Below are 57,671 nucleotides of genomic sequence, written 5' to 3'. Positions count from 1 at the left end.
GATAGGATCACTCCTCCCGACAACAAATCGCTAGCGGATCAACTTAAGGATTATATTGTCTCGAGTTATTTTGCAGAACAGAATCATGCCTTATATAAATTTTCCACTGTATTCCCGAATATGGCGGTAGGTAGCCTTTCTCCCCTATATTTCCAAGATCCATATTTTCAGCGGGATAATTCCAAAGCAAAAATCGTTCTGATTCACGGATGGGACTTTGCGGAAAGACAAACAGATCTTCCTACTGATTTTAATAAGAAGGTGGCAAACTTACTCGGGACCTGGAACCAAGGTCTTGCATTTATCACTCAGACAACGGGTCTTCCTGCCGGTTATTCCTCGAGTGTATATGATACTTTTGAGATCTATGTTTTCACATATAGGACCTCCGATTATATCGAAATAAACGGAAGAAGGTTTATAGATTCTTTAAATGCAGCGTTTAGTTCTTCCGACAAAGTCGTTGTTGTAGCTCACTCCATGGGAGGATTAGTTTCCAGAGCTGCAATCCAGCATGCGAATAATACTAAGGATGTGATAGATCATATCGTAAGTTTAGGAACTCCATACTATGGATCTCCCTACTCTTCTCCACAATACACTGGAAATTTAAGCTCCATCGGAACTATTATTAAGTTTATGACGGACACTCCCGGTGGACAAGGTCTTGCTTATACGAACGGACTCAGTGCAGGTGTGACTGCGATTAGTCCTCCTATCACAGATGGAACCAACCAAGCATTTAATTTTTTCTTAGAAAGTATGATCGCAAATACTTCCAAGGACTCCATCACAACCGTATATGGAGGAGATATGGGTTCAGGAAATTGTAGCGATACTGAACATGCTACTACCTATCGAGCTGCATGTACCGTGATTACAGCTGGGACACCACCTTTTACTAACTCCGATGGTATTGTTCCTTTAGCTTCCGCACGTTTGAATAATCGACCGTTAATCGCGAATGCATATACTGTTAGCAATATGGACCATTCTCAAATGTCCTTTAGGAATGAAGGTGGAACAGGCGGTGGACTCACCACAGTGAAAACACATTTTAATAATGTGTTCAATGAAGTGTTTACGATCGTAAGTGGCTTGTAAAAAATAACTGTTTCAAACTCGTAGAAACAGGTTGGCAGTTAGACTAATAATAAAATCTATCTAACCGCCAACTTTCGAATAAAGAATACTAATTTTGGATATTCAAAGGTTCTAGATTTCCTTGATAAAAATTCGTCTGTTCAAATCGGATAAATTTTGATCCTTTGGGAATAGAATAAATCGCTTTTACAGTTCCACTCTCTCCAGGAAGAATTCTTTCTGTGCCTGTTCTACCTTTATCTGTATCTCTAGACATTGGAATGCCGTATTGACAACCGGTCATCGCAGCTGCAAAAATAGGTTTCGGTTCATTTTGAATTTTTGGAAATACTGGCTTGGAACCGTAAACATTTTTTGGCCAAAGACTTGTATCATCGATTTGCACAAGAAGACGCATTTCGGAAAATCTACGTATCAGACTTTTTAGTTCGTCAGCACTCATTTCGGGCTTCTTGCTTTTATAATAATCTTCTAACTTACTTCCACATAATTCAAAATAACTTGTCTTTTGCATCAGGTTTGTAGCTTTAAAAGTAGCAATGTAGAAATCTTCTCCCCACCAATCTTCCCCAACTTTTCTATAAAAACCAAGATCGACTAATTCCAGTTTCCATTCAGTACTGGAATTTTTTTGAGCCGGAGAATTATAAAACGGAGCCTTGGTAGAAAGGGAAGAACAACCCAAGAAAGATAGGAGAAAAACTAACGTAATAGTCGCAAATTTAAATTTCATTAAAAGGAGACTTGAATTAAATAGAATTTATTTCAACTTATTTTAAGGATTCTCCAAAGAACTTTTTATGGAGAAAATTTGAATGCTACTTATCCATTAAAGGGATTAGAGTCTGACCTTAATCCCCATTTCCTGCATATTTTCTTTAGTCTCTCTGATAGTAAATTCTCCAAAATGAAAAATGGATGCGGCAAGTACTGCATCTGCTTTTCCCCTTAGTATAGCTTCTACCATATGTTCAGGATTGCCTGCGCCGCCGCTTGCAATAATAGGGATTTCTAAATTAGAAGAAAACGATTTTAGAAGTTGGATATCGAAACCCTTTTTAGTTCCGTCACGATCCATCGAAGTAAGCAGGATTTCTCCTGCGCCTCTTTCCTGGGCTTCTTTCCCCCAATCTAATGCGTCTCTTCCTGTCTCGGTTCTTCCGCCATGAAGAAATACTTCGTATCTTTGTCTGTCAGGATGGAATTTTACATCCACTGCGCATACGATACATTGGGAGCCATAAATTTCCGCAGCGGCACGAAGAAGGTCCGGATTTTGAAAAGCGGCAGTATTGATGGAAACCTTATCTGCTCCCTTTTCCAAAACCGCTTTCACATCATCCAAAGTGCGAATTCCGCCACCTACAGTGAAAGGGATAAATATCCTTTCTGCAACAGCTTCTACCAAATGGATGAGGATATCTCTTTTGTCACTAGAAGCCGTGATATCCAAAAAGCATAACTCGTCCGCGAGATTTTTTTCGTAAACCACTGCCGACTCTACGGGATCCCCCGCATCCACAAGGTTTACGAAATTTACTCCTTTAACTACCCTGCCATCTTTAATATCCAGGCAGGGAATAATTCTCGCGGCGAGCTCACTCATTTGATCGTTTCAGGCAATTCTACTTTAGAAGCCCAGTCAGAGATCATTTTAGCAAAACCGAATATTTTATCTTCGTGTAAAGCAGGAGCTGTGATCTGCAAACCGATCGGAAGTCCTTTCGAATCTTTTCCGATTGGAACAGACATTGCAGGAACTCCGGCTAAGTTCACAGAAGTAGTAAGAATATCCGCCTTATACATTTGGATCGGATCAGAAGTTTTTTCTCCTACCTTGAACGCGGTAGTAGGAGAAGTAGGCTGAAGGATCAGATCCACTTTGGAAAAATAACCTTCATATTCTTTTTTGATCAAAACCCGAGCTTTCTGAGCTCTTCCGTAATACGCGTCATAGTATCCAGCAGATAAGGAGAATGTTCCGAGAAGAATACGTCTCTGGACTTCTTTTCCGAAACCTTCACTTCTGCTTGTTACATATAGATCCTCTAGTTTACCGCTCGGGTCTTTTCTTTGTCCGAAACGGATCCCATCAAATCTCGAAAGATTAGAGGAACATTCTGCGGTAGCGATAATATAATAGATAGGAATTGAATTAGAAAGAAGTGAAAAATCCAGATCTACAAGCTGAGCACCTTTGGATTCTAATTCCGTTAAAAGAGACTCATATGCTTTTGCAATATCAGGTTCTATTTCGGAAGTAATCTTCATCTTACCTATTTTCAAACCTTTCCAAGGAAGTTCTTTTACCTTAGAAGGATCGAATGCAGGAATATTTTTAGAAGTAGCATCCCTTTGGTCTTTTCCTGAGATCACTGAATACACATCTATGATACCGTCTATGTCCTTAGACAATGGACCGATCTGATCCAAGCTAGATGCATATGCTACAAGACCATATCTGGAAACAGTTCCATAAGTAGGTTTTAAACCATAGATCCCGCATAGAGATGCAGGCTGTCTAACGGATCCACCTGTATCGGAACCTAATGCAACAGGAACAAAAGAAGCAGCAACCGCGGCTGCAGACCCACCGGAAGACCCACCTGGGATTCTTGCAGTGTCAAATGGGTTTTTTGTGACCTGGTAAGCTGAATTCTCTGTGGAAGAACCCATTGCAAACTCATCCATATTCGCTCTTGGGATCAGAACGAAACCTTTTGCTAAAAGTTTTTCAATAGCAGTCGCGTGAAATGGAGAACGATAGTTTTCTAAAATTTTAGAAGCGCAGGAAGTAATCGTATTTTCAATACAAATATTGTCCTTCACTCCGATAGGAATTCCATCAAACTCGGAGAGAGGTTTGCCTGATTTTCTTCTTTCAGTACTTTCAGAAGCAGCCTTTAGGATACTTTCCTTTTCCCAAGAAAGAAATGCCTTAATTTTAGAATCCTCTGCTTCTATACGAGAGATCAGGGATTGGGCCAATTCGGTAGGAGTAAACTCCCCCGAATTTAAACCTTTTTTAATATCAGAATATTTTAATTTCCAAAGTTCTTTCATGTTTCGATCACCTTTGGAACTACGAAGTATCCATTTTGGAAACTAGGTGCGAAAGATTCTATTTGAGAACGACTCAAACCTTCGTTTGCCTTATCCGGGCGAACTGAATTTCCTTCGTTCGGATATAAGTCCTCATCGGATACGGAACTCACATTTAACTCGGTGATCGTATCCACATAATTCAGCACTTTATTAAAATCCGTAAGGAAGTTTTGGATATCCTTAGGATCAATTTTGAGCCTAGATAACTCTGCGATTTTTTGAAGGGATTCTTCGTTTAGGTTCACGGCCTTCGTTCTCCTTTTTCCCTTAATAGGCGTTCTTATCCATTACACCTTTTAAAGGTGTAAGCAGGATGATTTTAATATCCAACCAAAGAGACCAGTTTTCTATATAGTAGATATCCGCATCTATCCGATCATCGATAGAAGTGTCTCCTCTTAGACCTTGCACTTGCGCAAGACCGGTAATCCCAGCCTTAACCGCATGCCTTCTCATATAATGTCTATGATCCGTTTTGAATTTTTCGACAAAATGAGGTCTTTCGGGCCTTGGACCCACTACGGACATATCTCCTAAAAGCACATTAAAAAACTGAGGTATTTCGTCAAGGGAGGTCTTACGTAAGATCTTACCAATCCCGGTAACTCTGGGATCATTTTGGACAGTCCAGGTGGTCTCCGACTGGGACTTAGTTTGGACAACCATACTCCTGAACTTGAGCATCTTGAAACTTTTATTGTCCAGCCCCACCCTTTCCTGGTGATAGAATACAGGCCCTCTGGAAGTTAATTTGATCAGTAGAGCAATGATCAAAAATACAGGCGAAAAAAGAGTGATGAAAAAAAGAGAAAATAGAATATCAAAACTTCTTTTGATAACTCGGTTATAACCCAGGCGAACAGGAATGTTTCGAATGGAAATAACAGGAAGACCATCCATCTCGTCGACTCTTCCTTTTGCCTTGATAAATTCTTGGAAACCGGGAATTACTTTTAAGTCGATACCTTCCGTATCGCATGCATCCAAAACGGTTTCCAGACAATCACCTTCTGCATTATTCAAAGCATAAACAACCAGATCAGGTTTGATCTCGGATAAAACTTTTTCTATCTTATCAGTCTTTCCAACAAGTACCATATCCTTTCGGATTGCCTTGGAATTTCCGGAGCTTACATAGCCGATAATTTGGTATCCGTAGATTTGATGTCTTTGCACCGAATCCGCAAAACGAGCCGCGGTTTCTCTTGTTCCGATCACAAGGACTCTGCGTAAATTGTATCCTTTACTTCTAAGATACCTTAAGAATTGACGAGCAAGAAGATGAAGAAGCCCGATAGAAAAAATATTTGTCCCAGCAAAAACCAAAATGAAGGAACGAGAGAATCTTTCGCTTCCGAAATCACCTCGGAAGAAGAATAACATGGATAATACGAAGAGTAAATTTAAGAATACTCCTCCGAAAATTGCAAGGAACTCATCTAAAAAGGATAATCCTCTTCTTGGATGATAAAGATCTATGAATAAGAAAACGATTACTTGTGAAACGGAAAGAACGGAGCCTAGGATAAAATAACTTTCTAGATCGATATAAGATCTATCTACTCCTGTCGGATCTCCTATATAAAAACGAAGAAGGAAAGCGAATACACAACTTCCCAATGAGAAGATCAAGTCCAAGAAGACGAATAATAATTTAAAAGTTTGGCTTCTTTCTTTCAGCATATTATTCCGATTCGACTCCTTCCGTATAACCTGTCCTAAGAGGACGTTTTCTAAATCTGAACAAACGGATCCTGGAAAGTTGGGCAGAATCTTCCTGACCTAAACTGAAATCCGTCAAAGATATGGAGAAGAATATGGATTGGTCGTAAAAAGTCACCTGACTTGCTCCAGTAGTTCCCCCAGGCACGGATCTAAGATCACTACTTAGACCTAATCTGAAATTCATAGTGTGTAGATTATATTTTAAGACTGCCATTGCGCGGTTGACGTTCATGGCAGTAGTCTGTCTTGCTTGGGTTCCGTTGATTCCGGAACCGTTGATAAGATCCTGGCCTAGATTTGTAGGGTTCATATTCATCGAAGTGAATGGAGAAGTAGGATCCGTATTCAAAATATATCTTTGGTAATAATAATTGTCCGTTTGGTTCGTATATCTCCAAGGTTCAGTCACCCTAGAATCTATCTCCGCTTCAAAACCGAATTCCCTTGTGATATCAATGCTTGCCTTAGCATAAATCCTATAATTGTCCATCATAGAAGCGTAATAGATATGATACCAGGTCCCGCCCACTTCCAACTCACGGATATATCTCAGGAAAGGAAGTCTAAATCCGCCCATCTTATAAGATAAGGTGAAGTTATTGGATAACGGACGATGCAGAGGTGTATGATACACGAAATCGTTATTAAAGAATAGCCCGGTGTAAAAACTTCTTTTTCTTTCCAGAAGTGTCCGTTTCCTTTTGCTGAATCCTTCCAAGAAGTCTATATAACCTGCAAAACGAAATACAGTATAATACCATCTTTCCTGGCTTGTAGGTTGAGGTTGGTATTCATCCGAAAAAGTCCTAAGGTCTCGGATGGTTCTAAGAGAAATTTCAAAATTCTCCAGAGCATAACTTTCCAGAGAGAATTCCATCTCATGTTGGCGGTTTTTCATGAGGATAGGATCTTGTAGGTCAGGCTTCTCTGCTTCGAGCTTACGATAGGTAGTATTAAAGAATAAGATTGGAGCACCAATCCTCAAATTGGTATTTGTTCTAAAATATTGGTAACTGTCCCTTGCCAAACTTCTTTCCAAGGAAGTAAAGTTTGTATTAACAGTGTCTGAATTTCCTGCAGGCAATTGAGCGGACTGTTTTTTAGCGCCGTAATAAACACTTGGAGCCAAGGACACATAACTTCCCAAATTCATAGAAGTCCTAAATCCAGTCTCACCTTGTAAAAAGTTCTGTGTCCTGAGAAGATTTTCCTTATAGTCCCCGTTCGGATTATCATAACTTCCGTCGGAGGTAGGAATTTTCAATTTTTCTTGGGTAGGAACTCCGTAGAATCTCATCAATGTATTTGTTAAATACACATCCCAATACACTGGAGTTTCAAAATAAGGAAGTCTCGCGATTTCGGAACTATTTTTGATAGTAACGGAAGGAAGAACGTCCACTGTAGGAAAATAACCTGATTTGTTAAAAGGAGAAAGGTTATAGAAGAGCATATTTCTCTTCATATTGATATTAACCGAAAGATCTCCCCTATTCTCAGTATAATCCAATTTCCATTCTAAGTTATTACGCACATAACCGTAACGAACGTCTCTGAAAGTATATAATGACTGTAAACTATTGCTAGGCTGGTATCTATTTCCGTATTCGTATTCGAATAAACGGTTTGTAAAATTCTCATATTGGACGGAAAGGTTTCGAGTAACGTCCTTCTCCGTATTATTCATTTTAGAATTTAAGAATATTCTACCCTTCCACCAAGGATCTCTATCTTCTCCGATATTCGGGATATTAGTTCCCCAATAATTTCCCTTATCCACTTGGTTGGTTACAGCACTCGTGCCTAGACCGTAATTTGCAAATCTATCCTCAAAACCGGAAGTGATCTGATATGCCTTATGATTTGCAAAACCTATATCTATCAAATAGTTTAGGTTAACACTTTGCCTCCACATTTCCAACTGGAAGGCTTGTCCCGTTTTTTCGTAGAAGTCGGCACGCGCCTTATAACCCATAGGAGTCCAAGACCAGGTAGGGATAGTGGACCATTGCAATGAGTTCTGGAGGAATAGACCTTGGGTATTATTCTTACCTGCTTGAGTGGTCCAACCGTTTCCTAAATTATTATTATAGAAGAAAGGAAGCCAGAATACTGTTGTACCTCCTACCTGGAATCTGACGTTAGTTCCAACAACAGTCCGATCCTGGTAGAGCACCACCTTATCTACTTTGAAAGAATAATGAGGCTTCTCAGCATTACATGATGTGAAGTATCCCATCTCCAACATGTAACGTTTATCATCTAATTTTTTGACCTTCTCCCCGAAGAAGTATGCAGGGGCAACAGTGCCTTTAGTATTATAGACCACACCTTTATCCAATCTATAGTCATAGATGAATTTATCCCCAGTGATCTTTGCGCGACCATCCTCGAATTTGATCCCGCCTTCCGCATACACTTCTCCGCGATCCGAATCCACGGATATTGTTTCCGCTTCCAGACTTCCTGATCTGAGTTTGATACGAACTCTACCTCTTAAGACCAATACTCCACCTTTAGTTTGGTCCACTCTCATGAGTTCACCTTCTGCGGCGTTCTCGATTACCATAGGTAAATCTTTCTTAGATGTTCCGGCTAACGCGGCAAAATCAGGTTTATTGTCTTCCTTCTCGCCTAAAGCGGCTTTTAATCGTTTACGTCTAGTGTAGATGGAACCTTCTCTAGAGAGACCCAGGTTTTCCAACTGCTCATCCACTTCTCTTTCGCTAAGGACTTCGATGGATCTATTTAAAAGGCGGTTTCTGGTCTTAACCACTGACCTTTGGGTATCGTCTTCGGAGTTTGTTTCGCCTGCAGAACCCCTAGGGCCTAGGTCGGCCGGCTGCCCCCATAGCAAGGTGGGCAAAAAAAGTAAAAATAGACAATTTCGGATCCAGGGGCGCATTCCGATCTAAGCCACACTATTGTGTCGGGTCAGCCCTGCATCACTAATTTGTAGAGGGAAAGCACTGAGATCCCAAGAAGTATCCGATACCAGCCAAACCCGGTAAATGAATGGGTCTGTAAGTATTTCAGGAACCATTTGATCACGAAAAAACAAAGTAAGAATGAAAGAACAAATCCCAAACTTAAGATCGGAAAATTCTCCCAATTTAACACTGCCCTATGTTTGAATAATTTATAAGCTCCTGCTAAGAATAAAACCGGAACTGCAACGAAAAATGAAAACTCGGCAGAACTTCTGGTGTCCTTTCCTAAAAATCTGGCGGTTACGATCGTAGCTCCCGATCTGGAAACTCCAGGAACCAGGGCTAAACATTGGAAGATACCGATTAGAATGGCATCCTTTGTTCCGATAGGCTCACTTGTTTTGATCTTTTCTCTTTTTTGGAACCAGAACTCTGAGACTAAGATCAAAATTCCCCCAACAAGCCAAGCTCCTCCCAAGATCGCCAAGATATCTTCTCTTGCTTTGATCTTATCTAAAAATCCTCTGAATAGGAATCCAGCAGCCATAATAGGCAAAAATCCGATCGTAACTCTTGTTAAGAAAAGGAATCCTTCCTTGTTTTCTTCTTTGCGGAGAAAGTAACGTACTGCAGATCTTCCCTGCTCTAAGAACTTTTCACGATATAGAACAACCACTGATAGGATCGCTCCACTTTGGATGAATATATCGAATAAGTCGTCGAAATCCGCTCCCTCTGAAAAAGGATAGAAGGAGGAAAATAAGAAAAGGTGTCCTGTGGAGGACACCGGTAAGAATTCCGTAATCGCTTCAATTACGCTACGGAAGATTGCGTTTAGATATGAATTCAAATCGTTGAAAAATTTCTTTTTTTACTTAGTAGCTTCAGGAGCCGGTGCAGGAGGAGTAACCTCCGGTGCCTTGGTCTCCTCGGCTTTAGGAGCCTCTTCCTTGCTCAATTCAGGGAAGCTAAATTCTTTATCTAGATATTTTTCAAGATCGAACTTATCGTTATGTTTGATAGCGACAGTTTCTTTAATTCTATCTAGAACAGACTTATAAACTTCTTCCGATTTTCTTCCTTTGATCTGAGCTCTTGCAGCGTCATAACACTGCTCCAAAGTTAAGGACTCGGCTTGTTTGTATTTAGTACGAAGCTCTTGGCAGCCTTGGTTTAATTCTTGCTCGGTGATCTTAATTCTAGATTCGATCTGCTCAGCAATATACATTCCGTAGATTAACTGCATCTCTTGGAATTTTAAGATTTCTTTAATATCGGATCTTTTGCTGAAGCCACTTTTGTCAGCGGCTGATTTAACAACCATCATCTCATGATAACGATCGAAAAACTTTCTTTTTCTGAACTCGTTTCTGAGTTGAAGAAAGCTTTGAGGAACTTTACTTTCTTCTTCGGTTAAAAATTTAATAACATTCTTTTTTTCGATGTTTTGAGTACGGCTTAAAGTATCTAAAGCTGTATCAAACGCACTTTCAAAACCTGCAGTAGTGATCTTATTGCCATCGATGGACTCGATAACCGGAGTCCCGTCTCCACAATTTGCGAAAGAGAAAAAAGATAAGAGTAAAGTGAGGGATATATATAGCCGTTTCATCTGTATTGGAATTCCTACGCAAAAAATAGGAGAACCGGGCCTGGCGTCCATTACTTTTTGTCGGGTAACATTTCCGTTAAGAAGTACACAAGTTTCACAAGTTTGTCCTTTTGGTTGGCTTTCCCTGGAACATATATTAGGACATTCGGTTCTCGTGGATTCATGGTAAGACCCATCCGAGCAGAAATCAAGTTTACGATTTTGTCATAACTGCCTAAGAAATGTGTTCCTAATTTTAGTCGGATTTCCTCCCCTAACTCGGAGACGGATTCGAAACCTAAAACAGACGCCAAGGTCCTGATCTTCTCCAACATTAAGAAAGTTTTCGCCTCTTCCGGAGGTTCTCCGAATCGGTCCGTCATTTCTTGGGTGACTTCTTCAATTTCGTCCAGGTCTCTTGCACCTTCGAATCGTTTATAAAATTCTATCTTCTGTCTTGTATCCGGTATGTAAGATTCAGGTATGAAGAAGTTAGAATCCAAATTGATAGCAGTACGAACTTCAATTTTAACTTCTTCTCCTTTGATTCTGGCGATTGCTTCTTCCAACATCTGCACGTATAGATCGAAGCCTACTTCCATGATATCACCGGATTGTTCTTTGCCTAAAAGATTTCCGGCTCCTCGGATCTCTAAGTCTCTCATTGCAACCTTGAATCCTGAACCTAATTCTTGGTATTCGTAGATTGTGTTCAGACGTTTTTCCGCGTCTTCCGTTACCACTCTGTCTTTAGGAAGAAGAAGATAGGCAAACGCTTTTCTGTCACTTCTTCCAACCCTACCTCGGATCTGATACAACTGAGAAAGGCCGAATAGATCCGCTCTTTTTACGATCAGGGTATTCACATTTGGGATATCAATCCCGGATTCGATAATGGTGGTTGTGACCAGGATATCAAATTTACGCGCGTAAAAATCCACCAAAGTTTCTTCGATCTCATCCTCAGTCATCTGGCCATGAAGAACTCCAATGGCTGCCTCAGGAACGATCTCGTTTAATCTTTTAGTCTCTTGTTCAATAGATTCCACTCTATTATAAAGATAGAATACTTGTCCTTCTCTCGAAAGTTCCGTGCGGATTGCGTCTCTTAGGACCTCTTCGTCCTCTTCGATCACATATGTTTCCACACTTTGTCTATTCTTAGGAGGAGTCGCGATGATGGAAAGTTCTCTGATCCCGGTCAAAGCCATATGAAGTGTTCTAGGAATCGGAGTCGCGGTCAAAGTCAGAACATCCACAAGATTTTTGATCTTCTTAATGGATTCCTTATGGTTTACCCCGAATCTTTGCTCTTCGTCTATAATGAGTAATCCAAGATTCTTAGGTTGGACTGAATTTGCTAAAACCGCGTGAGTTCCTATTAGCATATCCACTTTTCCGGAGGCAAAACGTTTCAGAACGTCTCGAGTCTCTGCTGCGGTTCTAAGTCGAGAAACTAATTCAACAGTGATTGGATAGTTCTCAAACCTCTTTTTCATATTATTATAATGTTGTAAGGCAAGGATTGTGGTAGGTGCAAGCATGAGTATCTGTTTACCGGCCATCGCCACCTTGAATGCGGCCCGGATGGCAACTTCTGTTTTTCCGTAACCTACGTCTCCACAGATCAGACGATCCATCGGCCTTGTGGATTCCAGATCTTTTTTAACAGCTTCTATCGCTTCAATCTGATCAGGAGTTTCCTCGTATTCGAATTCCGCTTCAAACTCTTCTTGGTAAATTGTATCAGGAGGAAAAGCATACCCCTGCAGTTTGATCCGATTGGAATACATATGGACCAAATCTTCCGCGAGACCTTCGACTGCTTTTTGGACCCTGTCCTTTGTTTTTTTCCAAGTACTTTTGCCAAGACTATCTAATCTTGGTCTTTCCGTTCCACCTACGAATCTTTGGACTAAAGAGATTTGATCCAAAGGAACAAATAACGTGTCGCCGCCATAATATTCTAATTTTAGAAAGTCCCTTTCTTTTCCACCGGCGTTTACTCTTTCTATTTTGAGGAATTTTCCGACCCCGTGATTTACGTGAACCACGAAATCCCCTTCTTTTAGGTCCAGGAAACTTTGGATGGCCTTACTATTCTGTTTTTTGAATCTGGTCTTACGCTTATATTCCCTTCCGAATACATCGTTCTCCGATAAGAATAAAAGTTTCTCTTCTTCCCATGAGAACCCATTTCTTATTTCCGAAACCGCCAAATACACTTCTTCTTTTGATTTATTTGGAAGAAGAATAGGTTCAGGCTCGGAAGCTTCCTGGTTTAATAAACGAATTCCTTCCGATTCAAAAAGCCCCAATAATCTCTGGGTTTGAGCTTCAAAAGAAGAAGTGAGAATGATCTTCCATCCACCTTCTGTTTTCAATTCTCCCAATTTTTCTCTGACTTCCCTGATCTTTCCTTTAAAGGAAGGAGCTTGATGCAAAGGACAGACCAAATCTTCCGACTTACTAGGAGGAAGTTGGGTGAATTTAATTCCGGTTAGGTTTTCTAAAATTTCGGATTCTTCTTTATCTCTCAAAAGAAAGGAAGGAGGAGCACATAAGATCTCTTTACTTCTTTTTTCGTAAAGTGCATCGTATTCTCTCAATAGATGAGAATATCTTTCTTTTGCACCATTCGGATCCGGAAAAATTAGGCCCGGTTTAGATTTAAAAAAAGATAATATTCCCTTATTCTCCCGGACCATCGGGATCAATTCTTCGTAATAAGTCCCACCTGCATCATCAGGGATCTCAGGCAAATGAAGAGATTTATCCGCCTTTGTGATCAGATCTCTATACTGCTCTTTCTGGGAATCGGTTAGAATGAATTCATCTGCAGGAAGTAAAAAAGCCTCTTCCAGATTTTCCAAAGATCTTTGGGTTTCCGGATCGAATGTTCGAATGGATTCAACTTCGTCGCCGAAAAAATCGATCCGAATAGGATCCGCGGAGAAAGAGGAAAACACATCCAAAATCCCTCCTTTCAGACTGAACTCACCGAATGCCTGGCACATATCCACTCTATGATAACCAAGTCGGACAAGATCTCTCATTAGGTTTTCAGGTTGGATTTCTTGTCCTAATCTTACGGACAAAGATCTTTCCATCAAAGCAGAAGCCTCTGGAAGAGTTTTCAAAAATCCAGAAACAGAAGTGAATACTAAAACTTTTTCGCCGGATAAAATACGAGCAAGTGCCTGTATCCTCTCTCTTTTCATTTCTCCAGGATAACGCATATACTCGTATGGTAAAACTTCCTGGCCTGGAAGATAACAAACCAGATCCGGCTCTAAATAACTTAAAGACTCCCTATACAAAAACTCCGATTCGGTATTCGTAGGAGAGATCACAATTTTGGAATTTTTCTGGGACTCAAATATAACGGAAGATAGAAGAGAATGAACTGAATTAGGAACGGAAGAAATTTTAGAATTCTCTTTTGCAGAAGAGAAAAGATCTTCCAGAGATTTTTTCCAATCGGATTGAGTGGAAACAGACTTAGCCATATTAAATCAAGACACCTTTACGGTTATATTATCGATCAATCTTACCTGCCCTAAAAAGGCAGCTACAGCGAGGAGAATTTCTCCTTTCAGAATAGGAAGTTCCCCTAATGTATTCGCATCCAATACTTCTAGATAATCAGTTTGTATTTTAGAAGAAGAATCCAAAACATCTTTCATTACAGTCAAAACTTCTGCAGGATCTTTTTCTCCTTGTCGGATTAAACTTTCACCCAAACGTAAAGCCCGGATCAATAATAAGGCTTCTTCTTTCTCAGGTCCAGTCAAACGAGCATTTCTGGAACTTAGCGCCAAACCTTCTGCGGAGCGAACCGTATCCACTCCTATGATCTCCATAGGAAAACCGAGTGCTCTAACAAAATCTTTTACCACCAGATATTGTTGGTAATCCTTCTTACCAAAATAAGAACGATCTGCAGGGATTATATGGAATAAACGAGAAAGAACTAAAAGAACACCTTCAAAATGTCCAGGCCGAGTAGTGGCATCCAGATTTTTCATCAAATGTGGGATTCGTAATTCTACAGCAGGAATTCCACCAGGATACATCGTATCCTTATCCGGTAAAAAAACCAGATCCACCTTGGATGATTTACAAATTTCCAAATCACCTTCCGTATTGATCGGATATTTTGCATAATCTTCCGGATCGTTGAACTGCGCAGGATTTACAAAAATAGAAACTACCGTTTTCGAATTTTCAGAAGCGGAACGAACAAATAAATTCGAATGTCCTTCATGCAAAAATCCCATAGTAGGAGCAAAACCCACTGAAAGTTTTTCGGACTTCCAGGAAAGTATTTGGTTTCTGACTTCGTTTGGATCCTTGGATACGATCATGATTTACCGTTTTCAGAAAGACGCACTTTTACAGAATTTCCATGTTCTTCATCCAAACCTTCGAATTCGGAGAGAACTTTTACATATGGATATAATTTTTCTAAAGAGTCCCTGGTCACTTCTTGGTAGGTTACTCTTTTTAAAAAAGTAAGAACACCTAAGGAAGAAAAGATCCTACTTCCACCTGCTGTAGGAAGAATATGATTTGTTCCACTGATATAATCCCCCATAGCAACGGGAGAATAAGGTCCTAAAAATACGGAACCTGCATGTTTGATTTTTTTGAATAATTCCTTATAATTCCTAGTTTGGATCTCCAAATGTTCAGGAGCGTATAAATTGGAGAAGTTTACACATTCTTCTAAATTAGGGAAAACTAATATCCAACTTTCGTTCTCTATCGAAGACCTTTTGATGGATTCCCGCTTAGGTCTTTCTTTTAAAGCCTTATCTATTTCGATTGAAACCTTTTTGGCAAATTCAAGAGAATCAGTGCAAAGTATTGCTGCGGAGTCTTCTCCATGTTCTGCTTGAGAAAGTAAATCCGCTGCTACCCAGTTTGGATTTGCGGAATCATCTGCGATCACAAGAACTTCGCTCGGACCGGCCGGGCTGTCTATTCCGATCACACCCTGTCCGCTTAATAAAACTTTCGCCGCAGTCACAAATTTGTTCCCGGGTCCGATCACAAATTCGGAACGAGAGATTGTTTCCGTTCCATAAGATGCCGCCGCAATACCTTGCGCACCACCCACCGTTACGATCGCATCCGCGCCTGCAATTTTTGCAGCAGCATACAATCCGTCGGGGATCCCATCTTTTTGAGGAGGAGTAACTATTTGGATATGTTTTACACCTGCAATCTTTGCAGGGATCACTCCCATCAAAATGGTAGAAGGATATAATGCTTTTCCACCCGGAGCATATACGGTGACGGATTCAATTGGAGTATAACGAATTCCTAATGTATTTCCGGAGACATTTACATCTAGATCGGAAGGCAACTGGGCTTTATGGAATGTTTCAATATTTTCTTTTGCCTTTTCTAATGCGGCAACAAGTTCAGGGTCCGCTTTGCCATTCCATTCGGAGACTGGATGAACTAATTTTTCTGGTTTGAGTCCGTCGAATTTTTGGGTGAACTCATAGACTGCCTTGTCCCCAGCTTCTTTTACTCGGTCCAAAATGGGACGTACCAGGGCTAAAGTATCATTTAGATCCTGCTTTGCTCTCTGGAGAATGGGTTCTAAGGAAAAATCCTTGCCTACTTCCCTGATACGAATGCTCATACGGACATTTTTTTTCTTTGCCCGGACTTAGCATCCCGAAAATCCTGGGAACTCTTTAACACCTATGAAAGTTTTTTGTCTGAACTGCAATGGAATCCGATCTGCCTGGGGCAAGGGCCTAGGGGATATAATCTCTTCTGAAAAACCCGATTTTGTATGTTTCCAAGAAACCAAAGCACAACCTGACCAACTCAGTTCGGAAATGTGGGAAAAACTGGGATACAAGGCATTCTTCCATTCCGCCGTTAAAAAAGGTTACTCAGGAGTTTCTATTTGGAGCAAACAAGAACCTAAAAAGGTAACTTATGGATTGGGCCTGGATGAATTCGATAAAGAAGGAAGAAGTGTCCTAGCTGAATTCGATTCCTATGCAATCTGGACAGTTTACTTTCCTTCCGGAACTACGGGTGACGTGAGACAAGCCGCCAAGATGAGATTCTTGGAAGAATTCCTAAAAATTTCCGCAAAGTTAAAAAAGAAACATTCCAATATCATTCTATGCGGTGATGTAAATATTGCTCATACCGAAATAGATATACATGATCCAAAAGGAAATGCAAAGAATAGCGGTTTCCTACCGGAAGAGAGAGCATGGGTAACTAAATTTCTTTCCACAGGTTGGGTGGACAGTTTTAGGGAATTATATCCGAGTAAGCAAGAATATACCTGGTGGACTTTCAGAGCGGGAGCAAGAGGAAATAATAAAGGTTGGAGGATCGATTACTTCTTCGTGACTCCTGAGCTTAAATCCAAACTCAAAAAGCTCACGGTGAAAAAAGATCCTATTCTTTCAGATCATGCAGCGATGATCTTAGAAGTAGACCTTCCTAAAAAGTAAAATTACTTTTTAGGAAGTGTTAGATCTATTTTTGGAAGATTCTTCTTTAGAAATTCTGAAAGTTCTGATTCGAATACCAAAACGGTATCGGTGATCCTTTCGGAAGATTTAGATTTTACCACTTTCTTATCTAAAAGTTTTCCAGAAAACAATAACGGCTCCTTCCAAAAAGGAACACGTATCTCTATTACAGCGTTGCTTCCTTCCGGATCCGGATGAAAACGATCTAAGGTAAAGCTAAGCGCCGTACCTTGGATGCCCTCCCAAGTAGCTTGGAAATCCCCGGAAGAAGAATGCACCTGCACCGGAACCTTTACGGTCTCAAAAAACCTTGTTTTGAATTCCTGTACTATTTTATCCAATATAGCCATTTCTATCTCTATGTATCGTTTATTAAGTTATAAGACTTAGTGCGATGCAAACAAATTTCCAAATTTAGGAAAAAAATGAAGGAGATTCGTTACAATCTAGGAAAAAAAGATGAAATAAGACCCTGGTATGAACCTAAGCCCAAGGGTTTAATCTTTGAAGACAGTGCTTCTATTTCTTCCTTCTTCTTTGGATTTATAGAGCGCCTTGTCTGCTTCTTCCAAAAACTTTTTGCTTTCTTTGTCTTTTCCGGACATACGAGTGCTGATCCCAATACTCACAGAAACAAATTCGGAAGTCTGGGAAGCTTCATGCGGTATCTTTAGTTCTTGGACACGTGTCCTGATATTCTCCGCCACGATCATTGCTTTCTCTGAATCGGTTTCAGGAAGAATGACTGCAAACTCTTCTCCGCCGTAACGAGCAGGAAAATCCCCCGCTCTTCTTGCAGTATTTTTTAAAACACCTGCAACCTGACGGATACATTCATCTCCAGCCTGGTGACCGTACGTATCATTATACTTCTTAAAAAAATCTATATCTAATAGAAGTAAAGAGATCGGCTTTTCGGAACGACATGCCCTCTTCCATTCCACTTCCAGGATCTCGTCAAAAAATCTTCTATTCCAAATTCCGGAAAGACCGTCTGTTCTAGAAACTCTAAGTAAAGTTTGATACGCTTCCGAAAGTTTGTCCGTAATTTCTTCTAGGTCTCTTTCCCTTTGTTTTCTCTGGAGCATCTCATGACGAAGTCTTAAAGTAGACCGAACCCTTGCTCTTAATTCATGAGCATCAAAAGGTTTTGTAACGTAATCGATTGCACCCAATTCAAAAGCGGATTCCAATGTTTGGGTATCATGGATTGCAGTTATGATAATAACAGGTAAATCTGAAAATTCTTCCTTAGAACTTAAGGTGCGAAGAATATCCAAACCGTTCATTCCTCCAGGAAGAAGAATGTCCAAAAGTAAAAGTGAAATATCTTTTTTGTTTTCCGGGTTTCCTTGTAGGCCTAACCATTCCAAGGCAGTTTCAGGTGATTGGGTCGAAATCACATCCCCATATCCTGCTTTTTTGAGAATCCTTTCTACAAGCTGGCAGTTTTCAGGTGCATCGTCCAGAATGAGAATTTTGTCCGATTCGCCAATCTCTGCGGATGATTCGCCTTTTTCTTTCGTTGGTCCGAACATTTTAACTGGTTTAATTCATCCGACGAGTCTTTTCAATTAGAGCTACTTAGCTGGAAGAATTTTCCAAACCTATTCTAAAAGTTCCGAAAAGAAAGCGGTTTTTTTTAAGGTTTTCAACCTATTTTCAGGCGACGAAAAGCGGATTCTGGAATAATTTAGAGCACCGAGGGAGGTTCCTTTGGAACAGAAAATATCTAGAAAACAAATCCTTGGCCTGGGTGCAACTACCATGGCTTTACTCGCAAGTTCCTCCGTTTTAGGACACGACCACGGAGATAAAAAAGTCTCCAAAAAGAAGAAGGCAGACAAAATTTCCGTGCCTGGTTCCGCGATCGAAGCCTCCTCTGCTTGTATTTTAAAAGGCAGAGTTTGTATCAATATGTGTGTGGACATGCTTGCGGAAGGTCATAAGGAAATGGCGGATTGCCTTAGATCAGTAGAAGAGACTGTGGCATTATGCGACGCATTCGTTGTATTGTCTTCTTTAGGCTCTGCTTCTACTAAAAAATTAGCATCTATCTGTTTGGAGTCTTGTGAAAGATGTGCAGCTCAATGTGATAAACACGCAGACCATCACGAAGAATGTAAAGCATGTGGCGAAGCTTGCAAATCTTGTATTTCCGAATTCAAAAAGTTACTAGCTGCTTAATACGAGAACTCTATTTGGAATCGGGTTCCTGGAGCCGAAGTATTGATATCCAATTTTGCCTTCAACTGTTTGGATAAGATCCGAATCAGTTGTAAACCTAAGGTTTCTCTGGCTTCAATTTGAGGATAATCCGGGATCCCCTTTCCATCGTCCCCCACTTCCAAATGAAATATCCCATTTCCCGATTTTGCTTTTATATAGAACTGGCCCTTTTTCTTTTCTGAATAAGCATACTTAATAGAATTTGTAGCGATCTCATTGATCATCATTCCGATTGGAAGTGCCTTTTCCACTGCCAAGCTTAAATTTCCTACATCAACTATCCTTCCGATTTCAGGACCGATCCCATACACATTCCAAAGATTATCTAATAATTTATCTACATAAGAACCTAAACCGATCTCTGCCAGATTTTTAGAATTATAAAGTTCGTTATGAACTAAAGACATCGAGTAGATCCTACTCTCAGTATCTCTAAGTTCTCGGGTCACTTCCTTATTCTTTGCATAATTCGCTTGGAGATTTAGAAGGCTTGCCATGATCTGTAGATTATTTTTTACCCTATGGTGGATTTCCTGCAGAAGCGCTTCCTTATCTCTCAATGATTGTATAAGATTATCCTCAGACTGTTTCCATTTGGTCATATCCACTAAAATCGCAAGGACCACTTCTTTTCCTTCCAACTGGAATCTATAAGAAGTAATCTCCATTAGGAGAGGAGTTCCTTCTTTGGATCTATGCACATGTGTTTCAGGAATATTTTTACCGTTATGAAGAGCCAAATATTGTCTACGCTCTCCGGAAGAAGTTCCAATGAATAGATCTGAAAATTTCATATGGAGTAGTTCTTCTCTATCATAACCGTAGATACGTTCAGTTTCTTGGTTTAGATCCAAAACAGTTTCACATTCGAAATTATACAAAACGATAGGATGAGGATTATGTTCGAATATAAGTCTATATCTTTTTTCATTCTCTTTGATCAGGAATGCCTGCTCTTCTAATTTGGACAACATGTCCTGTCTTTCTATCGCATACAGAATAGATCTAAAAAGAAGATGAGAATCGAATTTTCCTTTGATCAGATAGTCTTGGCCGCCCGATTGTAATGCTTCCATTGCAATAGTTTCATCCTGGGTCCCGGAACAGATGACAATTGGTATCTTAGGATTAGATTTTTTAATAGCTTCGAAACCATCCAAACCGAAACTATCAGGCAAGGTAAGGTCCAAAAGAATACAATCTATCTCTTCTCCCTCTTCCTTCAACACTTCTAAAGCATCAGCAACGGTAGGAGAATGTTTCAAACGTACCCCGGAAGGATCCGCTTCTTTTAAAAATATCTCGAACAAACGAGAATCATCCTCGTTGTCCTCCACTACTAAAATTTGTTTCACCCGGACGGATACTACTCTTGCATTCATTTTGGAGGCAACCTCGAAGTTTTGAACCAATAGATACGTAACGTATCCATCGCTTCCAAAAAATTATCGTATTCCACCGGTTTCTGTATATATGAGTTCGCGTGTAAATTGAAAGTGGCGATAATATCCCTTTCAGATCCGGAAGTAGTTAATACTACGACCGGGATCCTTTTGTACTCAGGATCCGATTTAAGTTCCTCTAAAACTTCTAATCCATTCTTTTTAGGAAGGTTCAGATCCAACAGGATCAGATCAGGGCGTCTTGCCCCTACAAATTCCCCCTCTCCTTTTACGAAGTCGATCGCTTCCTCTCCGTCTTTTGCTACGAATAATCTCTTTTCAGATTTAAGGTCGTTCAGAGCTTCTATAGTGAGACGAACATCCGCGGGATTGTCCTCTACTAGAAGAATATCAAAATATTGTTTAGAAGAAGCGCTCATAATTAAACCTCAGGCAGGGAGAAAAAGAACTCTGACCCTTTTCCGACGGAAGACTGGACCCAAATTTTGCCGCCATGATTTTCTACGATCTTTTTGCAGATGGATAGTCCGATCCCGGTTCCAGGATATTCAGATCTTGTATGCAATTTTTGGAATATGATAAAAATACGATCGAAGTATTTAGGGTCCATGCCTATCCCGTTATCGGCGACTGAAAACACGTTAGCGCCGGGAACATTTTTGACTTTGATCCGGATCTCAGGACTCCTAATTGGAGAGCGGAATTTGATCCCGTTGGAAATTAGATTACTGAATAAACGCCTTATCTGGTCTTGATCAGCATAAACCTCCGGAAAAGGACCTTCTAAAACCAGATTCGCCTTGTTTTCCTGGATTACGGAAGAAAGATCCTTTTTTATCTCATCCAAAATTAGATTTGTATCCCCTTTCGATTTTTTCACAGAATCGGAACCAACTCTGGAATAACTCAAAAGACTTTCGATTAAGCCCTGTTGCCTTTTTGCGGCTTCGACCGATACATGGATAAATTCTCTCATTTCAGGTTTTATTTCTTCTGAAAATTTTCTCTCTAATAATTGCAGATAACTTGCAATAGTCCTAAGCGGTTCTTGTAAATCGTGAGATGCTATATAGGCAAATTGTTCCAGTTCTTTATTCGTTTTTGCCAAACCATGAAGAGCTTCTTCCAAAGATCTTCTGGCCTCTATTTTTTCGGAAATATCCCGATTTACCATAATAAGGCCTGGGACCAGATAACCTTCTGCATTAATTTTTTTGAAATTACTTTCAATTGTGATCTTTCTTCCGGATCTTAAAGTATGGATCAATTCTCTTTTGGAAGCTCCTAAGGTTTTCCAATCTTCCATTGCAGATTTGTAATTTTCTTCGGAGATCCAATCCTCCTGAAATAGAGAAGAAAAATGTTCTCCCAAACATTCCCCTTCTTCTACCTCGTACATTTTTGCAGCATAACTATTATAATAAGTGATTTTCATATCACCATCTAAAGCGATAATTGCATCATTAACTTGTGAGATAACTTCCAAATTAAAACGATTCTCTCGAGTCATCTTGACTCTTTCAGAAACATCTATTGCAGAAACAAGAACAGACTCAGTTTCTTGGAATTGAATGGGGGACGAAACTATATCCAAATATACAATACTCCCGTCTTTTCGAAGATGTTTCATTTCCTGAAAAAAATTTGTACCGGATTTAAGTCCCTTAATCTTCTCCTTCATAAACTCTTTTTCTTCAGGAAGCCTGAGTTCTTCTGCGCTCATTTCTAAAAATTCTTTTTCGGAATATCCATAAGTTTGGATAGCAGTTTGGTTTACCGCCAAGAATTTAAGGGAAGATCTTTCAAAAACAAACATGATCTGCGGATTATTTCTGAATAAATTTCGATACTTCTCTTCATTTTTACGGATACGATTTTCATACTCTTTTCGATCCGAAATATCATAAACAATTCCTAATATTTCCTGGACACGACCGTTCTTACCTATTCTAGGATACATTCTAGTTTCCAAAAGAAGATCGTTTTGATTTGTATGATAGATACTCTCTTCTCCCTGAAGAGATTTAGAAAATGCTTCCATGACCTCAGGTCGATTTCCTGCCCTTTCAAAAATGGTTTTTCCCACCACGTCCTTAGGATTGATCTTTAATCTTTCTAATCCTTTTCCGTCTGCAAGTATGATCCTTCCTTCCGGAGAGATAGAAAATACAACGACCGGCAATACACCTATCAGTGTCTGAAAATCTACAGTACGTTTTTCTAATATGTCTTCTGCGATCTTGCGGTCCGTAATATCCAAAGAAACTCCTACGAGTCCTCTTACTTTACCGTCTTCCCCAATCGCTGGAGAGATCCTTACAGCAAAATGCCTTCCTAAAAAGACCGTCTCTGCGCTGACTTCTTTTCCAGAAAGTACTAACCTTAAAGCATCTGTTTGCTCCAGGCTACGAACGGTTCCATCTTCTTCCCTAAATTCCGCATTCCATTCATGTTGTATAAAGTTAGTCCCTATGAATGCGCTTGAATCCAGACCAAGCATGTCTAATGCTTTGCCTGAAGCGAAATTCATGAGTCCGGTTTCATCAGCGGAAAATAATACTATGGGAGAATTGGAGAGTATATAATCCAGTAAGGACTTTGGATTTCCTGGGCTTGGATCTGGAAGAATAGTAGAAGGAGAACCCATAAATAGATCCGCCCGGAATAGAAATTCCGGGCAGGGGTTTCTAATTATGGCGAAATATAGATATTTTCAAGCATATTTCGACTTTTTGTGGAGTTTGTGAAATTATATCCCATAAGGGATACGTTAGATGATCTCTATAGTCTCAATCACCACTGGCTGAAGAGGACGATCTCCTGGAGCAGTAGCAGTTTCGGAGATACTTTGAACTATGTCTTCTCCCTCACTCACATGACCAAAAACCGCGTGGCGATTGTCTAGATATAGATTATCTCTCACATTGATAAAAAACTGAGAGCCCCCTGTATTCGGGCCAGCGTTTGCCATAGAGATAGTATACTTTTTATTTTTAAGTTCCGGATGAAATTCATCTTGGATCTTATACCCTGGTCCACCAGTTCCGGTCCCTTGAGGGCAACCGCCTTGTATCATAAAATTTGCAATAATTCTGTGAAAGATCAGACCATTATAAAAGCCTTTTTGAGCCAATTGGATGAAATTCCCGGCAGTGATTGGTGCCTTCTCATCTTCCAATAAAACGGAGAAGGTTCCTCGGTTGGTAGTAAACTTAGCAGTTGCCATAAATATCCTCAAAAGTCCAAATTCTCAACAATGTCCGTATAATCAACCAAATAGGTATCCTATATTAGGAAGAACGCATTCGACTTGTTTTCAATATAGAATGCTGTTGTTCCGATAATTTAACGGAGGATTTCCAGAATCTACTTTCCGCTAGACGGATCGATTTTTTAGCTTTCTAAAAGAGAATTTTTATTCCGGAACTTCCTTAGGAACAAAATGCCATCATCTACAAAATACATTCCGTTCGGACCAAATGGTGCGGTCGCCTTCTGGGCGAGAGCAAAGGATAAGGTCCAAAACCAAGACGAGTTAAGAGCTTGGGCAGATCTAGGGATCAAAACTGTAGTCTGCGTATTCTCTGAAAAAGGTTCTTCATTAGTTACCGACTTGGAAGAAGTTTTACAAGCAGGAGAATGGAAACTATTCGCATTAGAAATTCCTCCTGGACCAGAAACAAATGAGTCGGTATTCCACTCTGCTTGGAAATTAATTTCAGCGGCAGCCAAATCTAATATCTTATTTTTAATCCCTGAAGAATTAGAAGAAAGATGGGAAGTGATACTTTCCAAAATGGTAATTTCTTCTTATCCGCATATCGCCTCAGGTGAGTTAGGTGCTTGGTTTCCAAGCTTACAAGGAGAAGCAGAGGCAACATTCTTAGGAGAATTTAAAACCTATGCTTCCCGCAAAAAAGCTCCTAAAGAAATTCCCGACTCTACTAGAGGAGAATTTTCTCTTTTTCTAAAGGAACTTCCTTTAGCAGTTTCCGGAATCGAGCTAGGAGTTTTCAAAAACGGCCATAAAGATTCCAACGGAAAGAAGAAGGTTCCGAAATTCCAAGAGGCAGAGAATTTCCGAACATTAGAAAGTAAGCCTGTTATTTCATTCGATACGGTATTCTCCGGAGAAAAGCAGGAAACTGAAACTGCGGAGGCTATTTCAGAACCACCAAAACCTCCAGTAGAAACAGAAAAGAAGAATATTCCAAAAAAAGAATCCACCCCTAACCCTTCCGCAGATATGGGGGACTTGGCAACCACAGCGAAATTCCCTCTTCAGCTAAAATTGATGGCGGTGATCTCTCTTTTACTCACTGTAACAGTCTCCACAGTCATTTTATATGCATCCAGCGAGTTCAAAAAGAATTACGAAGTCAGAGTATTAGAGACTAACTTTTCTTTGGTAAATATTTTAGGGATAAAAGTAAAATCCGACTTAAAAGATATTCGCGATAAAGGTAAAACTCTTACTGAAAAACTTTTGGATCCGAAAGGTCCAGGCGCTTACGCAGATCTATTCTTTAGGAACGAACCTGATTTCCTTTTAGCGGGGATTTATTCCGCAGAAGGAGATAAACTCAAAAAAAGAACGATTCTTTATAATGATTCCTATTTGGAAGGAATTTCTTCTAATCGAGAAGAATTGGATGCTGCGGTTTCGCAAAAGGAATCTTCTTTTTTAAAGACGACCCAATCAGGAGGCAGAATAGATAACCTAACTCCTAATTTTAAAGAGCCTACTTTTTCTATTTCTGTATACGATTCCCAAAGTAAGTCTATTTTACTTTATATTGTCAGAGCGGAGAGACTCCTATCCGTATTCCAAAAACAAGATATTAACGTTCCATTTTTGATCAATGGAGATGGGGATCTGATCGCACATTACGATCTTCAACTTCTGGCAGCCCAAACAAATTGGTCGGATCTTCCTATTTTTGAGACAATGCTTTCTTCCGTAAGAGAGGATAGCCAACAAACAAGATACGAAGATTCTACAAAGACCAAATATTACGGTTCTTACCAAAAATTAGGTTTTGGTGGAGCCGGAGTAATAGTATCTGTTCCAGAAGAAAAAGTTTTTGAAATGGTATATCGGATCCAGACCAAAAACCTTCTGATCATGGCGATCGCCCTCTGTATCGCACTTATCATCGTGTTCTTCTTAGCAAGAACCATTACCATTCCAGTATTAAAACTTCTAACAGCCACAGTAGAGATAGCGAAAGGAAATTTCAGGATCGGAATCAGGTCTTCCACAAGAGACGAGATCGGCGTTTTGACTGATTATTTCGTGAGTATGGGAAAAGGTCTGGAAGAAAGAGAAAAGGTAAAGGACGCGCTTGGACGTTTCGTAAACAAAGAGATCGCCGAAATGGTCCTGAACAAGGAACTCACTCTGGGAGGAGAAAGAAAGATGTGTGCCATCTTCTTCTCAGATATCCGTTCCTTCACTGCTATATCAGAAAAGCTGCAACCAGAAGAAGTAGTAGAATTCTTAAACGAGTATATGACCGAGATGGTTCGTTGTGTGAACGATACTCATGGGATTGTGGATAAGTTTATTGGAGATGCGATCATGGCAACTTGGGGAGCAGTTCGCACCTCGGAACAAGATGCTGAAAATGCAGTGAACGGCGCACTTTTAATGAGAGCTGCACTTCTTAAGTTCAACGAAGGAAGAGGTGGAGACAAAAAGCCGATCATCCGTATCGGTTGTGGTCTTAATTTCGGACCGGTGATCGCAGGTCAGATCGGTTCAGAAGAAAGATTAGAATATACTGTGATCGGTGACGCAGTGAACCTTGCTTCTCGCGTGGAAGCGCTAAACAAACCTTTTGGTACGGATATTTTAATCACTCAAGATCTACTAGAACATGTAAAAGATATTTTTGCGGTCGAAAAAATGCAATCTATCAAGGTGAAGGGAAAGGAAGAACCCCAAACCATTTACGCTGTCCTGGGAAGAAAAGACGATATGGATCGCCCGAGGGATCTAAATGATCTGAGAAGAAAACTCGGAATAGAATACGAATCTAAGAAAAAAACAAAAACAGGAGATGAAGAAGAGGAATTAAAGTATGAAATACTTGAATGACGGCAGAGTCGTCGTTACTGCTTTAGTTCTACTGCTGTTCTTTTTTTCGGGACTATTATATCTTTATGCCAATGCAGGCCCTAAGACTGGGACAAATAAGATAGTTGGCGAACTCAAAACAAAACAATTCAAAATATTAAGAAAACTTGATTCTGAGGTTATCTGGGAAGAACTAGATGAGTCCGACCCGATCAGATATAGGGACACAATCCGTACGGAAGAAGGTTCCGAAGCAGTATTACTTTTTACTGATGGGGAAAATTCTGCAGAGATCAGGATGGACGAAAGAAGTATGATCCTTGTGGAAGATACGGACAAGATCAGCTTCGTATCAGGTTCACTTTCCGCTACCGGTGGAGGTTCTGGTAATTTACAGATCAGCTCCGGAGATACTAAGATCTCTTTAGGAAGTTCGGATCTAAAAATTTCCAAAGACGATAAAAAGGGCCTAAACCTGGAAGTAAAACAAGGAGAAGCCAAAGTGGTCTCCTCATCCGGAGAAAATACTGTAGGTCAAAATCAGTCTGCCGATCTAAAAGATGGAAAAGTAGAAGTACATACATTAAATCTCGAAACTGTATCCCCTCCGGATAAAGCTTATATCCCTTTAGCAGCGGAAACTCTTCCTGTTAGATTCGAATGGAAAAATTCTCCAACAGTTAAAACTTTCAGGCTGGAAGTCGCCAAAGATTCCGGATTCAGAACAGGTTTAAAAAAATTGAATGCAGGAGGGACGAACGTTTCGGTTTCCCTTCCTAACGGTTCTTATTATTGGAGACTTGCAGGAAAAAATCCTGAGTCCGGCAAAGACGAATTCAGTTCTTCAAAAAACTTTAAATTAGTTTCTTGGAATAAACCTAGATTGGTCTCCCCTACTAATAAAGAAATATTCTCTTATACTGAAACCGCACCACCTATCCGTTTCCAATGGAATACGTTCGACTCTCAGACAAAATATAAACTGGAAGTTTCTTCAGACGCGAATTTTAAACAAATCGTATACAGCGGAGATTCCGCTGCGGGTTTCTTAAAATGGGAGCCTAAGGCCGAAGGCCAATTTTTTGCTCGTGTAAAAATGAATTCCGACAAACAAGGATTCACCGAATTAAGTTCGGATACAATTTCTTTTGTTTTGCGTAAATCTGAACAGGCCGAACCTCCTAAACTTCTAAAACCTTTAAATGGAGAAGAAATAGGAATTCGTATCTTCAAGGTTGGTTCCTTCTTCAGTTGGAGCTCCAACAAGGAATTCAAATCTTATTCCCTGGATATTGCAGCTGATTCCGATTTCAAAAATATATATTTCACCAAATCGACTAACTCCAATTTTATGAAACCAGATCTAGACTGGAAAGAAGGAGCATACTTCTGGAGAATTAAAGCAAACTCAAACTCTGATGAAGTAATTTCTTCTTCTGTTGGTAAGTTTACCTTAAAACCTCTGGGTTCCATCCGACTCTCCTTCCCTAAAGATGGATCCGAATTAGGTCATCCTGTGGACGGCAAATTACAATTCAGATGGGACAGACCAGATCCAAGCGGAACTTATAAATTAGAAGTTTCTAAAGATCCTAATTTTGCTTCTAAGATATTTGAAACATCTGTACGTTCGGGACAAAACTCTGTGCCACTTGCAGGCCCTGGTGACTATTATTGGAAAGTTACTCTCCTTTCTCCGGAGGGGGAAGTTTTGACTAGCAGTCCTTCTTCCGGATTTAAGACCTCAGACTCGGCACCTTTTGTCTCTCCTGTGTATCCTAGGGACAGAGACAAGATAGATCTGGATGAGAAAGCAAGTTTGTCTTTTTATTGGGAAATTGAAGGCAAATCTGAGGCGTACATTTTGGAACTTTTAGAGGCAGACCAAAAAACTCTAAAAACAGTATTTAAAAAGGAAATTAAGGGAGAATCCTTCGAGTATCGAGAGTTGTATAAGTTAAGGGAAGGAAAATACCAGTGGAGACTGAGTGCAAAATACAGGGACAGCTCCGGACAAATCCGCACCACCCTTCCTTTGACCAGGGATTTCGAAGTAATCATGTCCGCTACTTTCAAGGCACCGGAGATTTTGACTCCTAAGGAATTCTATGTTGAGTAAAAGATTCCAAAAATCTAATACGATTGTAGCCCTTTTAGTCGGATTCCTTCTGTCTTCTTTTCCAATTTTTGCAAAAGAAGAAGGTGTCAAACTAGAATGGAAACCTATTCCTGACGCCGGTGGTTACCAAGTAGAGATCAAAGACTCTCGTGGAAAGATCACCAGAGAGAAAACTAACACAACCCAGGTCCAAATCGAATTACCTCCAGGTGCTTACGAGCATAGGATAGGTGTATTGAATAAATATGGTAGAGTTTCTGTATTCTCCGCTTGGATCCCATTCGAGGTTATTCTTTCCCAAAAACCTGAAGTAGTCGCTGCCGAAAAGAATAAGTTCCTAACTAAGGACATGCCTGAAACTTTCGAGATTAAGGGTAAACATTTTACGGAAGCCACTAAAGTAATATTAAAAGATTCTAAAGGGAATGAAATCCCAGTTAAGTCCGTTGATATCAAAAATTCAGAAACTATGGTAGTAACCATAGACAAGAAGAAGTCTCCGGAAGGAGCAGTCTCTTTACGTTTGGAAAATCCGCGTAATAAGTCCACAGACAGGGAAAACTATTTCTTAGTAGCAGACACAGAAGATGAACTGGCCGCTTTAGATTCTAAAACCTCTTATTCCGGATCCGGATCTTCCGGACCTTCTATCTTTGATTTGGGAGCTGCCGCAAGATCCGCAGTCCTTCCTGGATGGGGACAGTATTACCAAAAGAAATCAACATTTAGGACCGCAATCTTTCCTAGTTTGATCATCGTTGCAGGCGGTTATGCAGCCGCAAAAGGGAATTCTTATTTAAATGCAACTCACGAATTGGATGCAGCAAGACAGAGTAATATTATGTATAACTCCGCATTCTTACAATCCGGGGACCCTGCACTATTCAGCCTTGCTTTATACAATTATACCCAAATCTCTCCTAAATATTCTCACGCTGTTGGAGAATATAACCAACTAGGAGTGGCATTAGGAGTATTAGGATTCTTTTATCTAATCAATGTGCTCGACGCAGGATTTTTCCCAGGACCTAAACAAGTAAAGATAGAAGGAACGAATACCCCTGTAACTGTCTCTCCACTCCTAAGAAATGCGAGGGAGTCAGATAGAGCAGCCACATTTGCTTCCGGAAATTCTTATCTTCTTCAACAAAGAATGGAATTAGGAGTGGAATTCACATGGTAACTCTCAAGAATTTTCTCCCAAAATTATATTCAGCTCTACTGATCATATTCACTTTGAGCACGATGGGCTGTTATACCCGTCCTAAAAAATCTGGCATTTTAGATTTTATGAATATATCTAATTTTGTGTCCTATTTAACAGGCTCTTCTTTTCCATTAAATGTGCAAGTAAATGGGCTTACTAACTCAGGCACTTTGGTGGTAGAATTAGCAAGTACCGGAGAACAACTTACATTCTCTGCGGCAGGAACGGATTCATTTACCGGATATTATGATCCGAATATCGTTTATACATTAAACATCATAACCCCACCCGCTACACTTCCTACACAGACCTGCATCATCAGTAACCCGAATCTCACTCTTACTTTTGCAAGCACAACTTTTGTGGTAAACTGTGCGGAAAACTGGTATAAGGCAAACGTCGCCGTTACAGGGATCGATAGCACAAATACTGTCGATTTAGAAGTTCTAAATAATGGAACAGAACTCAAAATGAGGAGTTCCAACGGAACCATTAGTTTTGATGTGGGAGATGGCCTTCCTTATGATATCACTATAGGTGCCGTTCCTACAGTACCTTCTACACATATCTGTCAGGTGGTTACTTCTCCAGCAAATGGAACTATTGCCGGTGCAGATGTAAATCTACAGATCAGCTGTTTGAGTCTGATGAAAACAAGTGTACCTGCAGCCGGTTCCTTCTTCCCTTCGACTAAGGCTATGAATTTTACATTCTCCGGTCCTGTAACCGGTTGTGTCTTGGATGCAACTGGAGGAGGTCCTCCTTATTCTGCGGGCACTGCAAGTGGAAGCCCAGGAATAACGTACGTTGGAAACACTGCAAGAGTTGCTCCTACTACCTTACCTTGGTCTTTTGGAGCATTGACCTTTCCTCTAAATGTAGTATTCATACTCACTGGATGTAAGGATGCTGTGGCTCTTGCGAATGGTGGAGCAACCATATCCTTAAATGTTAAAATGATGGACGGTGATGTTTACTTCATAAGCGATACTTCCGGTAACGATAGTAATAGTTGCGCAGACCCGAGTGACTCCTGCAAGACAATCCAAACAGGGGTCAATCAATGTACTTCTGCAAGCGTTTGTACTGTATTTGTAGAAGGTGGAGATTATTTCATTATAGGAACTACTTCTCCAATCACGCTCAATTCTTCAGGTGGGGTCCGACTTCTGGGAAGTTTTGATTCTTCATTTTCTACTCAGGATTTGACGGGAACTCCAACACGGATTTTTGATAATCGAAATATAGTACAATGCCCTGGAACAGTTTTAAGTTCGAATGAATGTGCTCCGATCACAATTACAGCATCCGGAATGGCTGGTGATGTTACCAAAACTCATGTAGTCCAAGGATTTAGTATATTTGCCGACGAAACGAAACAAAATGCTTTTGGTATTCGGATCCTCAATGGAGATGCAAATAGTTATATAAATATATATGCAAATTATATTTCCGGAGGGCAAGGAGGACTAGGAGTCGAGAATGCTGCTGGAACAAGGGGTGGAATCTACCTTCTTTCCTCTCCATCGAATAATCAAATAGATACAAATGTGATCAAAGGCGGCTTCGGCGCACTAAACTCTTCTGCAGTGTATAGTTATAATTCCAATGTTTATTTACTTCGAAATAGAATCAGCGGAGACAAAGCTGTAAACGATTCCCACTCAGTGTTACTTGTGAATTTTATAGATAGATTAGTAGCAATTGTAAATAATACGATGAATTTCCGTCAATATACGGACGGCTCTGTGACTTCTCAGTTTACTTATGGGATTCGTAATGAAGAAAGTACTGCTCTAATTAAGCATTATATCGCTGGAAACACAATTTATTCCGGAGGAGCTACCTCAGGTTCAAATTACGGAATATATATGATGGGAGTTGCTACAAATGCACAAATGGCGAATAATATCATCCAGGCTCCAGGAACTAATGGAGTATGTGCACAATTCGCGACTGATCCGAATCCAACTACTGCAATGTTTCGAGGAAATAATCTTGATTGTAGTGCCGGTACGTTAGTACGTTCCGGCAGCACCGTTTATGGTATGCTCTGCTCAGGAGTATTTACGAATACTGCCTTATGTGCATTGGCACTTCTCAGCGATAAATTCCTGAACAACGGCCTTTCTACGGCCAGATCGGATCAAAACTTTACTGATACACCATTATTTAATGGATTCCCGCCACTTCAACCTTGGTTGTCTTTGAACACAGCTAATGGAGGTCCATGTAATATCGCCTTCGGTGGAGTGGAGACTTCAACGTATTTGAATAGTTTTGATCCAATTTATAAAGTGGATGCGGTTATAGCCGCTCCAGTAACTAGAACAACATCCTCAGGTGGAACTACTCCGACAGGCTCAGCAGGTTATTCTATTGGAGCGTTCGAGATAGATACAAGCTGCTTCTAAATTACAAAATTAGGAATTTAGCAAGAAATAAACTATAGTTTAGCTATGCAAATCAAGCTAGCTACATTATTCGCAGTTTTTGCCGCAGCAACAAAACGATCTGTTGAACTTGTATATGTATGAACAATCCCGTCAGCAGTTTGGGTAGAAGTCCAAACGACGCTAAGTCTTTTTAAAGATTCTTTCGTTCCGAATGGAGTTAAAGAAAATGGGTTTGATGTAGTATATAAAGTGTCCAACTGGATCGCATCCGGCAAGATCCAATCTGAATGCCCTGCAAAAGTCAAACTCTCACAAAAAGCAACCGCTTGCGATTGTGTAATATTTCTATCTGCCGTTACTACCGATCCTGCATTACAATTCGAAGAAATATAATCATATAATTGGATTGGAGAAGCATTGAAGGCAGTGCAAAGAGTCCAGAGAAAATGGTTCTGATTATCTGTTACTGTTCCATCATCATTATCCACTAAAGAAGCTGATCCACAATTATTACCACCTGCGGCAGTTATAAAATCCGAACTACTAGCAAGAACTGCAGGTACTGCGCTATAGTTAGAATAAGGAACCGGATTCGCAACCGTCTGACCGCAATGAAATGAATTGCTCGGTCCTCCTGCTCCCAATAACAGTAATAAGCCGCTTAGATCATCTTGTTTCGGACCTGCACAATTGAAAAAAGAGATAAAGGAAACTAGAAGTATTGCATATAGATGTTTCATAATCAGGAAGATGACTTTAGGTAAATTAAAGTCAAGCATCGAGCGACACTAAGGAACAAAAATCATAGAATTAAGAGTAATTATTTGTGAAAACTAATCACTTTGGATTAGTTCGTTTAACACTGTTTAATGCGGGTATAAGATTTACATGACCATTACAGAAGGATCGGTGTTTTATAGATTAGAGCAAATTCTATTCTTTAGATGCTAGTTCTTCCCATTCAGTGACCTTCTTCTGTAATTCATCCTGCAATTGGGTTAAACGTTCTCCCGATTTTCTGGAAAGTTCAGGATCAGACGATTGTAGGTTTTGAACCAACTCCTTCTCTTCCGTTTCGAGAGTGAGTATCTCCTTTTCTAGGATCTCCAGTTTTCTTTTGTCTTGGTAACTTAGGCCCTTCTTCTTATTCTCTGCCGGTTTTTCAGTTGGTTTAGAAGAGCTGGCTTTGGTTTCCTTTTCTTCGTATTCTCTGTATTCCAGATATTCCGAATAGTTACCTGGGAATCTATCGATCGTCCCTTCTCCTTTGAACACGAATAAATAATCTGTGACTCGGTCCATGAAGTAACGATCGTGAGAAACCACAAGCACCACCCCTGGAAAATCGTCCAAAAATTCCTCAAGCACTGAAAGTGTCGGAATATCCAGATCGTTTGTGGGCTCATCCAAAACCAAGAAGTTCGGATTTCTCATGAGAAGAAGAATTAGATAAAGACGTTTTTTCTCTCCACCGGAAAGTCTTTCGATCTTGGTCTGTTGTAATTGAGGGGGGAACAAAAACCTTTCTAAAAACTGAGAAGCTGTCCAAGAAGATCCATCATTCATTTTGATCGTGGGAGCGATCTCTTCTTTAACATAATCTATTACTTTTTTAGGACCAGGAAGTTCTTTTCCAAGCTGATCGAAATATCCGAAACTTGTATTGAGACCTGCTGCAACATCTCCTGAATCTGTTTTTTCTCTTCCTGTAATTAAATTCAGAAGTGTGGTTTTTCCTGCCCCATTAGGGCCCACGACCCCAATCCTTTCATTTCCTTTAAATACATAGGAGAATCCAGAGATGAGTTCCATCTTTGTATAAGATTTTTTAATATTCTTTAATTCTAATATTTTTCCGCCAAGCCTTCTTCCAGAAACGGAAATATCCAGGACGATATCCTTGCCTGCCTTCTTCCTTTCCATTACTTCAATTGCACGATCTGTTCTGGCTTTTTGTTTTGTTCCTCTTGCTTTCGGTTGGCGTTTAAGCCATTCAAGCTCTGTTCTAAGAAAGGATTTTCGTTTTGCTTCTTCCTTTTCTTCTATTACCTGCATCTCCACTTTTTTTTCCAGATACAGATCATAATTTCCGGGATAAACTCTGAAGCTTCCCCTATCTATTTCTAAAATACGATTAGCGATCTCTTCCAAAAAATATCGGTCATGAGTAACGAGTAAAACTGCTTTGTCTGTATTTTTTAAGAAGTCCTGGAGCCAAAGGATTGCATCTATATCCAGGTGGTTAGTAGGCTCATCTAATACCAAAAAATTAGATTCATCAGTTAATGCTTGGGCAAGAGAAACTTTTTTGGCCATTCCTCCGGAGAGTTCTCCCATTTTTCTGGAAAGATCGGGTATATTCAGTTCTCTTAATATATTTTTGAGTTTGGACTCCAGTTCCCAGGCTTGTTTGGAATCCATTTCTTCCATTGCAAGATGGTATTCTTTTTCGGCTTCTTCTCCGCCTTTTTCCAATTCGATACACGCTTTTTCGTATCTTCTGACCGTATCTAAAAGAATTCCTGAACCTGAAAGTATATGTTCTAATACAGTTTTATCCGGATCGAACTCAGGAAATTGGGATAAAAATGAAATTTTGAGTTCTCTGTTTCGGACTACTTTGCCTGTATCAGGCTCTTCTATTCCGAGTAATATCCTGAGTAAGGTGGATTTTCCCGACCCGTTGATCCCGAGTAGTCCTGTTTTTTCTCCCTCGTCTATTCCAAAACTCAAACCTTGGAAGAGTTGTTTTTCGCCGATGGATTTACCGACCTTATCTATGGAGATTAGATTCATCGCTTCCAGCCTTTTTGAAACCAGATGAGAAGCAATTCTTTTAAGAGTCTATTTAGGGATTGGAAGTTCTATTTTGTATCTGGTTCCTATTTCTACTGTTTCTAGTCCCCATTTTGCTTTAAGCTTATCCAATAACATTCCTACCAATTGTAATCCCAGTCCTTCCGAATTTCTAACATCCACTTTTTTAGGAAGCCCTACTCCATTATCTCCTATTGAAATCGAAAGCCCGTCTTCCTTTTTGGAAATGGAGATAAATATTTCCCCATTTTGGTTTCCGGGGAATGCATATTTTAAGGAATTTGAAACTAGTTCATTGAATACTAATGCAAGTGGAATCGCAAAATCCAAATTTAAACGTATATCCTGGGATTCTATAGAATAACCTACTCTCTTGTTTGCACCGAACGATTGAACAAGTGCTACGAGTAAATTGTTTAGATATTCAGTGAAGTCCGCATCCGCGATCGTATCATTCTGATAAAGCTCCTTATGAACAAGAGCCATGGACTGGATCCTTCTTTCACATTCTTTCAGAATTGAAACTAGTTTTGGATCATCAGTAAAATCGGTCTGCAAACTTAAGAGACTGGAGACCACCTGTAGATTATTTTTAACCCTATGATGGATCTCCTTCAGCATCACTTCTTTTTCGTCCAAGGATTTTCGTAAGGTTTCTTCGTATTGGTATCTATCAGTTACATCTCGGATAATCTGAGTAGCACCTATCATATTATGACTTTCGTCTCTGATAGAACTGTAGTTAATCTCAAGCACGATGGAATCTTTGACTAAGCCTGAAATTTTTCTCTCCATTTTAAAAACTTCACCAGTTAGGGCCCTACTCCAATTTCGGATAATCCTTTCTCTTTCTTCCGGATTATCGATTGCGATGTCCCATATCCTTTGGCCAACTGTGATCCTTTTTCCGTATAATTTCCAAACCATAAGTTCGAATGCAGTATTGCAGGAGATAACTCTTAAATCCATATCCACAGCACAGATAGAATCTTTCACACCTTCTATAATTGCCTGCAATCTATCGTTTGTCTGGAGGATCTTTTTTCTGAGTTCTCCTAATTCAAGCTCTGCCTTTTTTCTTTCAGTGATATCTCTGACAATCACCTGCATTAATTTTTGGCCTCTTTGCTCGAATGCTATTCCGGAAACTTCTACGGAGATCTCAGTTCCATCTTTACGAATGAATTTTTCCTCTATCGGTTCCAATGGCTCCGATTTAAGCATCGACCTAAGAACTCTCTCTGCCACGACCTGTCTAGACTCAGGATGTATAAATTCTACGATTGGTCTTCCTTCCACCTCTTCCAAGGTCTCATAACCGAGCATCTTAAGACCGGTTTGGTTTATATAGATTACTTTTCCATCAGCATGAAGACCAATTGCGTCCGGAGATACTTCTACTAATTTTCTATATTTTTCTTCGCTAGCAAGTAGAGCTGTTTCCCATACTGTTCTGAGAGTTACGTCTTTTAAGAATATTACGACTTCTTTAATTGTCCCTTCTTTAGATAAGGGGGCAAAAGAAGTTTCCAGTTCTGAATTTGGCTGGACCGGAAAAAGTTTGGAGAAATGCCATTTAACCTTTGCTCCGGAGAATGCCTTATTCAATTGTGCCTGGAAAATTTCCTTATGGGTTTCAGAGATCAAGGATAAGATCTTTGAGTCAGGAAGTAATTCTATTCCGAATTGCCTTCTTACCTCAGATCTTCCGGAAGAATTTACGTATTGTATTTTCCCTGCTTGGTTTACCCGGATCACCCATTCTTCCGTACTATCCAAGAGGATATTCGTGTAGGAAAGCTGGTCTTGCAGAACTATTTCACTTTTTCTTAATGGAGTTAGATCCTGGACGGAACCATAGATTTGAGCTACTCTTTTTTTGACAGGGTCCCAAATCGGATGAGCATGGTCTCTCAACCATCTAATCTGACCATCAGGACCATAAACCCTATATTCGTCCGATCTAGGGGAACCGGATAATAAGGCCCGCGTCCTTTGTTTAATTAGGTCCTGGTCGTCAGGATGAAAGTATTTTGGATCCGCTGCGGGCCAAGGATTGCTAAGATCATCTAGACTGATACCGCAAAATTTTAGAAACCCTTCGTTTGCCCAGCTTAATATTAAATTTCCATCATCAAGTATATCTACTCGATATAGATAATCATTAAACACTTCGGGCGCGAGGGCGCGGATCTCTTTTTCTATTTTTTTCCGAAGATTCCGATTTTGAAACCATTTTAGAAGTTTGGCAAGAGCCATCGCAACTCCAAACAACTCCTAAGAAAAACGAAGTTTTCTTGGAAATTACTTCACTAAAAATTCTTTGTAAGTATTCGCTACTTCTTCAGGTCTTTCCAGCATAGGAACATGGCCCATATCTTTCAAGATCACCTTTTTAGATCGCTTGATACCCGTCTCCAATACCTGGGCTCCGGAGACACTCAATACTCTATCAGTATCTCCCCAAAGAATTAGAGTTCTCGCCTGGATCTTATTCATATTTTCCTGCAAAGGAAATCCTGTAGATCGGATCTGCTTGAATATGTATTTATTAAATTCAGAATTTTTGATCGCTTTTTCTGCGAAATAAGAAGCTAAAAAAGAAGGAATTGGAGGAGGAGTTACAAAAATGAATTTCATTAATTCTTGAAATTCTTCTGCATTAGTCGCTACTAAATTATTCTTTCCTTTCTCCAAATTTTTGGACAACTCACTTTTTTCGGGGCTATTCACACCGGAGGGAGCGAACAATCCTAAAGATAATATCTTTTGAGGATACGTTGCCGCATACACTCCGGAGATCGCACCTCCCATAGAGTTTCCCACGATGTGGAATTTTTCCCAGCCAAGTTTGGTAACAAACTCATCTAATCGTTTTACTTGCTGAGCTATATTATAATCCTGGTCCGCAATTCTTTCATTTTCCCCAAAACCAGGAAGATCCACTGCTACTACAGTGTAAGAAGGTGTAAGCCATTTGGAGAATCGAGTCCAATTGTCTTTATCTCCCCCGAATCCGTGGACCATCAGGATTTTTTCGCTACCTTGTCCACCTTCTAAATATACCCAGTTCCAAGGTTCTAACTTGGTTTGTTTTTTTTCGAGGCCTGCTTTCCATCTTTCATAACCGATACCGGTTTTGACTAGGGTCTCGGAACAATATGTAAGCCCGAATAAGATTAGTAAAAGGTAGATTGGGAAAAATTTGCGGTTCATAGTTAGATCACGAATAACGTTTCTTTAATTCTCTAGCGTAAGCCAAGTCATGAGTCAGAAGTCTCATTCTTTTTACCAAATAAGTGGTGATTCCTTTATAAAACTTAAGAGCGAGTTCCTTATCTGAATCCAGGATATGTTGTAGATGGTCGAAAGGAATTTCCAAAAGTTCGCAACGTTCCATTGCTTCCACTGTTCCGGCTCTTTTTCCCTGATCTAAAAACGGGAATTCCCCGAAATGATCACCGGTCGCGATCGTAGTTACGTTTACATCGTCCCCTTTTTCAGTAGAGGTCAAAATTTTCAGAGTTCCGTACATTACCACATAGAACGCTTTTGCATCGTTCCCTTCTTGGTAAACCGCGTCCCCTTGTTCAAGCACCTTGTATTTTGTCTTCTCCGCTATTTTAGCCAATTCATCCATAGAGAAGCTGGAAAATAAATAAATCTGGTGTAGGATTTCTTCTGTAGTGTGTTGCATGTGTTCCTTACCAAAGACCGAGTATTGAGCCTAGAAAAAAACCATCAAGCTACTTTCCTGGATTCCGGTCCGGAATTCTAAGACGAAAAACAACTCCATTTTCCGAAGTAAATTCTGAGTTTGCCTTAAGCTGCCTGGACAAGATCTCTATGAGCTGGATGCCTATGGTCCCGGAGGCATTTTGATTTTCTTTTTTGAAACCCACCCCGTCGTCTGAGTATGAGAAGACGATATTCTGATCTTCTTTAAAGATCTTAACTTGTATTTTCCCGGAACGATCTTCCGGAAATGCGTATTTTAAGGAGTTGGTGAGAAGTTCATTCAAGATCAGTCCAAGAGGTATCGCTCTTTCAATGCTCACTTCCAAAGAGCTCAGATCCAGCTGTAGTTGGATACGAGGAACTCCTCCATAGGCTCTGATCAGATTGGAAGAAACAGTGGTAAAATAATTTTCCAAGTCCACCGCTGCAAAGTTTTCGGACCTGTATAATTCTGCGTGAACGAATCCCATAGACTTGACCCGGTTCTCACATTCTTGCAGGATCCGTTTTAGGTTCGGATCTTCCGTATTCTCATATTGGAGACCCAAAAGACTTGAAATTACCTGCAGATTATTTTTAACCCTGTGATGGATCTCTTGGAGCATTGATTCTTTTTCTTTTAATGACTTTTCCAAAGTTCTCGTCATAGAGTTTCTTTCAGTCACATCTCTCACGATCCCCATATAACGAGATTCATCTATACGGACTGCATTTACATCTGCTTCTATAATTTTACCTGATTTACTTTTGAATCTTCTGTTTAAGATTACAGGTTTACCTATTTCTAATGCAGGAATCCTGCGCATAGAGTCTTCAAAACTATCTTCATCTAAAATATTCTTTAATGAGAATGTTTGGAGCTCTTCTTTGCTGTAGCCCAAGAGTTCACACATTCTTCTATTCACTTCAAAAATTTTAGTTTCAAAATTTGTAATGATGATTGAATCGGACGCATTCTCCACCAAGGAACGATTCTTCCTTTCACTTTCTTCTAATAAAGAGATCGCTTTCACTCTTGCGGTAACATCATATAAAATAGAGAATAATACTCTTTTTCCTCCGAACTGAAGCGGCCCGCTATAAACTTCCATATCACGGACTTCCCCGCTTTTTAATCTATGCCTAAATCGAAAATATTGCCTGGATTCTAATGCTGCTTGTCTCATCTCATCGAAAATTTCTTCTCTCGTGAGTGTATTGATATCAGTAACTTTTAACTTTAAAAGTTCCTCTTGGCTGTATCCATAAAACTGACTAGCAGCTTGGTTCGCGTATAAAATATCGCCAGAGTCAGGATCTAAGATCCATTTGATCGCCTGGTTGGTCTCAAAAATTTGTCGGAATGGTCTGTCACTGGATAAAAATTCTTTCCAAAAAGAATTTTCAAGAGAAGAAGCGGAATCTTCTTCCATCGGTTCCATCTTGATCCAAAACATCCCATGAGTAAGAGACCAACTTGCAAGTAGTCCTGTACTTCCTGGGAATGAGAGAGGACTTTTTCCAGGCTGCCAAGAAAGTAAAGCACTGCCGCTTTCTCCTTGGATCTTCTCTGTTCCATCTAAAAAATGGGAGAGAGGATTTTGTCTCCAGGAATCCAGAGGAAGATTGGTCTCAACGATCAATCCGGAAGGATCCATTAAAATACACCAATATGGAAAGAATGAGGATTTCATTTCAAATACTTGGGAGCTCCCATTTCCGAGTTTTATTCGACTCTGAAAAATCTTTTTTCAAAACCGTCGGGAAAGATCCGAAAAACGGACGGAAAAATAACTTGCAGTGCACTGGGTCGAAAAGGACTTTGCAATAGAACCGAATAGTATAGCGCACGCTACAGGAATTGAAAATATGGATCTGTCCTTCTTCAGCCAAAACAAAGAATTGATTGGGATCATAATGATGCCTTTCACCTACGGATTCGTGGGTTGGTTTACCAACGTGGTAGCCTTAAAAATGACATTTTATCCATTGGAATTTGTAGGAATTCCTCCTTATCTAGGATGGCAGGGTATTGTTCCGAAGAAGGCCCAAAAATTGGCCCTAAAATCGGTGAATATCATGACCGAGAGGCTTATCAAAGTAGAGGATTTTTTTTCCAAAGTGGACCCGGAACAATTAGAGACCGAGTTCCAACCTGTTCTAAATGAACTAATCCCTTCAGCAACCCATGAGATCGTTCATCATATCAATCCAATTCTTAGAAAACATTTAGAGAACGGACACGGAGAAGAGATAGTAAGAGCTGTCCAAGAAAAATGCGCTCATACTGTTAAGAATATCATGACCCAGGTGAAGGAGAATGTATCCTCCGTTTTCAATTTCAGATCTCTTGTATTACGTAAACTCACAGGTCCGAATGTAGAAAGGATCGTAAATATATTCGAAGAAGTTGGTTCTAAAGAATTCAAATTTATTGAACATTGTGGCTGGGCTCTAGGTGGTGCACTCGGGATCGCGCAGGCATTCCTTTGGAATTATCTTCCTATCTGGTGGACTCTTCCAATCCAAGGGATCATCGTAGGATATATTACAAACTGGGTGGCACTTACTATGATCTTCCGCCCTCTTTATGAAAAAAGAGTGGGACCGATCAAATACAGAGGTTTATTCATCGCAAGGCAGGAAGAAGTTTCTAAAAAATATTCAAACGTATTTGCAACCCAAGTTCTGACAGCGAGAAACGTATTAGAAGAGATCTTATACAAAAGAGCGGCTAGAACTTTAGTAGAAACTATCCAAGCAGAAACAGAATCCGCTGCTTCTCGCCTAAATTTAGCCGGACATCTAGATGAAGAGAATAAGGGAGAAGATTCGGATTTCGAGAATACCAAAAAAGAAGTGATCCGCAAAGTAAGCGACTCCTTAGCGGGAAGTTCTACTAAACTCGAAACTTATATGGGAAGAGCAATGAGCATAGAAAATAATATGTTCAAACGTATGAAGGATCTTCCACCTGAAGAATTCGAACCGATCTTAAGATCAGCCTTCCAAGAAGATGAGTATGTACTTATCCTGATCGGTTCCGTTTTAGGAGCAATCGTAGGTCTTGCGCAAGGGATCTATATGATCGCAGTGTAATATGGATCTGATCAAAGTTACAGAATCTGATCCTGAATCTTTCCTCCGGAAATTAACCAAAGCAATTGCCGGAGGAAGATTGGGTGAAATCACAAAATTTGAGCTGAAAGAAGACGATTTTTGTATCAAGTTTTCAGGATTAGGCGAATCCAGGATCTGGTTTAAATTACAAAGAGAAGGGGAAGGATTTTCTGCTGTTAAAAAAAGGGAAAAGATTGCTTTACTACATTTAGCTCTCAGATCAGAAATGGAAAAAAATTTGGAGAATATTCTGATCCGACTAGGAGCAGAAGTTTCCTAAACATTTCAGAATGTTACAATTCGGTTCGGATTCCAAAATAGCAACTCTACCTTCCGGAATCCGAATTGCCTATCGGATCTTTCCAGGTAAATCCAAAGTACCTCTTTTCTGCGTTCACGGCCTAACAGGAAATCTTAAAAACTTCGAACCGATCGCTCAAGGACTCTCTAAAAAAGGGATTACAGTAATCGTATATGATCTAAGAGGAAGAGGAAATTCAGATAAACCGAAAGAAGATTATTCCGCAAGAGTCCATGCGCAAGATCTAAAAGAACTATCAAGTATATTAGGATATTCTAAAATATCCATACTCTCCCACTCATTGGGTGCTTGGATCACTCTTAGATTTGCGGAGAAGTTCTCAAGTTTTTTAGAAAAAGCGGTCTTAATAGATGGAGGAGGAGAACTTTCCATCAAGCGTAAAATTTCCAATTTACTGATGATCCAAGGTTCTTTGGCTCGTTTAGGAAGAAGGATCCCTAGTAAGGAAATGTATCTGCAAGAGGCTAAAAAATCCCCTCTTCTTTCCGCATGGAATACGAATATTCAAAATTTCTTATTATATGAACTGGAACCGATCGGAACACTTTCCCCCTCTTTAATGCCGGGAAATACTTTTTACGGACCGGTACTTTGTTCTATTCCACCATTTGTGATCGATTCCGAACTGAAAAATATGGGTGGAGCGATGAAGCCTGGCGGAATTGTCGCAAGGCTTTTTAAAGATCCAAAAGAATTTTTCAAAACTCTAAAAGAAAATAAAATAATGCCATACTCCGCATTACGTTGTCCCGTTCTAGTGATTCGCGCTTTAAAACCGAATTTCAAACCAGGAGATGAACTTTTACCTTCTACCGCAATCGAGAAGATGAAAGAAAAGATCCTAAACTTGAAAGTTTATGAACTCTCGGATAAAAACCACTACGAATCCGTATTATTGGAAGATAAAGAAAGGGATCAGGAAATATTCAAATTTTTAAAATTTTAAAGAGATTCGTCTCTATCTTCTTCTATAAAAGAATCTCTTTTAAAAAACACATAAAGTAATACTAAAATCCCGACTAAAACAAAACTAACTAACCGAAGATCGTATTCCGATCTTTTAAATATTTTTCCCTCTCCAATTCCCGGGATCTTTTTAGGTTGGATGGTAAATCCATTTTGGGTTGCAAGTTCTTCCACTCGAACCAAATGAATGATTGGAATTCCTAAATTTGCGAATCGCCTCATGACAGAATCTCTTCCGTCTCGGATGATTGGATATTTTAGATTTAGACCCGGCGAAAATTCTCCAACATTCTTTTTAGTTCCTACTGAAACTGTTCCTCCTCCCACATTAATATACGCTTTATATTCAGAAAGAGGGATCTCGGAGGAATACAGATTCATTCTTTCTTTCAGACTTTCCGAGTAGTTCTTGGAATGAAGCATAGAAAGTGAATTCTTAGATGCGGAATTTTGTAGTATCTTCGACCCTTCTTTTGGCATCCCGAACGCCTGGTCCTCTATTCCACCCCAACTGTATGCCAGGGACTTATAGGGAAAAATTCCTCGGACATACAGCAATTTCTCCATATCAGGCCATAAAAAATCTGGCTCATTCGCGCCCCATTGGGAAGAAGTCATACTAGAGATGATCACAAGTTTCAACTCCAAGATCTTGGCAGCAGAATAGACTGCAATATTCAAAGCTGGAAAAGAACCGGAAAGAGAAACTGCGACCGTATCCCCTTTTTTAACTCCCGCTTGGATTAAATATTCCAAAACCAATGCACCAAAGTTCGGGTTGATAGAACTTTGTTTTGCTCTCAGGGTACCTAAATTACTAGTAACAGGTGTAAAAAATTCACCGATCAACCCAGAACCGGAAGGATCAAAATGTAAATCGATCTTTTTCCCTTTAGATTCTTTATAATCTTTAATCTCTTCGAAAGCTTTTACCGTGAGTTTGGTGGCTTCTATTTTTTCGGAATAATGTTCTTGTACTTTTTCAGAAAGAAAATGTTCCACTAAGTACATTCCAAAAAGTGAAAATACTCCCAAAACCAGATAATAAATAACGGATTTGTTAGAAGATTTCCAATACATTCCTTTCAAGGTAATAACTCCTTTCCAAGAAATAAGATCAGGACCAAACGAACAATTACGGAAGCAGTGAGTAAAGACGCAAGAGTTTCCAGCCAACCCTGCCTATCCATCCAAACAGCTATAAGCCCAGGAATTATATGACCTACAGCTCTTACTTCCGCTCCTAAATGGATCATATCCTTGAAGATTACTGGAAATATCCATTCGTTGCCGATTGCATCCAGTATGAATCCGAGTAAAAGTAAAACTGCCGTTCTTCTTTTTCCATATAATATTATAAATTTTGAAATTACTTTCCCTAAACCGAAAACACAAAGGCTCACGAATAATGTAAGAAGGATGCTAATCGGATTTTGGAGCTGTAATGCAAAATATCCCGGAACTACAAGTCCGCCTGCAATCCCAAAAAATTCGGAAAAGAATAAACTGATCCCAAGTCCTAACCCTATGGAAATACTCAATAAGTCCATATTAACCTTTCGACATTTCCTTTCGTTTTAAACATTCCAGAAGTTCTAAACCTAGGCCGCCTATATTTCCAAGCCCTACTACCATTGAATTATAAGGGAGGGACCGTTCGAAAAATCCTAATATCCCTTTAGCATCCAGATATTTTAGATCTACTAATTTAGAATTTTCTAAATTTAATTTCGAACAAGTCTTTCTGAATACTTCAGTTTCTTCTCCCGTAACCAAAATTAAGTCTGGGATATTCTTCTTCCAGAAAAGGATTTCTTTTGCCATTTGTTCCGATCTTTCCGGTCTATCTTTTCTACAATTTATAAGGGCAACTTTATAATTATATTCCGGAAACTCTAAGATCGCATTTTCCCAAATACTTGCAGCAGATCTTGGGTCGTTTGCGGCAAATCCATTCGCGAATCCGATCTTTTTCTCCCCCAAATCATATTCAGTAAAAAAGGTAGCCCCCAAATCGGGAGAATGAGACCACATTCCACGAATCGCAGTTTTAGGATTTACTCCTAAAGATTCGCATACTTCCAAAGCTAAAACGACATTTTCCGGATGTTCATAATATGCAAAACCTTGCATATAATCTAGATCAGAATATTTTTCAAGATTAGCCGAAACGATTTCCGTATTTTTCCTTTTACATATCTCCTGGAAAAAAGGATAAAATTCCTTTTCCGAAGTGAATAATACTTTGGATTCCGGAATAGAACCGCTTAAGGCCAAAGCCACGTCCTTCTTCTCTGGCCCCATAATTTCCAAATGATCTTCTTTTACATTTGTGATGATTGTATGTGTGGCCTTGATCAATTTTTCTTCTGAAACTTTTTGATTGAATGGAACAAGAGCCATACATTCCAGAACGATAATATCTGCTTTCTGTTTAACCGCTTCTTGGATCGCAAACTTCTGTTCTAAAATATTGGGAGCACCATATCTGATTATATTTTTTTCGGAACCGTTAGGTAATATCAGCCTCGGAACGGTTCCTGTGGTTTTAGCGAGAACTTGAAATCCACCTTCCTTCAAACCGGAAGCGATCAATCTTGTGACGGAACTTTTTCCTCTAGTTCCGTTTACATGAATGCGGACAGGGATCTTATTTCTTCTGGAAACATGAGAGATATATTCTACAAATCCGAATCCTAATAAAACCAAAAGTAATGGAAATAGTATGAGAAATTCGGACACGTAAAGAATGTCCTTCTAAATAAGCCATTAGGTCAACTGAGATTAGGTTAGGTTTAGAGAAATCAGAGTGATATCATCCTGGGGTTCTTTTTCTCCCAAGTGAGCTTTCATTTCTTTTATGATTTGAGAATGTAGCTCCAATCCACTAAGTCCAGACTCTCTGTAAATTTTTTCTATCCTTTCTTCACCAAATGGATTTTGTTCCGAATCGAATTCTTCAAAGATCCCATCGGTTAACATCAGTATGGAGTCCCCTTCGGAATATTCGTATTCTTCTTCCAAATATTCCATTTTTGAGTTCAAACCTAATAGAGATCCTGTTCTTTCCAAAGGTTTGATCCCGGATTTGGATTTCCATAAAAGCGCCGGATGGCCTCCGGATGCGAAGCGGATCTTTCTCTCTATAGTATCTATATCCAAAATAAAACAGGAAAAATACATCTGAAGGTTTTTGAAATTCCTGCAATAATCCGTATTGATCCCTTTGATCAGTTCCAAAGGAGAATCCGCCAAATATTTGATAGGCTCGTAAACCCCTTTGATTGTCATAGTTACAAGTGCTGCTTGGACACCATGACCTGTGGCGTCCGCTAAGATCACCCTAAGGACTCCTGGACGAAATTCGAATATATCGAACCAGTCCCCTCCCACTTCCATTACCGGAACGTAATTTACGAAAGTCTGAACTCCAGGGATAGAATAATCTATCGGAGGTAATAAACTATTTTGTACTCTTTTTGCAAGATTCAATTCTTCCTTCATTAAACGATAGAATCTTGTAAGTTCATTCGAACGGGACTCTACTTCGGCTTCCAAATTTTGCAAAAGATCCAACCTCTGCCTATCTACCGTCTTTAATTCTTCAACGGTTCCCCGCAGTTTCTTTTGGATAGAAATCCTGTCGGTGATATCTCTTAGTATAAGAGTATAACCTTTTCCGGAAGAGGTATTTACTTTAGAGACGGATGCTTCCAAAATAGGTTCAGTTCCATTCTTTCGTCTTGCCCGAAAGGGTCCAAAGATCCCTCTATCAGGATTTTCTCCTATTTGATATAATACTTTTGAAATATATTTCTTACGCCTTGCGGGGAATAATAAATCTAATGATTTTCCATTTACTTCCCAAGAGGAATATCCTAACATCTTCTCCGCTGCAGGATTCATCATTACGATTTCCATGGACTCATTCACGGAAAGTATAGAATCCAAAGAAGTTCTTACAAGTTCAGAAAGCCTTTCCTCTGACTCTTTAAGTTTTACTTCTCCTTCTTTCCTGGCAGTCACATCACGCAAATAAACAGCAATATCTTCGATAGAAGGAAAGATACGAACCTCGTACCAAATATTCTCCTTTGGATCTAATATCTCCAGATCTTTTGGGAGTCCACTGTGCATGGACTCTATCATCGCAGGGAATAAGGAAGTAAAATTGAATTGGGGAAGTATCTCGGGTAATCTTTTGCCTACCAAATTTTCCCGGATAATATCCAGAAGTTTTTCGGCCTCAAAGTTGGCGTATAAGATCCTAAGTTCCCTATCCAGGGACAAGAATGCGTCCGTAATTCTTTCTAAGATCCGAATGACGTCTTTTCTAGAAGCGGATTGGAAAGGTGTTTTGGTTCCGGAAGTTTTTTCCTCTGCTTCTGACATAGGAGATCAAAAGTATCTCCTCGCCTAAAGCAAGGTCAAGAAATCTTTTCCGAAGCCGGGATCATGATATGAAATGTGGCGTATTCTTCTTCCGAGCTTTCAACCTCTATGTCTCCGCCCATTTCCCGAATAATCTCATAACTGACTGAAAGTCCAAGCCCGGTTCCGACCGTGGTTGGTTTTGTGGTGAAGAATGGATCAAAAATACGATTTAAATTCTCGTCACCGATCCCGAGTCCCCAGTCCTTAACGGTGATCCGAACAAAACGAGTATTCCCTCTATGTAAGATGGACTGAGAAACCTTGATCTTCTTACGGTCCGTTTCAAAAGGATATTTTTCGTTCAGTGAATCCCTTGCATTTGTGATCAAATTTAAGAAAACTTGTTTTAGTTTTTGAGGTTCTCCGATCACAAGCGGGATCTCGGAGTCTGCATCTACTAAATTATCCATTCCTTCTATCTGGATCCCGTCTCGGACGAGAAATGGTAAAAGAAGTTGGATAGAAGAATATAAAATCTCTCCAGTGGAAACGTGGGCCTTTATACCTTCTTCTTTATGAGCAAAACCTAATAGACTTCTTACAATTCCGGAAATTCTCTCACTCTCCCGGATGATGACTTCCATATTTTTAGAAAGTGATTCGTTCTCTTCTACTTGGGTACGAACGAGTTCCGCATAATTCAAAATGCCTGTAAGAGGATTATTGATCTCGTGTGCTACACCTGCGGCCAAAGTACCAAGGGCTTCCAACTTTTGGCGATGCCTTTGGGATTCCATTCTTCTCAAACGATCTGAATCGGATTCTTTTTGTTGGGTAGTATCGGAGATCGCAAGTAAGATTGCACTAATCTCTCCCTGTTTGGTCACGGGTGAGATTCTGATATAATAATGGCTTCTTTTGCCTGTAAAACTACTCCATTCTTCAAACGCTTCCGGTTTTCCTGTATTTGAAACCCTGGAAATGACTGTTTGTAGTTTTAATGCATCAGATGTTTTTAATACTTCGAAAAAGTTTTTACCTTGGATCTCGTCAGCAGGGACTCCTGTGAATGTTTTATTAATAAATAATACATTCCCATTCAAATCCATGATAACCACGAAATCCATCCCTTCCATTAGAAAGGAACGCCAACGATAATCGGAATCTTCTAAGGAATAATCTTTTAGCAGACCCTCTTCATCTAACTCTTGTATTTGAACGAGCACTCTACCTTCTTCCGTTGGAATACGGTTTGCTCTTACATATACCTTTTTATACCCACTCGCAGAAAGTAATCTTGTCCTTGCGGAAAATAGTTTCGGGACTTCATTCCTAAATCTGTCCATGAATGCGTCAGTTAAGCTTTCCGTATCGTCCGGGTGTGCGAACTGAGACCATTTCATCCTACCTTGGATCTCGGATTTTTTCCTTCCGGAGATATCCTCAAACTTCTGGTTTACAAGTGCGATAGTCCCATCTGCTTCTACCAAAAATGCGGCTAAGGGTTGGTGTTCGAATAGAGTACGATATTGGGAAGAAGTTGTACTAGTTAATGTGTTTTCTTGATTCAAAACCTTCTTCCTCCCTTTTTCTCTTATATTAAATGGGAAGAATTGGCTTGTTTAAATATTACAGTTTATGAAAAAAAAGGAGAATTGAGATAAGCTAAGGTGCAGGTTTGTCGTGATTTGAAGTAAAATCGTGATATTTTTCTACTGTTGCTTCTAGTCCAAAAGAACAGAAGCAACAGATTTAACACAGAAATGTCAGTAAACTTTGATCAATTCTACTTCGAAAATCAGGGTAGAATTAGGGGGAATACTTCCACCAGCTCCAGCACTTCCGTAACCTAATTCAGGAGGGATAGTCAATTTACGCACCCCGCCCTCTTTCATACCTTGGACTCCTTTGTCCCAACCGCGAATCACTTGTCCAGCACCAAGATCAAAACGGAATGGAGTTCCTCTGTCTTTCGAGCTATCAAATTTTTTTCCGTTGGTAAGCCAGCCGGTATAATGTACAGTTACGTTAGACCCATTGAAGGCCTCTTTCCCTGTTCCCTTTTTGATGTCTTTAATCACCAGACCATTTTGAGCGAATACACCCAGGCTCAAAACGAATGCTGAGATTAAAATTGCAGTTAATATATAGATTCTTTTTAGATTCATTTTCCTCTACCTCCAGTACGTCTGACGGAACTTCCAAAACCTCCCGTGGTCTGGCTACCCTGCACCTTATTGTGACTTGGCCCACCTTTCACGGATTGTTTTTTATCGAATTCTTTCTTCCATTCGTCGGCGTCTACCACCGTTAGAACTTTTCCGGAAACCTCGTACTTGTTTAAAGCTTCCAGGGCCTTTTTTGCCGCCCCATCTTCCAATTCTAAAGAACCGTAACCCAGAGAACGTCCTGTGAGTTTATCCTTTTTGATGGAAAGATGTTCGACCTTCCCGTATTTGGAGAATAATTTTTCCAAATCTTCTTCCTTCCATTCCTGGGGAAGATTGCCCACTGAAATCTTCATACCGCCTCCTTTTGTATATCGTGACGATTGATTAATCGGTCTTCTGCTTTCTAAAAAAACCGGTTAGATCACCCATTCTTTCAGGTCGGGGAGAAATCGAAAGCCCATTTCATAATCCACATTTTGAAAAAGAAACTCGCGGAAATTTAGGTTGAGGCTCCTACTTTGCCTTAAATACTACCCAAATCACCCTGCCTGGGGTGCTCTTCTCCAATAATTCCAGGAAATAAGAACATGGATATTTTCTTAATCATAGTAGCAGTCATGGCTGTACTCGGGGTAATGGACTTACTCGTCGGAGTTTCCAATGACGCAGTGAACTTTACAAATTCAGCAGTCGGTTCTAGAGCGGCCTCCAGAAAAATCATCCTAATCGTTTCTGCATTTGGTATCTTACTCGGGGCTTTAAGCTCCAGCGGAATGATGGAAGTCGCGAGAAAAGGGATCTTTCACCCGGAATTTTTCAGTTTAGCTGAATTAATGTTCTTATTTTTGGCGGTGATGGTTTCAGATATCATCCTTCTGGACTTATACAATACATTAGGACTTCCTACCTCCACTACTGTTTCCTTAGTTTTTGAATTATTGGGTGCCTCCTTGGTCCTGGCAATTCTCAAAGCTGATACATTAAACGATGCATTTAAGATCATAAACTCGGAGTCGGCCTTAAAGATCATCTTCGGGATCGCATTATCTGTAATACTCGCTTTCTTTGCGGGATTGATATTGATGTTCTTCTTCCGATTGATCTTCAGTTTCCGTTTGGAAAAAACAATGAAATGGTTCGGTGGGATTTTTTCAGGTCTCGCAGTCACAGTTGTGATATTTTTCATTCTTCTTACTGCGATGAAAGGATCCACTTTCTTAAGCAAAGACGTATTAGCTTGGATCCAAACCAATTTTAAAACAATTCTGGTCTTAAGTTTTATAGGATTTTCCATCCTATTCCAAATTCTGATCTTATCTAAAATTAATGTTCTGAAGATCGTAGTATTATTCGGAACTGCAGCGCTTGCGATGGCATTTGCGAGTAATGACTTAGTAAACTTTATCGGAGTTCCAATCGCAAGTTTACAAACTCATGAACTGATCAAAGCGGCAAACTGGGATGCAAATACAATGGCATCAGGTTTAGGAAAAGAAGTTCTTACTGACAATAGGCTTCTGATAGGCGCGGCACTCATCATGATCATCGCATTATTCAAATCCAAGAAGGCGGAAACCGTAACTAGGACCGAAGTAAGTTTAGGCTCCCAAGGAGAAACTGTAGAAGCTTATCAATCCAGCTTGGTTGCAAGAGTATTCGTTCAAATCGCAGTCGGGATCTACTACCCAATAAAAAGATTTTTGCCTTCTATTATCAGAAATTGGATCTCTTCCAGATTCAAACAAAGCGGAACATTGGAGTTAGTTCGTTTGCATGAAAGTGATGCTTTCGATTTACTCAGAGCCTCCGTAAATATACTTATCGCTTCTGCGCTTATCCTAATCGGAACCATCGAAAAACTCCCACTTTCAACTACATTTGTAACCTTTATGGTGGCAATGGGGACCTCACTCGCAGACGGAGCCTGGCAGAAAGAAAATGCGGTCAATCGTGTGAGCGGAGTTTTAACCGTTGTCGGCGGATGGTTTATGACTGCGGTATTCTCTTCCTTTACGGGTGGATTTATCGCAGCACTATTCTATTACTTCGGATTTGCAGCAGTAGTAGTAGTTTTAATATTCACATTCTTCTTGGTTCTTGCATTCAATCGAATCCACAAAAAAAGAAAGGCAGAATACGATGAAAATTTGGAAAAACTTCTTCTACTTTCCAAACATCCGGAAAAGGCACTCTCCAAATCACTTTCTTCTCTTTTAGGAAATCTATTATTAGAGAAGAAGGCGATGAATACACTTTCTTCCGGTTATATCGGAGGAAAAAAGAAGGACTTCAAACAGGCTTCTAAAATATTAAAGAACTTAAAGAAGAATTATGAATCTTCTATCTCCGGTTTTTTAAGTCTGGTTGATAGACATTTCGATGAGTCTGATTTCCAATCAATTCACCCTTTCACAAATGCACTCGGTTATATAGATCGTATCGCGGAGAATCTTGCAAATATCCATAGAAACACTTCCGAAAAGATAGATCGTTTCCAAACCGGACTCACCAAAGACGAAAGAGAAGATCTAAAAGAACTTCGTAAACTTGCAGAAGATCTTTTTGAACTTCTGGCTCAATCCGACAAGGTTCCTGGTTTAGTGGAAAAGGCAAGATCGGGCAAAAAAACAAAAGAACTTTCGGATATCAAAGTCCGTATCTACAAAAACCAGATGAAACGTATCCGCAAAGGTGATAGCAAATTAAAATCCAGCGTGGCTTACTTCTTAGTGGTAGAAGAACTTGTGGATATTAACGAAAACTTATTTGCTCTGGCTGAAGAACTTGTCTGGGTTTTACCTTGGATAGAAACCAAGAAAAAACAATTTGCAAAAGGAAATTTCGATCCTTCTAAACTGGAATTTCCGAAGGCCAAAGACAAGAAGAAGAAAAAGAAAAAGTAAAAATAGTTAGCTGCGGTTTTCGCACAAAGGCACAAAGATCACTAAGGGTTTTATTTTAATAGTAACAAACCCGACAATGTAGGAATTCCAACATTGATTTTTTAAATCCCTCAGACATCCGATGTAGGAACTCCTACATCGGACATCGAATTAACTTTGTGACTTCGTGTCTCTGTGTGAAAACCCTTAATTCTTTTTAAACTCTGTTCTCTTACCCAGCGTATTTAGAATATAGGATGGGCCCGAAAGCGGTCACAAGCAAGGTAAGTGTTAGAACAATAATCGGGATCACGATATGTTCGTGCCTTGCAAAGAAACCTTTTCCTTCTAAACTTTTATCCTCTACTAAGAGATCTCTAACTACGTGTTTCGTCAGCAAGTGGTTGAGCGCTACTGGAGGAGTCAAATAACCTAGCTCGAAGGAAACAAGCGCAGTCATCCAGAAATTCAAAGGATGAATACCATTTGCCTTAGCGATCGGATACAAGGTTACGGAAACCAGGATCACAGCTCCGTAAGGATCCATGAGCATCCCAATGATCACAAGTGCGAATGTCAAAATTAACATCGCAGACATTGGCGATCCCAATTGAGTCGGGAATAGATTGATCACTTCTGATCTTTCGAAAACCCCACCCATACAAGCGGATAATCCCATCAGAAGAAGAAGCGCGCCTAAATGTGAGCCAGCGTCATAAGAAGTTCTGGAAAGTTCCACTTCTTCATTATGAGTTTCTCCCTTTTCCAGTTTTTCCTTTTTGGAAATTTTATAATCTATGAATAGAAGTGCCAACATCGCGATCGGCAGGATATAAGGTGCTGTTCTTTCATCGAAATGGGTTCCAAGCGCAAGAACGATCGTAAGAACGATAGCGATTGAAATCACCAAATACACCGAGAAAGATTTGAATGCCAGTAAAGACTTTTTGAATGCATCTTGCTCTGGTCTGATCTTCCAAGATTCAGTTCTACTAAACCAACTGACTATCAAGAATAAGGTGGAAGAAAGTGCAAACACTCTCCAACCCCAATGGAATAATTCGTCAGTAGTCACTTCTAAGTTCAAAGAAGCGACAATCACCACGAGTAAACATGGAGGAAGAACGACTCCTAAACTTCCAGACATTGCAGTCGCTGCGAGTGCTCTCTCTTGGCTTGCACCTGCTCTTCTCAATTCCTTGAAGATTGTAGCACCTAATGCTAAAACCACAATCCCGGAAGCGCCACTATAAGCAGTAGGAAGAGCGGCAACAACAACGATGATCACCGCCAATAATTCAGAAGGAAGTTTCCACGGATTCAAAAGATCGAAAAATCTTTTTCCTAAGGAAGTATCTCTTAAAAGAATTCCAGTCCAAACATAAAGACCGATCTGAATATAAAGTTGAGCATGTGCCGTCAATTTTTGCAGATAGATCGCAAGTCCAGCCGGGTGTTTTTCCAAAATAAAGAAGTATAATCCGCAGATTAACGCCATCCAAGCATATAGAGGAACGCATAATAATGCATTGGAAAGTTTAGTATTCTGCTTACCTTCCCCGCTTTTAAATACAGGGTTTTTTAAATTATAAAAATTTAATCCTGCTAAAAGTATAAGGCCCAAAACCCAAAGCACCTGAATCTGAGCTTCCACACCTTTTTGAAGGGGATACATGAATGCAGCGGATACCATGATGATCGTATTCGCGATGATCTGGCTCCATTCTGTGATCTTTTCCTCTTTTGAGTTTTCAGGATTCCTAAGAGCGATATGGTATCTTCTGGTAGTGGAAACAGTTCCGGCTACGATAAGCAAGAACACCATAGTCATAGGAATATAATCTATTGCTGAGATAGTAATCCAAGAAAGCCTGCGTTCGAATCCACAATATAATTTCTGTCCTGTAGTTAAAGAACCGGCCAGTTTTTCTAACTCTAATTGGGTTTCAGTAGGTCCTGTTGGAGCTCCTACATTCTTCCCGCCAGTTGTATCTCCAAGACCAATATCATCCAAGGCGTCCATATCCGCTTGGCTGACTTCTGCTTTTGTATCTGCTTCCGCATTCGGATCCGCGACACAAACATTTCGGATCATTGCATAATTCGGCCAAATACTGCCGCCTAAGCCTAGTAGCCTAGCTTGGACTAACTGGCTTCCACTTTGAACAAGGGGTACGAATAAAAAGAATAATACCGCCCAGGAAACGATTTTTCTCCACATAGAATATCCTCTGGAATCTGCGATTGATTGATATAAGAGTAGCGGGAAAGAAATTTCCCGCCTTTTTTGTGTTAGTTTTAGAAATTATTCCAGGTTATCCGCGCACTCAGCGGCTTCTTTATCCGCGCTGCAACGAACCCTTTTCATTAATTTCAGAATGGTAGGATGATATACTTTTTTGTCTCTCAGCCTAATTCTAACTTCTCTGAATTTTTCGAAATAGTTCTTTTGAAGATCTTTCGGAACTTCTATCCAAAACTTAGCTGGAATTTCTTGCTCAGCTTTTTTGGTAAGAGAAAGCATTGCATCAAATTGAGTTGCTGCCCATGCTCTAGATGTATTCCCGAAACCCTCTGCAAAATCTTTGTGACGAGCCACGATTTGGAAGGTCAATTGTCCGATCGGAAAACGAACGATTCCACCATTCGGAGAAATCCCTTTCATTAATTCCAAAGGTTTGATCCCGATTGCCGGAGAATAACAAGCATCCGCTCTTCCGTTATTGAATATACCTGCAAAAGTAGCGATCTCGGCGGGAACCATAGAAGCTCCTACGATATCCACCATAGTAGTGGCAGCCTGATCGTAAGTTAAAGTAGCGATCTTTCTACCAGCCAAGTCTTTGATATCTTTCAGGTTTTTGTCTCTTAATAGAAGATAAACAGCTCCACCTGGGAACATAGCCATGGTCTCGAAGTCGCCGTCCGTGTTCAGTTCTCTTACTTTAGGATTTGATAATGCTTCGATTGTTTTGCGGAGAAGGTCATAACTTGGCAATGCACCGATCGCTTCAATGGATCCTGATTCATGCACATAACTTCTTACTCTAAGAGAAGTTAAGAATGCCATATTACATTTTCCGGCTTTGAAGTCGGAGTTTGCTACCACTTCGTCTGTATAAGCTTTTAGATCCAGACGGATTCCCCATATTAAAGCTTGTGCTTGGTATCTTTGTGCCGCTTTAAACACGTCTCCGTGTGCTCCGGAAGGATCGAATACACACATGGATCGATCCACAGTCTCCGCTGCTCCCACACCTACGGACATCCAAGTCCCGAGAATGATTACCGATAGAATGAGAAACTTCTTCATATAGTTTTTTCTCCTTAAGGTCCCTTTTTTTTCGTTTTCCACCCAAGAACCCGCTCAAAGATCTTTTAACAGATCGTCTTCTTCTTTATTGTTTTTCTTTTTTCCCGGGAAAGAGGAGAAGTTAATCGGTCCCCTATGTCCGGTCTCTTTCATCCAAATTTTATCAGATTCATGACGTGATAAATTTTCAGCAAACGCTTCCAAGAAAAGATATTCTTTCTTAGCAGGGATTTGGCTGATAACTTTAGAATGTTCTAATATAAGTTTTTTGATCTTCTCCACATCACCTTTTCCGGCTGCGGCTTGGATCTGGAAGGCTCTGGACATACGAACTCCGGCTTGGTCGCCCTGTTTAACGGCTTCTTCCATTTGTTTATTAGCATCTTTTCCATCAGGAGTCGCACCCGGAACGGAAAGCCATACAACAGCTTCTAATGCTAAAGGAGTTCCCCACCATTTTTTGGAATCCAAACATTTGGATCCGCCTGCAACAACGCTAGGCACTTCACGAGTGATCCCGGCATATCCTTGAGAAGCAAAATCGTGAAGAATTGCCAATAATCCGGAAGAAAGTCCTACCAAATAATATAACTCTTCGTCATCGCTGATAGAAGGACATTTCCCATTCCATTCTCCGAAGTATTGAAGGAATCTATTATGTGCGTCCCCGTATCTTTTTGCGGCAACCCCATGGTAACGGATCTGTCTTGCCTGGTGATCCAATGCTTCTTCTCCCTTACCCTTACGCACTGCTGCAATATATAAAAGTTCAGCCTCTTGAGCCTGCTTTTCTGCACACATCCCTGCTCCCATTTGTGCTACCATAGTAGCCAATTCCACAGAAGCTCCTGTCCTTTCAAAAGAAGCTACCAAAGGTCCAAGTGCAGTTCCTCCAGTACAGATCGCATCCAAATCGTCGGAAGCCAGATAAAAAGGAACCAAATGGTCTTGGGCGTAAGAGTTTAAAGTTTTACCGGTAACTCTATATACGATGGAACAGTTTGCCAGGGTAATTGTAACAATCGTTACAAAAAAAAGGATTCGTTTATTCATTTTAATTCGGGGGTTATTTTTTACTTAGAATATGGGGGATTCTGGAAGAACGTACAGAAGGGATTTACTTCGTCCAATATTTTTTTTCTAATGAGCGTTTTATTTTATAGTGCAGCGTTTCCAAAACAATCAGCCCACTGGAGAAGTAACTCGTATCTTTTCAATGAGTGAAACTGTTTCTTGGTCAGGTTCCACGCCTAATTCTTTTTTCAGGATCTTCTTCATATCCTCGAATTTGCGCAGAGCTTCGTTTTTACGATCAAGAGATTGTAAAGATTCGAAATGAAATCTCCAAGCTCTTTCGTCCAGATCATCCAGACGGATCCAACTTTCTGAATCGGAAAGTAGAGAATTTGCATCTCCTGCTTTCTGAGAATATTCACATAGAATTCTATAAATTTCGATCAGATTCTTGCGTAGATATTCACGTTTTAATTCCGATTCCGGGAAATACAGATCGAATTCGAAAAAGTCCCCTGTATATAGTTCTTGTGCTTCTCTATAAGATTGCACCGCCTCTTCTTCTTTTTTGT

Annotated in this window: 45 protein-coding genes (2 of these 45 cut by a window edge); 11 read left to right on the top strand and 34 right to left on the bottom strand. The window is 40.0% G+C overall.

Going from position 1 to position 57,671, the window contains the following annotated elements; genetic code table 11:
- Positions 1-1,104, top strand: partial view of an alpha/beta fold hydrolase gene (locus tag CH377_RS08135; RefSeq protein WP_100723335.1) — the 3' portion only. It extends 78 nt beyond the left edge of the window; 1,104 of the gene's 1,182 nt are visible here — the last part of the coding sequence; its start codon lies off the left edge, out of view; it ends in the stop codon at positions 1,102-1,104.
- Positions 1,105-1,192: 88 nt separating this feature from the next.
- Here CH377_RS08135 and CH377_RS08130 read toward each other — a convergent pair whose 3' ends face one another.
- The 11 genes from CH377_RS08130 to hisD all read right to left on the bottom strand — a co-directional run bounded on the left by CH377_RS08130 (position 1,193) and on the right by hisD (position 16,111).
- Positions 1,193-1,837, bottom strand: coding sequence for a hypothetical protein (locus CH377_RS08130; RefSeq protein WP_100723334.1), 645 nt, complete (start codon positions 1,835-1,837; stop codon positions 1,193-1,195).
- A gap of 105 nt (positions 1,838-1,942) precedes the next feature.
- The gene (gene hisF / locus CH377_RS08125; protein WP_100723333.1) at positions 1,943-2,710 is read right to left on the bottom strand and encodes an imidazole glycerol phosphate synthase subunit HisF; all 768 of its coding nucleotides are present in this window, start codon (positions 2,708-2,710) and stop codon (positions 1,943-1,945) included.
- Positions 2,707-4,167 carry an Asp-tRNA(Asn)/Glu-tRNA(Gln) amidotransferase subunit GatA gene (gene gatA, locus CH377_RS08120; protein WP_100723332.1) on the bottom strand — a complete coding sequence of 487 codons (1,461 nt, stop codon included), beginning with the start codon at positions 4,165-4,167 and terminating at the stop codon, positions 2,707-2,709. Before gatA ends, hisF begins: the two co-directional genes overlap by 4 nt.
- Positions 4,164-4,454 (bottom strand): Asp-tRNA(Asn)/Glu-tRNA(Gln) amidotransferase subunit GatC, encoded by a 291-nt coding sequence (gene gatC, locus CH377_RS08115; protein ID WP_100723331.1) that lies wholly within the window; start codon positions 4,452-4,454, stop codon positions 4,164-4,166. Before gatC ends, gatA begins: the two co-directional genes overlap by 4 nt.
- A 22-nt stretch (positions 4,455-4,476) precedes the next feature.
- Positions 4,477-5,892: an undecaprenyl-phosphate glucose phosphotransferase gene (locus tag CH377_RS08110; protein ID WP_100723330.1), complete on the bottom strand. Its 1,416-nt coding sequence runs from the start codon at positions 5,890-5,892 to the stop codon at positions 4,477-4,479.
- A 1-nt stretch (position 5,893) separates the two neighbouring features.
- Positions 5,894-8,839, bottom strand: coding sequence for an LPS-assembly protein LptD (locus tag CH377_RS08105; RefSeq protein WP_100723329.1), 2,946 nt, complete (start codon positions 8,837-8,839; stop codon positions 5,894-5,896).
- A 29-nt stretch (positions 8,840-8,868) separates the two neighbouring features.
- A complete protein-coding gene (locus CH377_RS08100) occupies positions 8,869-9,714 on the bottom strand; it encodes an undecaprenyl-diphosphate phosphatase (RefSeq protein ID WP_100723328.1) in 846 nt (281 codons plus the stop codon).
- 21 nt (positions 9,715-9,735) lie between these two features.
- Positions 9,736-10,476: a lipoprotein LipL31 gene (locus tag CH377_RS08095; protein WP_100723471.1), complete on the bottom strand. Its 741-nt coding sequence runs from the start codon at positions 10,474-10,476 to the stop codon at positions 9,736-9,738.
- Positions 10,477-10,526: 50 nt separating this feature from the next.
- On the bottom strand, positions 10,527-13,964 hold the full coding sequence (gene mfd, locus CH377_RS08090; RefSeq protein ID WP_100723327.1) for a transcription-repair coupling factor: 3,438 nt from the start codon (positions 13,962-13,964) through the stop codon (positions 10,527-10,529).
- Positions 13,965-13,970: 6 nt separating this feature from the next.
- Positions 13,971-14,822, bottom strand: coding sequence for a pantoate--beta-alanine ligase (gene panC, locus CH377_RS08085; protein WP_100723326.1), 852 nt, complete (start codon positions 14,820-14,822; stop codon positions 13,971-13,973).
- Positions 14,819-16,111: a histidinol dehydrogenase gene (hisD, locus tag CH377_RS08080; protein ID WP_100723325.1), complete on the bottom strand. Its 1,293-nt coding sequence runs from the start codon at positions 16,109-16,111 to the stop codon at positions 14,819-14,821. The genes panC and hisD overlap by 4 nt, the downstream gene beginning before the upstream one ends.
- Before the next feature lie 64 nt (positions 16,112-16,175).
- On the opposite strand from hisD, the gene CH377_RS08075 reads away from it, so the two are divergent.
- A complete protein-coding gene (locus tag CH377_RS08075; protein ID WP_100723324.1) occupies positions 16,176-16,949 on the top strand; it encodes an exodeoxyribonuclease III in 774 nt (257 codons plus the stop codon).
- 2 nt (positions 16,950-16,951) lie between these two features.
- Here CH377_RS08075 and CH377_RS08070 read toward each other — a convergent pair whose 3' ends face one another.
- A complete protein-coding gene (locus CH377_RS08070) occupies positions 16,952-17,320 on the bottom strand; it encodes a hypothetical protein (RefSeq protein WP_207797648.1) in 369 nt (122 codons plus the stop codon).
- A gap of 147 nt (positions 17,321-17,467) precedes the next feature.
- Positions 17,468-18,508, bottom strand: a complete 1,041-nt coding sequence (locus tag CH377_RS08065; RefSeq protein WP_100723322.1) for a GGDEF domain-containing response regulator — start codon at positions 18,506-18,508, stop codon at positions 17,468-17,470.
- A 178-nt stretch (positions 18,509-18,686) separates the two neighbouring features.
- Between CH377_RS08065 and CH377_RS08060 the strand changes: the two genes are divergently transcribed.
- A complete protein-coding gene (locus CH377_RS08060) occupies positions 18,687-19,157 on the top strand; it encodes a four-helix bundle copper-binding protein (RefSeq protein ID WP_100723321.1) in 471 nt (156 codons plus the stop codon).
- Here the strand turns inward: CH377_RS08060 and CH377_RS08055 are convergent.
- From CH377_RS08055 to CH377_RS08040, 4 genes are all read right to left on the bottom strand, one after another.
- Positions 19,154-20,581 (bottom strand): histidine kinase dimerization/phosphoacceptor domain -containing protein, encoded by a 1,428-nt coding sequence (locus CH377_RS08055; protein WP_100723320.1) that lies wholly within the window; start codon positions 20,579-20,581, stop codon positions 19,154-19,156. The two genes, CH377_RS08060 and CH377_RS08055, sit on opposite strands and share 4 nt — an antisense overlap.
- Positions 20,578-21,021 carry a response regulator gene (locus CH377_RS08050; RefSeq protein WP_100723319.1) on the bottom strand — a complete coding sequence of 148 codons (444 nt, stop codon included), beginning with the start codon at positions 21,019-21,021 and terminating at the stop codon, positions 20,578-20,580. The genes CH377_RS08055 and CH377_RS08050 overlap by 4 nt, the downstream gene beginning before the upstream one ends.
- A gap of 2 nt (positions 21,022-21,023) precedes the next feature.
- Entirely contained in the window at positions 21,024-23,249 is a 2,226-nt protein-coding gene (locus tag CH377_RS08045) for a PAS domain S-box protein (protein WP_100723318.1), read from the bottom strand.
- Positions 23,250-23,372: 123 nt separating this feature from the next.
- Positions 23,373-23,828 (bottom strand): peptidylprolyl isomerase, encoded by a 456-nt coding sequence (locus CH377_RS08040; protein WP_100723317.1) that lies wholly within the window; start codon positions 23,826-23,828, stop codon positions 23,373-23,375.
- Positions 23,829-24,044: 216 nt separating this feature from the next.
- On the opposite strand from CH377_RS08040, the gene CH377_RS08035 reads away from it, so the two are divergent.
- From CH377_RS08035 to CH377_RS08020, 4 genes are read left to right on the top strand one after another with little or no spacing between them, the layout of a single operon-like run.
- Positions 24,045-26,702, top strand: coding sequence for an adenylate/guanylate cyclase domain-containing protein (locus CH377_RS08035; protein WP_100723316.1), 2,658 nt, complete (start codon positions 24,045-24,047; stop codon positions 26,700-26,702).
- Positions 26,686-28,800: a FecR domain-containing protein gene (locus tag CH377_RS08030; RefSeq protein WP_100723315.1), complete on the top strand. Its 2,115-nt coding sequence runs from the start codon at positions 26,686-26,688 to the stop codon at positions 28,798-28,800. Before CH377_RS08035 ends, CH377_RS08030 begins: the two co-directional genes overlap by 17 nt.
- A complete protein-coding gene (locus tag CH377_RS08025) occupies positions 28,790-29,983 on the top strand; it encodes an LIC11435 family protein (RefSeq protein WP_100723314.1) in 1,194 nt (397 codons plus the stop codon). The genes CH377_RS08030 and CH377_RS08025 overlap by 11 nt, the downstream gene beginning before the upstream one ends.
- The gene (locus CH377_RS08020; protein ID WP_100723313.1) at positions 29,977-32,421 is read left to right on the top strand and encodes a hypothetical protein; all 2,445 of its coding nucleotides are present in this window, start codon (positions 29,977-29,979) and stop codon (positions 32,419-32,421) included. Before CH377_RS08025 ends, CH377_RS08020 begins: the two co-directional genes overlap by 7 nt.
- A 32-nt stretch (positions 32,422-32,453) precedes the next feature.
- On the opposite strand, the gene CH377_RS08015 is transcribed toward CH377_RS08020, so the two are convergent.
- From CH377_RS08015 to CH377_RS07990, 6 genes are all read right to left on the bottom strand, one after another.
- Positions 32,454-33,143: an Lcl domain-containing protein gene (locus CH377_RS08015; protein ID WP_100723312.1), complete on the bottom strand. Its 690-nt coding sequence runs from the start codon at positions 33,141-33,143 to the stop codon at positions 32,454-32,456.
- A gap of 193 nt (positions 33,144-33,336) precedes the next feature.
- The gene (locus CH377_RS08010) at positions 33,337-35,199 is read right to left on the bottom strand and encodes an ABC-F family ATP-binding cassette domain-containing protein (protein WP_100723311.1); all 1,863 of its coding nucleotides are present in this window, start codon (positions 35,197-35,199) and stop codon (positions 33,337-33,339) included.
- Positions 35,200-35,247: 48 nt separating this feature from the next.
- Positions 35,248-37,479 carry a PAS domain S-box protein gene (locus CH377_RS08005; RefSeq protein ID WP_100723310.1) on the bottom strand — a complete coding sequence of 744 codons (2,232 nt, stop codon included), beginning with the start codon at positions 37,477-37,479 and terminating at the stop codon, positions 35,248-35,250.
- 45 nt (positions 37,480-37,524) lie between these two features.
- A complete protein-coding gene (locus tag CH377_RS08000) occupies positions 37,525-38,436 on the bottom strand; it encodes an alpha/beta fold hydrolase (RefSeq protein ID WP_100723309.1) in 912 nt (303 codons plus the stop codon).
- Between the two features lie 7 nt (positions 38,437-38,443).
- On the bottom strand, positions 38,444-38,917 hold the full coding sequence (locus CH377_RS07995; RefSeq protein WP_100723308.1) for a cyclic nucleotide-binding domain-containing protein: 474 nt from the start codon (positions 38,915-38,917) through the stop codon (positions 38,444-38,446).
- Positions 38,918-38,966: 49 nt separating this feature from the next.
- A complete protein-coding gene (locus CH377_RS07990) occupies positions 38,967-40,631 on the bottom strand; it encodes a sensor histidine kinase (RefSeq protein WP_100723307.1) in 1,665 nt (554 codons plus the stop codon).
- Between the two features lie 175 nt (positions 40,632-40,806).
- Between CH377_RS07990 and CH377_RS07985 the strand changes: the two genes are divergently transcribed.
- The 3 genes from CH377_RS07985 to CH377_RS07975 are packed head-to-tail and all read left to right on the top strand — an operon-like array spanning position 40,807 to position 43,325.
- Entirely contained in the window at positions 40,807-42,036 is a 1,230-nt protein-coding gene (locus CH377_RS07985) for a DUF445 domain-containing protein (RefSeq protein WP_100723306.1), read from the top strand.
- A gap of 1 nt (position 42,037) precedes the next feature.
- Entirely contained in the window at positions 42,038-42,337 is a 300-nt protein-coding gene (locus tag CH377_RS07980; RefSeq protein WP_100723305.1) for a hypothetical protein, read from the top strand.
- 10 nt (positions 42,338-42,347) lie between these two features.
- A complete protein-coding gene (locus CH377_RS07975) occupies positions 42,348-43,325 on the top strand; it encodes an alpha/beta hydrolase (protein ID WP_100723304.1) in 978 nt (325 codons plus the stop codon).
- Here CH377_RS07975 and pgsW read toward each other — a convergent pair.
- From pgsW to CH377_RS07940, 7 genes are all read right to left on the bottom strand, one after another.
- Positions 43,322-44,425 (bottom strand): poly-gamma-glutamate system protein, encoded by a 1,104-nt coding sequence (pgsW, locus tag CH377_RS07970; protein WP_243402100.1) that lies wholly within the window; start codon positions 44,423-44,425, stop codon positions 43,322-43,324. The two genes, CH377_RS07975 and pgsW, sit on opposite strands and share 4 nt — an antisense overlap.
- Positions 44,426-44,430: 5 nt before the next feature.
- Complete coding sequence (pgsC, locus tag CH377_RS07965) at positions 44,431-44,895, bottom strand: poly-gamma-glutamate biosynthesis protein PgsC (RefSeq protein ID WP_100723302.1); 465 nt, start codon at positions 44,893-44,895, stop codon at positions 44,431-44,433.
- Position 44,896: 1 nt separating this feature from the next.
- Entirely contained in the window at positions 44,897-46,087 is a 1,191-nt protein-coding gene (gene pgsB, locus CH377_RS07960) for a poly-gamma-glutamate synthase PgsB (protein WP_100723301.1), read from the bottom strand.
- Positions 46,088-46,129: 42 nt separating this feature from the next.
- Entirely contained in the window at positions 46,130-47,737 is a 1,608-nt protein-coding gene (locus CH377_RS07955; protein WP_100723300.1) for a SpoIIE family protein phosphatase, read from the bottom strand.
- Positions 47,738-47,772: 35 nt separating this feature from the next.
- A complete protein-coding gene (locus tag CH377_RS07950) occupies positions 47,773-49,290 on the bottom strand; it encodes a PAS domain-containing sensor histidine kinase (RefSeq protein WP_100723299.1) in 1,518 nt (505 codons plus the stop codon).
- A 195-nt stretch (positions 49,291-49,485) separates the two neighbouring features.
- Positions 49,486-49,887 (bottom strand): FKBP-type peptidyl-prolyl cis-trans isomerase, encoded by a 402-nt coding sequence (locus CH377_RS07945; protein WP_165780502.1) that lies wholly within the window; start codon positions 49,885-49,887, stop codon positions 49,486-49,488.
- Complete coding sequence (locus CH377_RS07940; RefSeq protein ID WP_100723298.1) at positions 49,884-50,243, bottom strand: RNA recognition motif domain-containing protein; 360 nt, start codon at positions 50,241-50,243, stop codon at positions 49,884-49,886. The genes CH377_RS07945 and CH377_RS07940 overlap by 4 nt, the downstream gene beginning before the upstream one ends.
- Positions 50,244-50,477: 234 nt before the next feature.
- Between CH377_RS07940 and CH377_RS07935 the strand changes: the two genes are divergently transcribed.
- A complete protein-coding gene (locus CH377_RS07935; RefSeq protein ID WP_100723297.1) occupies positions 50,478-52,793 on the top strand; it encodes an inorganic phosphate transporter in 2,316 nt (771 codons plus the stop codon).
- Positions 52,794-53,004: 211 nt separating this feature from the next.
- On the opposite strand, the gene CH377_RS07930 is transcribed toward CH377_RS07935, so the two are convergent.
- The 4 genes from CH377_RS07930 to CH377_RS07915 form a co-directional block, all read right to left on the bottom strand.
- Entirely contained in the window at positions 53,005-54,993 is a 1,989-nt protein-coding gene (locus tag CH377_RS07930) for a TRAP transporter large permease subunit (protein ID WP_100723296.1), read from the bottom strand.
- 84 nt (positions 54,994-55,077) lie between these two features.
- Positions 55,078-56,085 (bottom strand): putative solute-binding protein, encoded by a 1,008-nt coding sequence (locus CH377_RS07925; protein WP_100723469.1) that lies wholly within the window; start codon positions 56,083-56,085, stop codon positions 55,078-55,080.
- Positions 56,086-56,139: 54 nt separating this feature from the next.
- Complete coding sequence (locus tag CH377_RS07920; protein ID WP_100723295.1) at positions 56,140-57,138, bottom strand: hypothetical protein; 999 nt, start codon at positions 57,136-57,138, stop codon at positions 56,140-56,142.
- A 129-nt stretch (positions 57,139-57,267) separates the two neighbouring features.
- Positions 57,268-57,671, bottom strand: partial view of a BTAD domain-containing putative transcriptional regulator gene (locus CH377_RS07915; RefSeq protein ID WP_100723294.1) — the 3' end only. 1,174 nt of this gene lie beyond the right edge of the window; 404 of the gene's 1,578 nt are visible here — the last part of the coding sequence; the start codon falls outside the window, past its right edge — the gene reads right to left on this strand; it ends in the stop codon at positions 57,268-57,270.

It is taken from the genome of Leptospira haakeii (assembly GCF_002812045.1).
Lineage (GTDB): Bacteria > Spirochaetota > Leptospiria > Leptospirales > Leptospiraceae > Leptospira_B > Leptospira_B haakeii.
Note: the sequence above shows the minus strand (reverse complement) of the source record. Positions and strands in the feature narration are given on the sequence as shown.

Excerpts from the sequence above, each read along its gene's own strand:
- CH377_RS08130 (WP_100723334.1), bottom strand. The coding sequence starts at position 1,837 with ATGAAATTTAAATTTGCGACTATTACGTTAGTTTTTCTCCTATCTTTC.
- hisF (WP_100723333.1), bottom strand. The coding sequence starts at position 2,710 with ATGAGTGAGCTCGCCGCGAGAATTATTCCCTGCCTGGATATTAAAGAT.
- gatA (WP_100723332.1), bottom strand. The coding sequence starts at position 4,167 with ATGAAAGAACTTTGGAAATTAAAATATTCTGATATTAAAAAAGGTTTA.
- CH377_RS08110 (WP_100723330.1), bottom strand. The coding sequence starts at position 5,892 with ATGCTGAAAGAAAGAAGCCAAACTTTTAAATTATTATTCGTCTTCTTG.
- CH377_RS08105 (WP_100723329.1), bottom strand. The coding sequence starts at position 8,839 with ATGCGCCCCTGGATCCGAAATTGTCTATTTTTACTTTTTTTGCCCACC.
- CH377_RS08095 (WP_100723471.1), bottom strand. The coding sequence starts at position 10,476 with ATGAAACGGCTATATATATCCCTCACTTTACTCTTATCTTTTTTCTCT.
- mfd (WP_100723327.1), bottom strand. The coding sequence starts at position 13,964 with ATGGCTAAGTCTGTTTCCACTCAATCCGATTGGAAAAAATCTCTGGAA.
- panC (WP_100723326.1), bottom strand. The coding sequence starts at position 14,822 with ATGATCGTATCCAAGGATCCAAACGAAGTCAGAAACCAAATACTTTCC.
- hisD (WP_100723325.1), bottom strand. The coding sequence starts at position 16,111 with ATGAGCATTCGTATCAGGGAAGTAGGCAAGGATTTTTCCTTAGAACCC.
- CH377_RS08075 (WP_100723324.1), top strand. The coding sequence starts at position 16,176 with ATGAAAGTTTTTTGTCTGAACTGCAATGGAATCCGATCTGCCTGGGGC.
- CH377_RS08070 (WP_207797648.1), bottom strand. The coding sequence starts at position 17,320 with ATGGCTATATTGGATAAAATAGTACAGGAATTCAAAACAAGGTTTTTT.
- CH377_RS08065 (WP_100723322.1), bottom strand. The coding sequence starts at position 18,508 with ATGTTCGGACCAACGAAAGAAAAAGGCGAATCATCCGCAGAGATTGGC.
- CH377_RS08055 (WP_100723320.1), bottom strand. The coding sequence starts at position 20,581 with ATGAATGCAAGAGTAGTATCCGTCCGGGTGAAACAAATTTTAGTAGTG.
- CH377_RS08050 (WP_100723319.1), bottom strand. The coding sequence starts at position 21,021 with ATGAGCGCTTCTTCTAAACAATATTTTGATATTCTTCTAGTAGAGGAC.
- CH377_RS08045 (WP_100723318.1), bottom strand. The coding sequence starts at position 23,249 with ATGGGTTCTCCTTCTACTATTCTTCCAGATCCAAGCCCAGGAAATCCA.
- CH377_RS08040 (WP_100723317.1), bottom strand. The coding sequence starts at position 23,828 with ATGGCAACTGCTAAGTTTACTACCAACCGAGGAACCTTCTCCGTTTTA.
- CH377_RS08035 (WP_100723316.1), top strand. The coding sequence starts at position 24,045 with ATGCCATCATCTACAAAATACATTCCGTTCGGACCAAATGGTGCGGTC.
- CH377_RS08030 (WP_100723315.1), top strand. The coding sequence starts at position 26,686 with ATGAAATACTTGAATGACGGCAGAGTCGTCGTTACTGCTTTAGTTCTA.
- CH377_RS08025 (WP_100723314.1), top strand. The coding sequence starts at position 28,790 with ATGTTGAGTAAAAGATTCCAAAAATCTAATACGATTGTAGCCCTTTTA.
- CH377_RS08020 (WP_100723313.1), top strand. The coding sequence starts at position 29,977 with ATGGTAACTCTCAAGAATTTTCTCCCAAAATTATATTCAGCTCTACTG.
- CH377_RS08015 (WP_100723312.1), bottom strand. The coding sequence starts at position 33,143 with ATGAAACATCTATATGCAATACTTCTAGTTTCCTTTATCTCTTTTTTC.
- CH377_RS08010 (WP_100723311.1), bottom strand. The coding sequence starts at position 35,199 with ATGAATCTAATCTCCATAGATAAGGTCGGTAAATCCATCGGCGAAAAA.
- CH377_RS08005 (WP_100723310.1), bottom strand. The coding sequence starts at position 37,479 with ATGGCTCTTGCCAAACTTCTAAAATGGTTTCAAAATCGGAATCTTCGG.
- CH377_RS08000 (WP_100723309.1), bottom strand. The coding sequence starts at position 38,436 with ATGAACCGCAAATTTTTCCCAATCTACCTTTTACTAATCTTATTCGGG.
- CH377_RS07995 (WP_100723308.1), bottom strand. The coding sequence starts at position 38,917 with ATGCAACACACTACAGAAGAAATCCTACACCAGATTTATTTATTTTCC.
- CH377_RS07990 (WP_100723307.1), bottom strand. The coding sequence starts at position 40,631 with ATGAAATCCTCATTCTTTCCATATTGGTGTATTTTAATGGATCCTTCC.
- CH377_RS07985 (WP_100723306.1), top strand. The coding sequence starts at position 40,807 with ATGGATCTGTCCTTCTTCAGCCAAAACAAAGAATTGATTGGGATCATA.
- CH377_RS07980 (WP_100723305.1), top strand. The coding sequence starts at position 42,038 with ATGGATCTGATCAAAGTTACAGAATCTGATCCTGAATCTTTCCTCCGG.
- CH377_RS07975 (WP_100723304.1), top strand. The coding sequence starts at position 42,348 with ATGTTACAATTCGGTTCGGATTCCAAAATAGCAACTCTACCTTCCGGA.
- pgsW (WP_243402100.1), bottom strand. The coding sequence starts at position 44,425 with ATGTATTGGAAATCTTCTAACAAATCCGTTATTTATTATCTGGTTTTG.
- pgsC (WP_100723302.1), bottom strand. The coding sequence starts at position 44,895 with ATGGACTTATTGAGTATTTCCATAGGGTTAGGACTTGGGATCAGTTTA.
- CH377_RS07955 (WP_100723300.1), bottom strand. The coding sequence starts at position 47,737 with ATGTCAGAAGCAGAGGAAAAAACTTCCGGAACCAAAACACCTTTCCAA.
- CH377_RS07945 (WP_165780502.1), bottom strand. The coding sequence starts at position 49,887 with ATGAATCTAAAAAGAATCTATATATTAACTGCAATTTTAATCTCAGCA.
- CH377_RS07940 (WP_100723298.1), bottom strand. The coding sequence starts at position 50,243 with ATGAAGATTTCAGTGGGCAATCTTCCCCAGGAATGGAAGGAAGAAGAT.
- CH377_RS07935 (WP_100723297.1), top strand. The coding sequence starts at position 50,478 with ATGGATATTTTCTTAATCATAGTAGCAGTCATGGCTGTACTCGGGGTA.
- CH377_RS07930 (WP_100723296.1), bottom strand. The coding sequence starts at position 54,993 with ATGTGGAGAAAAATCGTTTCCTGGGCGGTATTATTCTTTTTATTCGTA.
- CH377_RS07925 (WP_100723469.1), bottom strand. The coding sequence starts at position 56,085 with ATGAAGAAGTTTCTCATTCTATCGGTAATCATTCTCGGGACTTGGATG.
- CH377_RS07920 (WP_100723295.1), bottom strand. The coding sequence starts at position 57,138 with ATGAATAAACGAATCCTTTTTTTTGTAACGATTGTTACAATTACCCTG.